The sequence below is a fragment of the Streptomyces sp. NPDC050315 genome (genome assembly GCF_040655775.1).
GTDB lineage: Bacteria > Actinomycetota > Actinomycetes > Streptomycetales > Streptomycetaceae > Streptomyces.
In genome coordinates, this window is sequence record NZ_JBFAKN010000013.1 from 57,672 (window position 1) to 115,087 (window position 57,416).

Genomic DNA, 57,416 nt, shown 5'->3' on the forward strand with positions numbered 1-57,416 from the left:
AAGCCCTTCCAGTCCTTGGGCTCGGACACCCCCGCGTTCTCGAACGCCTGGGTGTTGTACCAGACCAGCGACTTGTTGCTGGCCTTGAAGTACACGCCGTAGCTCTTGCCCTGATAACTGCCGAGCTCCTGCCAGCCCTTGGAGAAGTTCTTCGTCAGCTCCTTCTCCGCGGCCGGGCCGAGCTGCTTGAGCCAGCCCTTCTTGGCGAACTCCTGCAGCACGCCGACCTGCTGGAGCATCGCGACGTCCGGCGCGCCGCCGCCGGCGACCTTGGAGCCGATGAAGCCGGCCATGTCGTCGCCGCTGGGCACGAAATCGACCTTGGCGCCGGTCCGCTTCTCGAACTCGTCCAGCACCTTGGTGAAGTTCTCCCGCTCCGGGCCGGTCCACACGGCCGTCACCTGGAGCGTCTGCCCGTTCAGCTTCGGCAGCCGGACGGTGGGCGCGCTGTCGGTGCCGCCCTTGCCCTCGTCCTTGCCGCCGCCGTCGCCCCCGCAGCCGGTCAGTGCCAGCGCCCCCACCGCGACAAGTGCCGTTGCCGTACGAAGCGTTGCGTGACGCATCCGTCGCCCTCCCGTTCGCCGTGCGACAGTCCTACCGGCGCCGGGAGGCCCGAGCAATACCGCGTCCGACCTCAACTCCCCGTCGTGACCGGGCCGTTATCGCGGCGAGTAACCCCACTTGTCCGTACGGCGACCGATTCGTTGTACGTCACGGCGCGGTACGCGGTTCACGGCAGGGACCGGGCGGCCTTCTGCAGCGCGCTGGCCAGCAGGGCCAGGTCGGTCGGGCCGTTCCCCAGCTCGCGCAGCGGACGGCGGGCCGGCGGATCGCCCATGCGGTGCCACTCCAGCGGCACGACCGTCGGCCGCAGGGTCGACGTCCGGGGTATCCGGCCCGTCACCCGGCCCGCCTGGAAGGGCGTGGCGGAGCCGTCCGACGCGCGGTACAGCCGCCCGCGCCCGACGGGCAGCGGCTCCTCGGCCGGGTCGCCCTCCCCGCCCAGCCGCGCGCGCAGCCCGGCCCGCTCGGCGGTGGCGGTGGCCGCCGTACGGTCCGGATGGCCGGTCGAGGCGATCAGATGCACGCCGAGCGCGGCGCCCTCCCGGGCCACCGCCTCCAGCGCCCGCACGACCGACCCGGCGGCGGGCCGCCCCGTACTGCCCAGCGCCGGTGCGACCAGCGCGTCGAAGTCGTCGACGATCACGAACAGCCGGGTCATCGGCGACGCGGCCGCGAGCCCCTCGCCCGCCGCTGCCGGGCGCTCGGCCCCCTCGGCACCGGGCGGTGCCTGCGTACGCTCCCGGGGCCGCAGCCGCAGCGTGTGCGTCGCGGGGGTGTCGAGCAGGCCGGACTCCTGCATGCCGGGCGCTGCGGAGCCGGGGACCTCGGCGGCGGCGCCCGCGGCCGCTGCCGTACGGCCCTCGGTGGACCGGCGCGGGGCGACCACCCGGGGCGCCGCCACATGCTTGGCGCGCCACTCCGCGAAGCCCGTGCCGCCCAGTATCTCGGCGCGCCGCTTCAGCTCCGAGACCAGCGCCTGCGCGAACTCCCGCATCCGTACCGGGTCGGAGGCGGCCAGATGCGCGGTGACGTGCGGCAGGTCCGTGCACAGCCGCAGGCCGTCGCCGCGCTCCGTGCCCGCGCCGTCGACCAGGACCAGCGAGAGCAGGTCCGGGCGGTCGGCGGCGGCGAGCGAGGCGGCGATCGAGCGCAGCAGCTCGGTCTTGCCCGTGCCCGGGCCGCCCTCCAGCAGGAAGTGGCAGCCGTCGGCGGCCGGGTCGGCGTACACCGGGCCGTGCGGGCCCGCGCCCAGGACCGCGGCGGCCGCGGGCTCCTCGCTGTCCGCCGCGGCCGCCCAGCGGGCCATCAGGGACGCGGGCGTGGCCCGGGCCAGCCCCAGCTCGTCCAGCAGCCGGGCGCTGTCGGGCAGCGGCACGGCGGCGCTGCGCGTGCTGCGGCGCACCGTGTCGGCCTCGCGCAGCGGCGCCAGGGCGCGCGCGAACCGCTCGGCCCACGGCAGGGAGACCGCGTCCACCGTCGCGACCGTGCCGTTCGCCCCTGCGGCGTACGGCCCGGAGCCGTTCTGCGGGACGCCGTTCACGGCGATGCTGCCGGCCGGGTCCAGCGGCGCCGCGGGCTGTACGACGCGCAGTGCCGTGGCCACGTCACCGCTGAGCACCGCGACCGCGCCGCACTCCCCGAACGCCGGGGACGCGGCACGGGCCGCTTCGTACGTCGCCGTGAGCGGATACAGGGGCGAGGCGGCCGGGGTCTCGGCCAGCGCGAGCACATGGATACCGGCCGACGGGCCGCCCGCCGCCAGCCGGGCCACGGTCTCCCGCAGCCCGGACGTGCCGGGGTCGCCGTCGGCGATCACGAGGGTGTACGGGCCCTGGTGCCGGGCCGCCGCGCTCGCCACCGCCGACCGGTCGGCGCTCGCCCAGCCGGGGCCGAGCGGCCCGTCGTCCAGGCGGCGGACCAGCTCGGCCGTGCGCGCCGCCGCCTGCTCCTTGTCGTACGCCAGCAGCAGCCGGCAGTCCTGGCTGTGCGCCGGGCGGACATGCGGCAGCCAGCCGAGCCAGGACCACTCCTCCAGGCACTGCGCCGTGCCGCGGGCGCGGTCGGCGGCGAGCAGGACGATCTCCAGCGTGCCCGGCGCGTGCAGCGCGGCGAGCTGGGCGATCGCGGCCCGGGCCAGCCCGGCGAGCCGGGGGCGGGGCCCGGCCAGGCCCAGCGAACCGGCCGCGCGCAGCGCGACGGTGACCGGCACCGCGCTGCGGCCGCCGTCGCGGTCGGCGGTGCCGAGCCGGACGGCCAGCGCGTCCGGATGCCCGGCCTCCCGCTCCCACAGCCGGGGGCCGGGGCCGAGCGCGGTCAGCAGGATCGTGGCGGCGTCCGGCCAGCGGCCGTACGCGGCCGGGGTACGGGCATCACCCGGCAGGGCGCCGGGGGCCGCACCGGCCGGGGGCTGCGCATCGGGGCCGTACCCGGCCGCCTGGTGCGCGGCCACCTCGTCCTCGGCGGTGCCGCGCCCGCCGGTCAGCCGCCGCGCCCACGCGCCCCAGCCGCCGCGGCGGGTGGGCTTGCGGGACGCGGCCAGGTCGGCGTCGGGCCCGTCCGATTCGCCGGACGGTGCGTACTGATCCGCCAGCGGCTGCCCGCCGCCGTGGGTCGCCGCGGAACGGGGATCGGGCGCGGGGGTGCCCCGGACGGGAGTACCCCGGCGGCCGGAACCCGGGGCGGGGGTGGCGTCGGCGGGGTGGCTGTCGGCGGGGTGACCGTGCGCGGCGCCCGCTCCGGCGTCGTGCGGCTGGCCGTACGGCCGGTCGTGGGGCTGGTCGTGGTGTCCCACGGCGTACTGGTCCGCCGTGTACTGATCCGCCGCGGGCCCTCCCGCGGCGCGGGCATCGGGGAAGTGGGTCTCGGGGAAGTGGGCGTCGGGGGAGTGCACCTCCGCCGACCGCGCCCCGGCGGCATACGCCTCTGCCCCCGGCGTCCCGGCGGCGTACGGGCCCGTCCCGCGCCGGTCTCCGTACGCGTCCGCCGCCGGGTGCGCGGCTGCCTGTCCGGCCGGCCGGGCGGCCGCCGTTCTCTGCGGACCCGCGACCGGGCTGCTGTCGGCCGAGCCCGCGCGGTCGTGCCCGGGCGCCACCTCGTGGTCGGGCCGCCCGCTGCCGTACGAATCGGGCCGCTCGCCGCCGTACGAAGGGGACGGGCCGGCGACGAGGTCCTCGGCGCCGCCGCCCGCAGGGTGGACGCGGAGCCGGCCCTCGCCGTCCGGGGTGGCGGCGAGGACGGGGTCGGGGGCGCCGGGGGAGGGCTGCAGGCGGAGCGCCGACTCGCCGATCCGGAGCAGCGCGCCCGGCGGCAGCGGCACCGGGCGGTCGTCGAGGTCGGTGCCGTCGACGGCCGTGCCGTTCGTCGAGCGGAGGTCGGCCACGGTCACCGCGCCGTCCGCCGCCACCGTGACCGCGCAGTGCATCCGGGAGACGTCGGGGTCGTCCAGCGGCACGTCCGCATCCGTGGAGCGGCCGATACGGATCTGGCCGCCGTGCAGCAGATGGACACCGCCGGCGTCCGGGCCCGAGACGACCCGCAGCCGGGCGGGACCGGCCGGCAGGCCGTGCGCCGGGGCCGGTCCGGGGCCCTGGAGGGAGAGGACCGCACCGTCTATGAGCGGCGGCTCGCCGAGCGCCGCACGCTGGACGTCCAGCCGCTCCTGCCCGGCGTAGAGCACGACGGGGCCGCTGCCGGCGCCGCCACCGCCGACGTCCGCGCCGGCCCCCGCGACGGCCGCCGCGAGGCTGCTGGCCACCGCCGCGAGCGCCGTACCGGCAGGGGCCGTCACGAGCACGTCGCAGGCCCGAGTGGAGTGGCCGCTGCGCGGCCCGAGGACGGTCAGCCGGATCTGCATCGCCGTCAACGGTCCCTTCCGCCCGGCAATGCGGCGGGGCCCAGTACCTCCCCCCACCACGCCCGGACACGTCGGCACGTACAAGTCCAAGTCCGCGTGCATGCGCACACGTCGCACGCCGCGGCGCAGCGCCCCCGTCCCCACCGCTGCCGTGCTGGAGAGCATCCTCGCACCTGCCACCGACAAGACGCGTGGCGACTGTCGTTCAGTGATCTTGTTCGGTCACCGATGTATGCAAAAGTGGCTGCTTGCGACCCATGATCGGCCAAAGATCGCACCGTGACCGGTCAGCGATCGGCCGCAAGGGCAACCATCCGTACGCGACGGGCGTCTTCCCGGGGAGCCCCGCCGGGTCCCGACCGGACCGGCCGGCCGATCGCGCCCCGGACCACGGGATCCGCCCGGCCGCCGCCGCGAAACACGGCACTATGGTGGGGCGGAAGGGGTCGTGCGGACGACCAGCGGCCTCACATCCCCCACAGCCCGACAGACAGCGCAGATCAGGCAGCTGCTCAGTGACGACCAGGGAGCGCATGACGTGCGGCCGGTAGGCAGCAAGTACCTGCTCGAGGAGCCGCTCGGACGCGGCGCCACGGGCACCGTCTGGCGTGCCAGCCAGCGGGAGACGGCAGGCGCCGAGGCAGCGGTGGCCGGACAGCCCGGCGAGACGGTCGCGATCAAGGTCCTCAAGGAGGAGCTGGCGCACGACCCGGACGTGGTGATGCGCTTCCTGCGCGAGCGCTCCGTCCTGCTGCGGCTCACCCACCCGAACATCGTCCGGACCCGCGACCTGGTCGTCGAGGGCGACCTGCTCGCCCTGGTCATGGACCTGGTCGACGGGCCTGACCTGCACAAATACCTGCGTCAGAACGGTCCGTTCAGCCCGGTCGCGGCCGCGCTGCTGACCGCGCAGATCGCCGACGCACTGGCCGCCAGCCACGCCGACGGCGTCGTGCACCGCGACCTGAAGCCCGCGAACGTGCTGCTCGCCGGGGCCGAGGGCGCCGCCGAGATGCACCCGATGCTGACCGACTTCGGCATCGCCCGCCTCGCGGACTCCCCGGGCCTGACCCGTACGCAGGAGTTCGTCGGCACGCCCGCGTATGTCGCGCCGGAGTCCGCCGAGGGCCGCCCGCAGACCTCCGCCGTCGACATCTACGGCGCGGGCATCCTGCTGTACGAGCTGGTCACGGGCCGTCCGCCGTTCGCCGGCGCGACCGCCCTCGAAGTGCTGCACCGCCACCTCAGCGAGGACCCGCAGCGCCCCGGCAGCGTCCCCGAGCCGCTGTGGACCGTCATAGAGCGCTGCCTGCGCAAGCGCCCGGAGGAGCGGCCCAGCGCCGAGAACCTCGCCCGGGCCCTGCGCGTGGTCGCGGCCGGCATCGGCGTGCACTCTTCGCCCGCCGAGGCCGAGGCCGCGCTCGGCGTCGCCGCGCTGCTCGCGCCCGACCCGGCGCCCGCGCCGGTCCCCGAGACCGGTGCCGCCGACCCCACGCAGGTACTGCCCTCCACCGGGGCGAGCGGCGGCCAGTACGACCCGTCGGCCGCGACGAATGTCATGCCGACCACGGGAGCGGCCGCCGCGGACGGAGCGGCCGGTGCCGCGGCCGCCGGTTTCGGCGCCGACTCCGGACAGCCCCCGGGCAGCGCCGACGCGACGCGCGCCATGCCGCCCGTACCGCCGGGCCCGCCCGGCGGCGACCCGCAGCAGCCCGACGGGCCGCACCCCTGGGAGAACCAGCTCCGCGCCGCCCGGGACCGGAACGAGCAGACCCAGGTCCAGTACCTCAGCCCCGAGGACGACCCGCTGCGCCACCGCCCCCAGCGCCGGCCCGCGCAGCCCCCGCCCTACCAGCAGCAGCCGCAGCAGCCCCCGCAGCAGCAGTACGGCCGGCAGCAGCCGCCGCCGTACCAGCAGCAGCCGCAGCGTCGGCAGCCCCCGCCGCAGCGGTACGAACCGCAGCGGCCGCCGGCCCCGGAGCCGCGCCGCCGCGAGCGCGAGCCGCGCCGGCGCAGCGCCAACCCGGTGCGCATCCCGGGCCTCGGCTGTCTCAAGGGCTGTCTGATCATGATCCTGCTGATCGTGGTCGGCTGCTGGCTCATCTGGGAGCTGACCCCGCTCCAGGACTGGATCGGCCAGGGCCGCAGCTTCTGGAACCAGCTCAGCCAGTGGTGGACCGACGTCTCGGACTGGATGTCCACGATCGGCGAGGCCAAGAAGTCGGTGGGCCAGTAGCCGCCCGCCGCACTCGGACCCGCCGGCCCGCCACCCGTCCTCCGGGCGGGCGACCCTGGAGATTTGTCGACATCCCCGCAGATTTTCCGACGGAGAAGTGGCGGTTGGCGGCGTCCGGGGCGCCGAAAGCCCCGCCGTCCGCGTAGTTTTGTCGCCAGCATCGGCCCCGGGCGCCCCGCGCCCCGGGCCGCGGCCCCCGCGCATCCGCGCCGCGGGCCGTCACCTGTCGGACAAGACCCGTCGGAGCAGTCTTGGCACGGAAGATCGGCAGCCGGTACACCGCCCACCAGATCCTCGGTCGCGGCAGCGCCGGCACGGTGTGGCTGGGCGAGGGCCCCGAGGGGGCCGTGGCGATCAAGCTGCTGCGCGAGGACCTCGCCTCCGACCAGGAGCTGGTCGGCCGCTTCGTACAGGAGCGCGCAGCGCTGCTCAGCCTGGACCACCCGCGCGTGGTCGGCGTCCGCGACCTGGTCGTCGACGGCAACGACCTGGCCCTGGTGATGGACCTCGTACGGGGTACGGACCTGCGCACCCGGCTGGACGCCCAGCGCCGGCTGGCCCCGGAGGCCGCGGTCGCCATCGTGGCCGACGTCGCCGAGGGCCTGGCCGCCGCGCACGCGGCCCGCATCGTGCACCGCGACGTGAAGCCCGAGAACGTCCTGCTCGACATGGAGGGCCCGCTCGGCCCGGGCGGCGCCCACCCCGCCCTCCTCACCGACTTCGGCATCGCCCGCCTGGTCGACTCGCCGCGCCGCACCCGCTCCACCCGGGTCATCGGCACCCCCGACTACCTCGCCCCCGAGATCATCGAGGGCCTCCCGCCCCGCGCGTCCGTGGACGTGTACGCGCTGGCCACGGTCCTGTACGAGCTGCTCGCCGGCTTCACCCCCTTCGGCGGCGGGCACCCCGGCGCGGTGCTGCGCCGGCACGTCACCGAGCGGGTCGCGCCGCTGCCCGGCATCCCGGACGAGCTGTGGCAGCTGCTCGTCCAGTGCCTGGCCAAGGCCCCCGCCTCCCGGCTCCGCGCCCCCGAGCTGGCGGCCCGGCTGCGCGAGATCCTGCCGTCGCTGGCCGGCATCCCGCCGCTGGACATCGACGAGCCGGAGAGCGAGGAGGAGACGGACGAGGCGGCCGGGCAGGACGCGGTCCGCGAGGACGGCCCGTACCACCCGGCGGCGCCCGAGGACGGCGGCCGGGTCCGCGGCGCGGTCCCGCTGGTCCACGGCGCGGCCCCGGACTCCAACCGGGACACCCACACGAGCATGCGCGTACCGGGCCCGGACGAGCTGGCCGGCGGCGCCCACGGCACGGCCCGCACCCCCCGCGCGCCGGGCGAACGCCGAGCCGGCTCGGCCCGCCACCGAGTACGCAAACGCCGAGTCCGCCTGGGCGTAGCGGCAGCCGGCCTGATCGCCGTCGCGGGGCTCGGCACCTGGCTGGCCTCCGGCGACGACACCCCGGACGACGCCCGCCCCGGCACGGAGCAGACAGCTCCGGACGTGCCGTAGCCCCGTAAGGGGCGCGGGGAACTGCGCGAGCAAGCGAGACGGCGCCGCAGGGGCCCACCGACCGGGTCCGCCAGGGCATCCCGAGGCGGCCGGGTACGGCCAGGGCTCGGGTCGGCTCCCCCAGCCGTTAGGCTGGAGTCGTGGCAGTCGTCGATGTATCCGAAGAGCTGAAGTCCCTCTCCTCGACCATGGGGTCGATCGAGGCCGTCCTGGACCTCGACAAGATGAGGGCCGATATCGCTGCGCTCGAGGAGCAGGCAGCGGCCCCCGACCTCTGGGACGACGTGGAGAACGCCCAGAAGGTCACCAGCCGGCTGTCCTACCTCCAGGGGCAGCTGCGCAAGGCCGAGGAGCTGCGAGGCCGCGTCGACGACCTCGAGGTGCTGTTCGAGCTGGCCGCCGACGAGGGCGACGAGGACACCCAGGCCGAGGCCGAGGCCGAGCTGACCGCGGTCCGCAAGGCGGTCGACGAGCTGGAGGTGCGGACGCTCCTCTCCGGCGAGTACGACGCCCGTGAGGCCGTCGTCACCATCCGTGCCGAGGCCGGCGGCGTCGACGCCTCCGACTTCGCCGAGAAGCTGCAGCGCATGTACCTGCGCTGGGCCGAGCGGCACGGCTACAAGTCGGAGCTGTACGAGACGTCGTACGCCGAAGAGGCCGGCATCAAGTCGACCACCTTCGCCGTCAACGTTCCGTACGCCTACGGCACCCTCTCCGTGGAGCAGGGCACGCACCGCCTGGTCCGGATCTCCCCGTTCGACAACCAGGGCCGCCGCCAGACGTCCTTCGCCGGCGTCGAGGTGCTGCCCGTCGTCGAGCAGACCGACCACATCGAGATCGACGAGTCGGACCTGCGGGTGGACGTGTACCGCTCCTCCGGCCCCGGCGGCCAGGGCGTCAACACGACCGACTCCGCGGTCCGTCTGACGCACATCCCGACCGGCATCGTGGTCTCCTGTCAGAACGAGCGCTCGCAGATCCAGAACAAGGCCACCGCCATGAACGTCCTCCAGGCGAAGCTGCTGGAGCGGCGCCGCCAGGAGGAGCAGGCCAAGATGAACGCCCTCAAGGGCGACGGCGGCAACTCCTGGGGCAACCAGATGCGGTCGTACGTCCTGCACCCGTACCAGATGGTCAAGGACCTGCGGACGGAGTTCGAGGTCGGCAACCCGCAGGCGGTGCTGGACGGCGACATCGACGGCTTCCTGGAGGCCGGCATCCGCTGGCGCAAGCAGCAGGAGCAGGAGAAGTAAGCCGGGTACGCCCGCAGCAACCGTCGCCTCTGGGGCGGCGGTTGCTTTTTTGTTGTGGTGATTTGGTTACAGTCGTACGCCGCCGAGCCCCATAAAGCCCCGCAATACGGTCATCCGTTCTTTATTTGACCTTGACGGCCCGTTGGGATCTGGGAAGGGTAGTGCGCGGCATGCGTACGTCTGGGGCGCGTGTGAAACGGGGAAACGAGCGAACCGCCCGCGCAGCGGGCCGCGAGTCGCGTACCCCCATCGGCCGTCGCCCCGCACAGAAATGCCCCAATGACACATGAGCTACTGGGGGTAGCAACCAGATGACCAAGAAGACGCGGGTGCGCGTGGCGCGCGTTGCGGCTGGTGCGGTGATAGCGCTGGGCGCGTCGCTGACGGTGACGGGTGCCGCTTCGGCGTCCGAGTCGGACCAGTCGGCCACCTCGAACGAGGACAGCGTCGGTATCTTCGGCGGCCTCTTCGGCGGCAACGACGACGGCGGCGCCAGCGGTGGCGACACCGGTGGTGACACCGGCGGCGACTCCGGCGGTGACGAGACCGGCGGCCTCATCAGCGGCGGCGGCGACGGCGGCGAGGACGACGGCGGCGTGATCGGCGGTGAAGACGGCGGCGACACCGGTGGTGACAACGGCATCGGCGGCGGCGTCGGTGGCGACGACAACGGCGGCGTGGTCGGCGGTGACGACAACGGCGGCACGATCGGCGGCGACGACAGCACCGGTGGCGACAACGGCATCGGCGGCGGCGACGGCGGCAACGGTGGCGACAACGGCATCGGCGGTGGCAACGGCGGCGACAACGGCGCCACCGGCGGCAGCACCGGCGGCGACGCCAGCACCGGTGGCGACGCCAGCACCGGCGGTGACGTGAGCGGCGGCGGCGACGTGAGCGGCGGCGACGACGGCACCGGTACCGACAACGAGGGCACCAAGCCGATCGAGCAGCCTGGCGACTCGAAGGAAGACATCGCCAACACGCCCGGTCAGGCCCAGGACACGCCCCAGGGCGGTCAGCAGCAGGCCGGTGGCGAGCTGGCCGAAACCGGTTCGTCCGGTACGACCTTCCTGCTGATCGGTGCGGCGACGATGATCGCCGGTGGCATCGGCTTCCGCATGATGCCGCGCCTGATCAACAAGGGCGGCGCCGCCGCGGCCTGAGGCCCCGGCGCGGCACCGTAAAACGTGCCGCAGCAGCGTGACGTACAGCAAAAGGGCCCGGCGCAACCTGCGCCGGGCCCCTTTGCGTATGCGTCTCGCTCGCGTATCCGTCCAGTCCGAAAGTGATCTCTCAGGATCAGCCGGGGGTCAAGCCACCCGTCGCCAGCAGGCCCACCGCGACCAGCGCCACCAGCAGCGCAACGAGCGCCGCCGGGGTGACCTGCGCGAAGAGCCCGGTCAGGCCGCTCTGCTGCTGCAGGCGCTCCCTGCTGGCCCGGCACACCGGGCAGCGGCCCTCGCTCACGGGGGCCGCGCAGTTGGCGCACACCAGCCGGTCGTACGTCATGCGACCTCCTTATCACCAGCTCCAACGCGCGGGCCGGCGCATTGGTTCCCTCTTCTACTGTGCCAGCTCGCCGGTCCCTCGGCGCGCTTACCGGAATCCTCGCAGCGCACGGCACATTCAGGCCGTGTGCGGGCCCTCGGCCGGAGCCGGAATGTGCTCGTTTTGTCCCCGTAGGTGCCGTGAATAAACGCACCAAGACCGGACGCCGACTGCGCCGCGCCGCGTGGTTCGCGTATGGTCACGCTCACCGACGGGAACCGCAACTCGGCAACCCGTGCCCCTACCCAGGTCGACCGTGGTGCATCAGTGATCCGATTCGACAACGTCTCCAAGACCTACCCGAAGCAGAACCGCCCCGCGCTCAGGGACGTCTCGCTCGAGATCGAACGAGGCGAGTTCGTCTTCCTGGTGGGCTCCTCGGGCTCCGGTAAGTCCACCTTCCTGCGGCTGCTCCTGCGCGAGGAGCGGGCCAGCCATGGCCAGGTGCACGTCCTCGGGAAGGACCTCGGGAAGCTGTCCAACTGGAAGGTCCCGCAGATGCGGCGCCAGATCGGCACCGTCTTCCAGGACTTCCGGCTGCTCCCGAACAAGACCGTCGGGCAGAACGTCGCGTTCGCCCTGGAGGTCATCGGCAAGCCGCGCGGCCAGATCCGCAAGACCGTCCCCGAGGTGCTCGACCTCGTCGGCCTGGGCGGCAAGGACGACCGGATGCCGGGCGAGCTGTCCGGCGGTGAGCAGCAGCGCGTCGCGATCGCCCGGGCGTTCGTCAACCGCCCGATGCTGCTGATCGCCGACGAGCCGACCGGCAACCTCGACCCGCAGACCTCCGTAGGCATCATGAAGCTGCTGGACCGGATCAACCGCACCGGCACGACGGTGGTCATGGCCACCCACGATCAGCAGATCGTCGACCAGATGCGCAAGCGGGTCATGGAACTCGAAAAGGGCCGTCTCGTACGCGACCAGTCGCGCGGCGTGTACGGCTACCAGCACTAAGCGTGTACGGCCCCCAGTACTGAAAGGACGCCATGCGCGCCCAGTTCGTCCTGTCGGAGATCGGCGTCGGTCTCCGCCGAAACCTCACGATGACCTTCGCCGTCATCGTCTCCGTGGCTCTCTCGCTCGGCCTCTTCGGCGCCTCGCTGCTGATGCGCGACCAGGTCAGCACGATGAAGGGCTACTGGTACGACAAGGTCAACGTCTCCATCTTCTTCTGCAACAAGAACGACGCCGACTCGGGCGCCAATTGCGCCAAGGGCGCGGCCACCACGCAGCAGAAGAACGACATCCGCGCCGAGCTGGACCGGCTGCCGATCGTCGAGAAGGTGCAGTACGAGTCCAGCGACCAGGCGTACAAGCACTACAAGGAGCAGTTCGGCGACACGCCCGTCGCGGGCCTGGTCACCCCCGACCAGCTGCCGGAGTCCTTCCGGGTCAAGCTGAAGGACCCGACGAAGTTCGCGGTCATCAAATCGGCCTTCAGCGAGCGGCCAGGGGTCCAGGAGGTCCAGGACCAACGGGACACCGTGGAGCCGCTGTTCAACCTGCTCAACGGCATGAATATCGCCGCGCTGTGCGTGATGGGGCTGATGCTGGTCGTTGCGCTGTTGCTGATCGTCAACACCGTGCGGGTGTCGGCGTTCAGCAGGCGGCGGGAGACCGGGATCATGCGGCTGGTCGGCGCGTCCAGCTTCTACATCCAGATGCCGTTCATCCTGGAGGCCGCCATCGCCGGCCTGATCGGCGCCGCGTTCGCGTGTGTCCTGATCGTCGGCGGCAAGTTCATCCTCGTGAACAACTGGCTGGCGGAGAAGATCCAAGTGATCAACTTCATCGGGTGGGACTCCGTGGTGGCGGTGCTCCCATTGGTCCTGCTCATCGGTCTTCTGATGCCGGCGCTCGCGGCGTTTTTCGCGCTCCGCAAGTATCTGAAGGTGTGAGTTATGCCAAGAGCGCCGTACGGGCAACTGCCCGTACGGCGCTTCTTTCTGGCCTAGACTCACCGGCATGTCGGGCCGATTGCACTTTGTCCGGCCCCGCCGCATCCGCCGCGGGGCGGCCCTGACGTTGGTCTTCGCGAGCGTGCTCGGCACGGGTGCCGCAGCCGGTACCTGGAGCGGCGAAGGCCGAGAAGGGGCGGAGCGCCGGATACCGGTACGTACCGTCGCCGACGACCGCTCCGCCGCGGACGGCACGGCGGACCGCGAGGCCGTCGAGGAGGCCGCCAACGAGGCGCTCAAGGCGGGCAAGTCCGGCAGCCAGGCCGCCGCCGACGTGGTCAGCCGCAGCGGCGACCGCTGGTCCACGGTCTACACCGCGGGCGAGTACGAGGACTTCAGACAGCAGCTCGACGGCGAGTACGTCGGCGTCGGGCTGTGGCTGCGCGAGGCCGAGGGCGGCCAGGTCCGCGTCTCCCGCGTCCGCCCCGACAGCCCCGCGGCGCGGGCCGGCGTCGCGCCCGGTGACGCGCTGCTCGCCGTCGACGGCCACCCCACCCGGCACCGCCCCGTCACCGAGGTCGTGGCCCGGCTGCGCGGCGACGCCGGTGCCGGGCCGCGCGACCGGGCCGCCGCGGCCCCCGGTACGCCCGTCGCACTCAAGATCCAGCGCGCGGACCTGCACTGGTCCATGACGCTGCACCGCGCCCGGCTGCGCACGGCGAACGTCACGGTCGAGCGGCCCGCGGCGCCCGGGGGGATGACCCGGATCAAGGTCGAGGCGTTCGCCAAGGGCACCGGCGAGGAGGTGCGCGAGGCGGTCCGCTCGGCGCCGCCCGGCGGCGTCCTGCTGGACCTGCGCGGCAACACCGGCGGCCTGGTCGGGGAGGCGGTCACCGCGGCCGCCGCGTTCCTCGACGGCGGCCTGGTCGCCACGTACGACGTGCGCGGCAGCCAGCGCGCGCTCTACGCCGACCGCGGCCTGGCCACGAAGTCGCCGCTGGTCGTGCTGGTCGACGGCGGGACGATGAGCGCGGGCGAGCTGCTGGCGGGGGCGCTGCAGGACCGCGGGCGGGCGGTGGTGATCGGCTCGCCGACCTTCGGCAAGGGGTCGGTCCAGATGCCCAGCAAGCTCCCGGGCGGCTCGGTCGCCGAGCTGACCGTCGGCCACTACCGCACGCCGTCGGGCCGCGGCGTCGACGGCCGCGGCATCACCCCCGACATCCCCGCTGACGACCGCGCGGAGAGCCGGGCCAGGACAGTAATGAGTGGCCTCGGAGGCGGGTCGTAGTGCGAAAATGGCCGCACTATGGCTAAGCAGAACGCGAAGACGAAGGCGAAGCAGCAGGCCGCGGAGGCCGGGCGCAAGCTCATCGCGCAGCACAAGAAGGCGCGGCACGACTACCTCATCATCGACACCTACGAGTGCGGCCTCGTGCTCTCGGGCACGGAGGTCAAGTCGCTGCGGCAGGGGCGGGCTTCGCTCGTGGACGGCTTCGTCCAGATCGACGGCGGCGAGGCGTGGCTGCACAACGTGCACATCCCCGAGTACGCGCAGGGCACGTGGACGAACCACGCGGCGCGCCGCAAGCGGAAGCTGCTGCTGCACCGCGAGGAGATCGACAAGCTGGCGTCGAAGTCCCAGGAGACGGGCCACACGATCGTCCCGCTCCAGCTGTACTTCCTGAAGGGCCGCGCGAAGGTCGAGATCGCGCTGGCCAAGGGCAAGAAGGAGTACGACAAGCGGCAGACCCTGCGCGAGAAGCAGGACCGTCGCGAGGCGGACCGCGCGATCTCGGCGGTGCGCCGGCGGCAGCGGGCCTGACCTGCGCGTACGGCCCGGCGAAAGCCCCCGGGAATATGCTGGCACGGTGCCACGTTGTTCCCGTACGATGGCACATGTACCCCGCAGGACGGGGTGCACGGACTCCGCGCGAGCGGGGGCCACGTTTGAAAAATCAACATGGGGATGATCGGTTTCGACAGCGGATGTCGAAGCAGGGGAAGCGAGCCGAGGAAGCGGCAATGATCTCGTTAACCATATGTCGCAACCAATAATCGCCAACACCAAGCGCGATTCCTTCGCCCTCGCTGCCTAAGTAGCGACCTGCGAAGTGTCAGCCCGGGGATGATCCCGACCCGGATCCTGGCATCAGCTAGGGGTCTTATCCACTGAGCCCGGTCACGGGGTTCTGTGGAGACATCAAACAGTGACTGAGCCCGTCGGAGACTTGTCCGCGTGATCTCCGGGGCCGAGAAAATCGCAGCGGACTGCGCTCGGAGAAGCCCTGATTCCGCACCGTTGGACGCGGGTTCGATTCCCGCCATCTCCACCGAACGGAGGCCCCGGCCTCCGGACATCCCATGTGGGCAAAAGCCCCGCCGCCGTCAGGCAGCGGGGCTTTTGTCATGCCGCGCCCCTGGCCGGTGACTCAAGAGCGTCACCGTCAGCGCGAGGGCCGCGGCGGCCGCCGGTACCGCGTATCCGGAGCCGTCCGGGCCCAGGTGGTCCGTGGCCCAGCCGCCCGCCGCCGAGCCGGTCGCGATGCCGGCCAGCAGCGCGGTCACGGCGAGCGTCAGGCCCTCGTTGACCTGGCCGGGTGGCGTCAGGGCCTGTACCCGGCCCATGCCGGTGACCATGGTCGGCGCGGTCGCCATCCCGGCCACGAGCAGGACGCCCGCCAGTACGGCCGGGCTGCCGCTCGCCGCGCCGAGGAGCGGCAGCAGCATCAGGACCGCCATGGCCGCCACGCAGCCGGTGAAGCGCGCCGCGGGCCGCCCGGCGGGCGGCAGCAGCCCGTACAGCAGGCCCGCGGCGCACGACCCGGCCGCCTGCAGCGCCAGGATGCCGCCCGCTGCCGCCCGTACGCCGTGCCCGTCGGCGAAGCCGATCGTGACGACCTCCAGGGAGCCGAAGACCGCGCCCGTGCAGAGGAAGGTCAGCAGGAGCGGCGGCAGGCCGGGGCGGCGCAACGGAGAGCGGGCGCGGTCCTTAAGGGCCGCGCGCGGCGGCTCCGTACGGCGCTGCGCGGCGAACAGCAGCACGCCGGTCAGCAGCAGTACGGCGCCGGTGAGCGTGCCCGCCTCCGGGAACAGCGCCGTGCACAGGAAGGCCGCGAGCACCGGACCGAGCATGAAGCACACCTCGTCCGCCGCCTGTTCGAAGGAGTTCGCGGTGTGCAGGGCGCGCGGATCGGTGCGGAAGAGGTGTGCCCAGCGGGCGCGGGACATGCCGCCGGTGTTGGGCGTGGTGGCCGTGCAGAGGTATGCGGCGAAGAGCGTCCAGGCGGGCGCGTCGAGCCGTACGCACAGTACGAGGGCGAGCGAGCCGGCCACCGCGAGGAGCGCGGCGGGCGGCGCGATCCTGGCCTGCCCGTACCGGTCGACCAGCCGCGCGGTCCACGGCCCGACGACGGCGGTCGCGCCGAGCCCGACGGCGGTGACGGCCCCGGCCAGCGCGTACGAGCCGCGCGACCCGGCGATCATCAGTACCGCGCTGACGCTGAACATGCCCATGGGGAGCCGCGCGAGGAGGTTGGCGGCGGTGAAGGCCCGGGTGCCGGGCACGGCGAAGATCCGGGCGTACGGGCGGAGGAACGGCAGGCGTACCGGGCGCCGGGGGCGGGCGGGAACGGGCGGGGCGGTCACGGGCCGGGAGGCGAGGAAGAGGATCACCCCTTCACGGTCGGGCCGGCGGCCCCGGACCGTCCAACACCTGTTCCCCACGCATTCACCGTTCCCCGTTGTCAATCCGTTGGGCGGACGGTCTCCATCCGGCCACTCCGTCTTTGTCACCATGGGCGCGTGCCCCACGACATAGAGCCGCGACTGCTGCGGGCCTTCACGGCCGTCGCCGACGAGCTGCACTTCACCCGTGCCGCCGCCCGTCTGTACGTCGCCCAGCAGGCCCTCAGCCGGGACATCCGCCGCCTGGAGCGGGACCTCGGCACCGTGCTGTTCCTGCGCACCACCCGTCAGGTGCGTCTCACCCCCGAAGGCGAGCGGCTGCTCCCGTATGCGCAGCGCGTGCTGGCCGCGCACGACGAGCTGTCCGCGGCGTTCCACGGAGGCGCGGAGCACGAGCACCCCCCACTGCTCGTCGACGTCGGCGCGCCCGTGGGCACGGCGCACCGGGTACTGGAGCGGGCCCGGGCGGCGGCGCCCGGCCTGGAGTTCGCCGCGCGCTTCCACAGCGGACTGACCGGCGCCGCCGAAGGGCTGCTGACGGGCTGCCTGGACGTGTCCTTCGGGCGGGTCGCGGGGCTCCCGCGCGGGGTGCGGTCTCGGCTGGCGCACCACCCGGTGCGGTACGAGCCGATGGCCGTCCTGCTGCCCGCGGAGCATCCGCTGGCCGCCCGCGCCGCCGTGCCCGTGGACGCGCTCGCGGGGGAGACGCTGTACACGGGCGCCGGCAACGCGCACACCGCGGAGTGGACCGCCCTGGCGGCGCGCCTCTTCGAAGGGCGCGGCATCCACGCGGCGGCGCCGTACCCGGAGATCGACGGCCCGGCCGAATTCCTCCGTGTCGTACGGAAGCGCGGCTGGTCCGTGCTGGCGAGCGTCGAATTCATCGAGGCGCCCGGGATGGTGCTGCGGCCCCTCGTGGACCCCGTACCGCTGTCCCCGGTGTCGGTGGTCTGGCGCCGGGGGCTGCGCCACCCGGGCCTGGACGCGCTGCTGGCCGCGGCGCGCGAGCTGGGCGCGGCCGGCGGCTGGCTGGCCCGCCCCGAGGGCGCCTGGCTGCCGCCCGAGGACGCCCGGCTGATGGCGGCCTGAGCGCCGCGCAGCGTGCCCTCCTCGGTACTCACCGAGGCACGCCGCGACGGGTGAGCGCGATATTGCGTCGGTGACACCTGGCGGCACCGTGGCGAAACGCGCCGTCCCTAGCTTCGGACCGGGAGACCCCGAGAGCTGGGAGGCGCGATGACGGCGGCACGCAAGGGCAAGCGGTGGATCGAGGAGTGGGACCCCGAGGACGAGGCGTTCTGGGAGCGCAAGGGGGAGCGGATCGCGCGGCGGAACCTGTGGTTCTCCGTGCTGTCCGAGCACATCGGGTTCTCCGTGTGGAGCCTGTGGTCGGTGATGGTGCTCTTCATGGGGCCCGAGTACGGGCTGGACCCGGCGGACAAGTTCTTCCTGGTGGCCGTGCCGACACTGGTCGGCGGCGTGCTGCGGGTGCCGTACACCTTCGCGGTGGCGAAGTTCGGGGGGCGGAACTGGACGATCATCAGCGCACTGATGCTGCTGGTGCCGACCACCGCCGCGTGGCTGGTAATGGAGCCGGGGACGTCGTACCTCACGTTCATCCTGGTGGCGTCGCTCACGGGTGTCGGCGGGGGAAACTTCGCCTCGTCGATGACCAACATCAATTCCTTCTATCCGCTCCGGAAGAAGGGCTGGGCGCTCGGGCTGAACGCCGGCGGCGGGAACATCGGTGTGCCGGTGATTCAGCTGGTGGGCCTGCTGGTCATCGGGACGGCGGGCGCCGCCTCGCCGCACATCGTGCTGGGGATCTACATCCCGCTCGCGGTGGTCTCCGCGGTGCTGTGCGCGCTGTTCATGGACAATCTCGCGCCGGTGAAGAACGACACGGGTGCCGCCAAGGACGCGGCCCGCGACCCGCACACCTGGATCATGTCGGTGCTGTACATCGGGACGTTCGGATCGTTCATCGGGTACAGCTTCGCCTTCGGGCTCGTCCTGCAGAACCAGTTCGCGCAGACGCCGCTGCAGGCGGCTTCGCTCACGTTCATCGGGCCGCTGCTCGGCTCGCTGATCCGGCCCGTGGGCGGCAAGCTCGCCGACCGCTTCGGCGGCGCGCGCATCAGCCTGTGGAACTACGCCGCGATGGGCGCCGCGACCCTCGTCGTGATCTACGCGTCGGCGCAGAAGTCGCTGCCGGTCTTCCTCGTCGGGTTCATCGCGCTGTTCGTGCTGAGCGGGCTGGGCAATGGGTCGACGTTCAAGATGATTCCGGGGATCTTTCAGGCGAAGGCGGTGGGCAAGGGGCTGACCGGTGAGGCGGCCGCTTCGTACGGGCGGCGGCTCTCGGGGGCCTCGATGGGGCTGATCGGGGCGGTCGGCGCGCTCGGCGGGCTGGGCATCAACCTCGCGTTCCGGCAGGCGTTCATGACCGGGGGCTCCGGCACCCCCGCCTTCGTGTCCTTCCTCGTCTACTACGCCCTCTGCCTGGCCGTGACCTGGGCCGTATACCTCCGGCGCCCGGCCCCGGAGCCGCACGCGCCCACCGAAGAGGCGCAGCGCCCGGCATACGCGGAGGTGTGATCCGCCGCACCAGAGGAGTGGCCCCGGCGGGAACGTCCGGGGCCTCCCGGGCGTAACACTGGGGAAATAACGGTGAACCCGGGTCGTCACGGACCCTTGGCAGCATCGGGACCCCAACCGGTCTGTCGGCGCCCAGGGACGGGCGCCCGGAGCCCGGTGCGGCCAGGCCGCCGTTGAGCCGGCGCACAACACTGCGAAGCGGGACGAGAGCCACATGCACGACGGACAGCGAAACGAGCTACAGGACGACAGCGGGGCGCGTCAGCAGGGCGGCGAGCGCGGCGGCGGGCTGCCGCTGGCCGGGTTCACGGTCGGGGTGACCGCGGCCCGCCGCGCCGCCGAGCTCGGCACGCTGCTGGAGCGCCGCGGCGCCGAGGTCGTGCACGCGCCCGCGCTGCGCATCGTGCCGCTCACCGACGACGCCGAGCTGCTGGCCGCCACCAAGCAGCTCATCGACGACGCGCCGGACATCGTCGTGGCCACCACCGCCATCGGCTTCCGCGGCTGGGTGGAGGCCGCCGAGGGCTGGGGCCTGGGCACGCCGCTGCTGGCGCGGCTGGGCGGCGTGGAGCTGCTCGCGCGCGGCCCGAAGGTGCGCGGCGCGATCCGCGCGGCCGGCCTCACCGAGGAGTGGTCGCCCGCCTCGGAGTCCATGGCCGAGGTGCTGGACCGGCTGCTGGCGGAGGGCGTGGACGGCAAACGGATCGCGGTACAGCTGCACGGCGAGCCGCTGCCCGGCTTCGTGGAGTCGCTGCGCGCCGCGGGCGCCGAGGTGGTCGGCGTCCCCGTCTACCGCTGGATGCCCCCGCAGGACATCGGCCCGGTCGACCGCCTCCTGGACGGCATCCTCGCGCGCACGGTGGACGCGGTGACGTTCACCAGCGCCCCGGCCGCCGCTTCGCTGCTGCGCCGCGCCGAGGAGCGGGGCGTCCGGGGCGAGGTGCTGGACGCGCTGCGGCACGACGTACTGCCCGCGTGCGTCGGCCCGGTGACCGCGCTGCCCCTGGAGAACGAAGAGGTCGCCACGGTCCAGCCGGAGCGCTTCCGGCTGGGCCCGCTCGTACAGCTGCTCTGCCACGAACTGCCGGGCCGGGTCCGCCCGTTGCCGGTCGCCGGGCGCCGCGTGGAGATCCGTGGGCATGCGGTCCTCATCGACGGCGAGCTGCGGCCCGTGCCGCCCGCCGGCATGTCGCTGCTGCGTGCGCTGGCCAAGCGGCCCGGCTGGGTGGTCTCGCGCGGCGAACTGCTGCGCGCGCTGCCCGGCGCGGGCCGCGACGAGCACGCGGTGGAGACCGCGATGGCCCGGCTGCGGGTCGCGCTGGGCGCGCCGAAGCTGATCCAGACGGTGGTCAAGCGCGGCTACCGACTGTCCCTGGACCCGCACGCGGAGACCAAGTACGCGGACGCGTAAGGGCGTTGACCGCACCGGCGGGCCGGGGCCGCCACGTACGAGAGCACGGTACCGAGGGTTCCGGCCGGGCGCCGGGCCGGGCACTCTGGAGGGAGACGTTGTCCCCGAAGGAGTGACAGGCACATGGCGGCCCCCTACGACCTGCGGTTCGACTGCGGGCGGATCTGCCTGGACCTGGTGGCCACGGCCGGCGAGCCGCCGGCCGAACGGCTCCTCGGCCCCGACCACTTGCGGGCCTGGCTCATCGGCGCGGGCGTCGTCCCGCGCAGCACCCCCCTCGACGCCGTCGACGGCAGCTGGGTCGCGCGCTTCCGGGCGCTGCGCGAACTGCTGCGGCGCATCGTGCACGACGAGATCCGCGGCCGGGCGGCCGACCGCGACCTGGCGCTGCTCAACGCCACCGCCGAGGCCCCGCCGCCGCCCGAGCGCGCCGTACGCGGCGTGGACGGCGTACTGGAGCGCCGCCCGGCACGCCCGCCGGACTGTGCCGGGCTGATGTCCGCGGTCGCCCGGGACGCCGTCGGGCTGCTGACCGACGCGGTGGCCCGCGGCCGGCTGCGGCAGTGCGAGGGCGAGGCGTGCTCGCGGATCTACCTGGACACCTCGCGCGGGCGCCGGCGCCGCTGGTGCTCCAGCGAGGTGTGCGGCAACCGCGAGCGAGTGGCCCGCCACCGCCGCCGCGCCACCCTCGGCCCGGCCTCCCGCGTCACGGGCTGAACACCTCTTGCGCCACCGGTTGAACACCGGAGCCGTCACCCGTTGAACACCGGAGCCCCCGCGTCCGTACTCCCCGGGACCAGCCCGTACGGAAGGCCGTGCGTCCCTATCGACCCGGGAGTGGCGTTGCGCAAGGATGCCGTCGTGGCCGACCGGACGACGCCCGACGAAGAGCTCATGCGGGCCCTGTACGAGGAGCACGCGGGACCGCTCCTCGCGTTCGTCCTGCGGCTGGTGGCCGGCGACCGGCACCGCGCCGAGGACGTCGTACAGGAGACCCTGCTGCGCGCCTGGCGCAACGCCGACCAACTGCAGCGCGCGACCGGTTCCGTACGCCCCTGGCTGGTCACCGTGGCCCGCCGGATCGTCATCGACGGGCACCGCAGCCGCCAGGCCCGCCCCCAGGAGGTGGACGCCGCGCCCCTGGAGACGCTGCCCGCCGCCGACGAGATCGACCGCGCGCTGCGCCTGATGACGATCTCCGAGGCGCTGGCCGACCTCAGCCCGGCGCACCGGGAGGCCCTGATCGAGACGTACTTCAAGGGACGTACGGTCAACGAGGCGGCGGAGGTGCTGCGGGTACCGCCCGGGACCGTACGGTCGCGGGTCTTCTACGCGCTGCGCTCCTTGAAGCTCTCGCTGGAAGAACGAGGAGTGACGGCGTGAACCGCCCCCATCCGCCCGCCGAGCCGGCGGACCACACCGACGTCGGGGCCTACGCGCTCGGCGTCCTGGACGCCGCCGACGCCGCCCGCTTCGAGGAGCACCTCGCGGGCTGCGACCGCTGCGCCGCCGAGCTGGACGGTCTGCTGGGCCTGGCGCCGATGCTGGCGGACCTCGCCGACGACGGTACGGGCGCCCCGCCGACCGAGGCCACGCTCGCCCCGACGCCTTCCCGGCGCGTCCTGAGCGGCCTGCTGGGCGAGGTGGCGGCCGTCCGGCGGCGTGGGCGCCGGCGGCGGCTCGCCCTCGTCGCGGCCGCCGCCGCGCTGATCGTCGGCGGCCCGCTCGCCACCCTGGCCGTCACCGGCGACGAGCCCCGGCCGCCGCAACAGACCGCGAGCCCGGCCGAGCAGATGTACGACAGCGGTGCCCGCAAGCACACCGCGGTCGACCCGGTCACCAAGGTCACCGCGGGCGTGACGATGACCGACCGCCCCTGGGGCACCTCCGTCGCCCTCCGCCTCGGCAACGTCAAGGGCCCGCTGAGCTGCTCCCTCATCGCGATCGGCAAGGACGGCGAGCGGCAGACCGTGACCACCTGGGCGGTGCCGTACGGCGGGTACGGCATCGAGGGCGGCAGCACGAAGTGGAGCAGGCAGCCGCTGTACACCAACGGCGGCGCCGCCATGCACCGCGCCGACATCGACCGCTTCGAAATCCGCACCCTGGACGGCGAGCGGCTGGCCGCCGTCGACGTGTGACCGGCTCCTTCGCGCACCTCACAGGTGCGCCCGCGACCTGCTTCGCGTACGGTTGACGGCTGCCCTACGCACAGCAGAAGGGGGCCTGGGTGGCCGCGCAGAACGCCACGCACGCGCCGGAGAACTCCACGCACGCGCCGGATTCCGTAGTACCCGACAGCGACGGCGACTCCGTACGCGCCCGCGAGATCGCGGGCGAGCAGTCGCACCTGGACCGGGTGTACCGGCGCCTGGAGGAGAAGATCGACGAGGCGCAGTTCCTGATGGCCGACGCCGCCAAGCGCGGCCAGGTCGGCACGCCCGGCGCGCTCGCCGAGCGGGACGCGCAGGTCTTCCAGGCCGGCGTCCATCTGCACCGCCTCAACTCCGAGTACGAGGACTTCCTCTTCGGCCGCATCGACCTGCTCCTGGGCAAGGACGGCAAGCGGGGCCCGGACGGCGCGTACACCTCCGTCGAGCCCGCCGACGGCGCGATCACCGAGGACAACCGCGCGGAGATCGCCGAGACGCTGCACATCGGCCGCCTCGGCGTGCTGGACGCGGACTACTCGCCGCTGGTCATCGACTGGCGGGCACCGGCCGCCGCGCCGTTCTACCGGGCCACGCCCGTCTCCCCGGGCCGCGTCGTGCGCCGCCGCGTCATCCGCTCCAAGGGCCGCCGCGTCCTGGGCGTCGAGGACGACCTGATGCGCCCGGAGGTCACCGCCACCCTGGACGGGCAGGAGCTGCCGGCGATCGGCGACGGCGCGCTGATGGCGGCCCTCGGCCGGGCCCGCAGCCACTCCATGCGCGACATCGTCGCCTCCATCCAGGCCGAGCAGGACATGGTGATCCGCGCGCCCGCCGCCTCCGTCACCGAGGTCGAGGGCGGCCCCGGTACGGGCAAGACCGCGGTCGCCCTGCACCGCGCCGCCTACCTGCTCTACCAGGACCGGCGGCGCTACGCGGGCGGCATCCTCATCGTCTCGCCCACCCCGCTGCTGGTCGCCTACACCGAGGGCGTGCTGCCCTCGCTCGGCGAGGAGGGCCAGGTCGCCATCCGCGCGCTGGGCGCCCTCGTGGAGGGCGCGGAGGCCACCGCCTACGACCCGCCCGAGGTGGCCCGCATCAAGGGCTCCTCGCGGATGGTGAAGGTACTCCGGAAGGCCGCCCGGGGCGCCCTGGAGCTGACCGCCGACGCCGCTCCGGCCGCGGAGCCGGACGGCCAGCTGGCCTTCGGCGCCTTCGACGACTCCGGCGACGAGGAGGACGCGGCCCCGGCCGTACGCACCGACCGCCTCCGCGTCGTCGCCTTCGGCGCCCGCATCGAGCTGGACGCCGCCGAGCTGCGCCGCATCCGGCAGGCCGTGCTCGGCGGCACCGCGCCGGTCAACCTGCTGCGCCCGCGCGCCCGCCGGCTGATCCTGGACGCGCTGTGGGCGAAGACCGGCGGGGACCGCCGCTACAGCGACCCGGAGCTGGCCGCCGAGGCGCGCTCCGGCTTCGACGAGGACATCACCACCGAGCAGGACTTCGCCGACTTCCTGGACGCCTGGTGGCCGGAGCTGACCCCGCGCCGGGTGCTGGCCGCGATGACCGACGAGAAGCTGCTGGGCCGCTGGTCGCGCCGGGTGCTGCAGCACCGCGAGGTACGGAAGCTGGCCCGCTCGCTGGGCCGGCTGGACGCGCGGGGCCAGGGCCCGCTGTCCGTCCACGACATCGCGCTCCTGGACGAGCTGCAGCTGATCCTCGGCGCCCCGGCGCGCCCCGCCCGGCCCCGCGAGGCCGACCCGCTGGACCAGCTCACCGGCCTGGAGGAGCTGACCACCTTTGCGGACCGTAATTCCTCCGGGCGCAGCCGCCGCGAGCGGCTCGCGGAGGAGCGTACGGACTACGCGCACGTCATCGTCGACGAGGCGCAGGACCTCACGCCCATGCAGTGGCGGATGGTCGGCCGCCGCGGCCGGCACGCCACCTGGACCGTGGTGGGCGACCCGGCGCAGTCCTCGTGGTCGGACCCGGACGAGGCCGGCGAGGCACGGGACGAGGCGCTCGGCACCCGACCGCGCCGCCGCTTCACTCTCACCGTGAACTACCGCAACCCCGCCGAGGTCGCCGAGCTGGCGGCCCGGGTGCTGGCGCTGGCCATGCCGGGCATGGTCGCGCCGGAGGCGGTGCGCTCCACGGGCCTGCGGCCGCGGTTCGCCGTCGCGGGGGACCGGCTGGGGGAGTCCGTACGGGAGGAGGCGCGCCGGCTGCTGGCCGAGGTGGACGGCACGGTCGGCGTGGTCGTCGCGATGGACCGCCGGGAGGAGGCCCGCGGCTGGCTCGCGGACCTGGGCGACCGCGTGGTCGCGCTGGGCTCCCTGGAGGCCAAGGGCCTGGAGTACGACGCGACGCTGGTGGTCTCGCCCGCCGAGATCGCGGACGAGTCGCCGGCCGGGCTGCGCGTGCTGTACGTGGCGCTGACCCGGGCCACGCAGCGGCTGACGGTGGTCTCCGGCGCCCGCGACGAGCCGGACGCGGACGGGGTGCCGGACCTGCTGCGGGACTGATCCCGGCGGGGCTACTGCAGACATCTCCCGCGACGGGATTCGCTTATGGGGAGGGTTTGTTAGCCTGTAGGTGGCACCGGCCCGATCCAAGCCCCCGGGCCCAACCATCGTCGCTCAGAGCGACCACTTGCCGCGAGGCGAGCATGGCGGGTCGGTGCCACCTGACACTTCAAGAGGAGGCGTCACGGGAGATCCCGTGACGCCTCCTCTGCGTTCAGCGCGTTCAGCCGATGACGCGGACCTGTTCCGCCTGCGGTCCCTTGCGGCCCTGGGCGATCTCGAACTCCACCCGCTGGGTGTCCTCCAGATTGCGGAAGCCGTCGCCACTGATCGAGCTGTAGTGGACGAAGACGTCCGGTCCTCCGTCCTCCTGCGCGATGAATCCGTAACCCTTCTCGGAGTTGAACCACTTCACGGTGCCCTGAGCCATATTGCCCGTCCTTGCGTGTCTTGGGGTGCTGCGCGGCAGATACTAAGGGCGGTACGCCAGATTTCCTCCCTATTCCAGCCGTTTTTCAAACGAAGGAGTGGGGGGTTCCGCCGAGCTGACTAACTCTCGTATGGTGGAAGTCCGTTTCCGAAACTTGTGGCTGGTTACCGTGTACCGGCTGGTAGGTGGGACGATCGGACGATGCGCAGGACATCCGAGCTCCTGGGACAGCGCATAGGGACACAAGCGAAAGCAGAGGAAGTCGGCCATGGCAACGGCGCCTAGCGTCTCGTATTCGATGACGGTGCGACTGGAAGTTCCCGCGAGCGGCACCGCCGTCAGCCAGCTCACCACGGCCGTGGAGTCCTCCGGCGGGTCGGTCACCGGCCTCGACGTGACCGCTTCCGGCCACGAGAAACTCCGGATCGACGTCACCATCGCCGCGACGTCCACCTCGCACGCGGACGAGATCGTCCAGAAGCTGCGCGAGATCGAGGGCGTATCGCTCGGCAAGGTCTCCGACCGTACGTTCCTGATGCACCTCGGCGGCAAGATCGAGATGTCGTCGAAGCACCCCATCCGCAACCGTGACGACCTGTCGATGGTCTACACGCCCGGCGTCGCCCGCGTCTGCCAGGCCATCGCCGACAACCCCGAGGACGCCCGCCGCCTGACCATCAAGCGCAACAGCGTCGCGGTGGTCACCGACGGCTCCGCCGTCCTCGGCCTCGGCAACATCGGCCCCAAGGCCGCGCTGCCCGTCATGGAGGGCAAGGCGGCCCTCTTCAAGCGCTTCGCCGGCATCGACGCCTGGCCGATCTGCCTGGACACCCAGGACTCCGACGCGATCGTGGAGATCGTCAAGGCCATCGCCCCCGGCTTCGCGGGCATCAACCTGGAGGACATCTCCGCCCCCCGCTGCTTCGAGATCGAGGCGCGGCTGCGCGAGGCCCTGGACATCCCGGTCTTCCACGACGACCAGCACGGCACCGCCATCGTCGTGCTCGCGGCCCTGACCAACGCGCTGCGCGTGGTCGGCAAGGCCATCGGCGACGTGCGCGTCGTGATGTCCGGCGCGGGCGCCGCCGGTACGGCCATCCTCAAGCTGCTGCTCGCGGCCGGCGTCAAGCACGCCGTCGTCGCCGACATCCACGGTGTCGTGCACGCGGACCGCGAGGACCTGGTCGGCGCCGACCCCGACTCGCCGCTGCGCTGGATCGCGGACAACACCAACCCCGAGGGCATCACCGGCACGCTCAAGCAGGCCGTGGTCGGCGCGGACGTGTTCGTCGGCGTCTCGGCGCCGAACGTCCTGGACGCCGACGACGTGTCCCGGATGGCCGACGGCGCGATCGTCTTCGCACTCGCCAACCCCGACCCGGAGGTCGACCCGGGTGAGGCCCGGCAGACCGCCGCCGTCGTGGCCACCGGCCGCTCGGACTTCCCGAACCAGATCAACAACGTGCTGGTCTTCCCGGGCGTCTTCCGCGGCCTGCTGGACGCGCAGTCGCGCACGGTCAACGAGGAGATGATGCTGGCCGCGGCCGGCGCGCTCGCGGACGTCGTCCTGGAGGACGAGCTGAACGCGAACTACATCATCCCCAGCGTCTTCAACGACAAGGTCGCCGGCGCCGTCGCCGGCGCCGTCCGGGACGCCGCGAACGCCGCCGGTGCGGCTGTGACGGGCGGCACGACCGCCTGAGTACGGCGCGTCGCGTGACACGAGGCCCTCAGGGCCCCCATAGGGTGGCGGGCAGCGCATGGCTGGCCGCCACTCGGTGATCGGGCCCGGGGCATGGTGCGGAGCGTCACCGTAGCGTCACCGTTTCGGAGCGATGGCGCTCTTCGTGTGACCCTCCAGGGCGCCGGATTGGCTTTACCGCCGCAGGTGGGGGCAGGATGCGTTACCGGGCGCGAGGGTCTGAACCACAGACCCGGGTCCGGGGACTGTCCGAGGGCCCTGGCAGCATCGGCTTCGCTGTGCCTGATGCGGCTCCGCCGCGTGGCACGCCCATTGGCAAGAAGAACACGGGAGTAATACATGAACCGCAGTGAGCTGGTGGCCGCTCTGGCCGACCGTGCCGAGGTGACCCGCAAGGACGCCGACGCCGTTCTGGCCGCGCTCGCCGAGACCGTCGGTGAGATCGTTGCCAAGGGCGACGAGAAGGTCACCATCCCCGGCTTCCTCACCTTCGAGCGCACCCACCGTGCCGCTCGCACCGCGCGCAACCCGCAGACCGGCGACCCGATCCAGATCCCGGCCGGCTACAGCGTGAAGGTCTCCGCGGGCTCCAAGCTCAAGGAAGCCGCCAAGGGCAAGTGATCCGGCACCGTGCTCCCGGGACGACGGAGCACGGGCCGTATCCCAGGAGAGGCAGCCATCCCGGCCGGATGGCTGCCTTTTCGCATGGGTACGGGCCGCCGCGGGCTGTGCGGGACGCTGGTACGTACCGCGGCAGGGCCCGTGTACGGCCCTGAGAACGCCGAAGGGCGGACACCCCGGCCAGGGTGCCCGCCCTTCGACGTCAGGCGCTTCAGCCGTTGCTGAGGCCGCTCCCCGCGGTCAGCCCTTCAGTGCGCCGTTCGGCAGCTCGACCTTTGCGCCGAGCTCCACGAGCTTGTCCATGAAGTTCTCGTAGCCGCGGTTGATCAGGTCGATGCCGTGGACGCGGGACGTGCCCTGGGCCGCCAGCGCCGCGATCAGGTACGAGAAGCCGCCGCGCAGGTCGGGGATGACCAGGTCGGCGCCCTGCAGCCTGGTGGGGCCGCTGACGACCGCCGAGTGCAGGAAGTTCCGCTGGCCGAAGCGGCAGGCCGAGCCGCCCAGGCACTCGCGGTACAGCTGGATGTGCGCGCCCATCTGGTTCAGCGCGGAGGTGAAACCGAGGCGCGACTCGTACACGGTCTCGTGGACGATCGACAGGCCGGACGCCTGGGTCAGCGCGACCACCAGGGGCTGCTGCCAGTCGGTCTGGAAACCGGGGTGCACGTCGGTCTCCAGAGCGATGGCGTTCAGCGGGCCGCCCGGGTGCCAGAAGCGGATGCCGTCGTCGTCGACCTCGAAGGCGCCACCCACCCGGCGGTAGGTGTTCAGGAAGGTCATCATCTCGCGCTGCGAGGCGCCGCGTACGTACACGCTGCCCTCGGTGGCCAGCGCAGCGGACGCCCAGGAGGCCGCCTCCAGGCGGTCCGGGAGCGCGCGGTGGTTGTAGCCGCCGAGCTTGTCGACACCGGTGATCCGGATGGTCCGGTCGGTGTCCATGGAGATGATCGCGCCCATTTTCTGCAGGACGCAGATCAGGTCCTCGATCTCGGGCTCCACGGCGGCGTTCGACAGCTCGGTGACGCCCTCCGCCAGTACGGCGGTCAGCAGCACCTGCTCGGTCGAGCCGACGGACGGGTACGGCAGCCGGATCTTGGTGCCGCGCAGCCGCTGCGGGGCCTCCAGGTACTGGCCGTCGGCCCGCTTCTCGATGGTCGCGCCGAACTGGCGCAGCACGTCGAAGTGGAAGTCGACCGGCCGGCCGCCGATGTCGCAGCCGCCCAGGCCCGGGATGAAGGCGTGACCGAGGCGGTGCAGCAGCGGGCCGCAGAAGAGGATCGGGATCCGCGAGGACCCCGCGTGCGCGTCGATGTCCGCGACGTTGGCGCTCTCCACGTGCGACGGGTCGAGGATCAGCTCCCCGGACTCATCGCCCGGGCGTACGGTCACGCCGTGCAGCTGCAGCAGCCCGCGCACGACGCGCACGTCGCGGATGTCGGGCACATTGCGCAGCCGGCTCGGCTCACTGCCGAGCAGCGCGGCGACCATGGCCTTGGGCACGAGGTTCTTCGCGCCGCGGACCTTGATCTCGCCCTCCAGCGGTGTGCCGCCGTGGACAAGCAAAACGTCGTCGGTCATGGATCTCGCGTTCCTGGAGACGGACAGGGACCAAGCTGAAATGGTAAAGGCGGTGCGGGGGTAGTCCGTAGGGTCGAGTGGCCCTGGTGCGTGTAATAGCTTTGTCACAACACGTACGGTTTATCGGGCGGAACGCACCGTGATGTGAGAGAGGGCCCGGATGCCGGGTCGGTCGTACTGCGTCCCGTCCGCATCCCGTCCGGCCGGAGTACGTGCATACGGGTGCGGCAATTGCCACCCCGCGCAGGCCCCAAGTGCGGGATCATGTCGCCATGACCGAGGTGTCCTCGCTCACCGGCCGGCTGCTCGTCGCGACGCCGGCGCTCTCCGACCCGAACTTCGACCGGGCCGTGGTGCTGCTCCTCGACCACGACGAGGAGGGCTCGCTCGGCGTCGTACTGAACCGCCCCACGCCCGTCGGCGTGGCGGACATCCTCCGGCCCTGGGCCGAGCTGGCCGGCGAGCCGGGCGTGGTCTTCCAGGGCGGCCCGGTCTCGCTGGACTCCGCGCTGGGCGTCGCGGTGGTCCCGGGCGAGGCGGGCGAGCACGCCGCAGCCCCCGCGGCGGACGGCGACGCGGCCGACGGGGCCGACACGGACGGCGACGGCCCCCTGGGCTGGCGCCGCGTCCACGGCGCGATCGGCCTGGTCGACCTGGAGGCCCCGCCCGAGCTGCTCTCCGCCGAGCTCGGCTCGCTGCGCATCTTCGCCGGATACGCCGGCTGGGGCCCGGGCCAGCTGGAGGAGGAGCTGGTCGAAGGCGCCTGGTACGTCGTCGAATCCGAGCCCGGCGACGTCTCCTCGCCGTCCCCCGAGCACCTCTGGCGCGCCGTCCTGCGCCGCCAGCGCAGCGAACTGGCGATGGTGGCGACGTACCCGGATGATCCTTCGCTGAACTGAGCCGGAGTGATCCGGGCGGGCCGCCGGGCCCGGTTCGGCGCGCGCGTGAGTACCCTTGGCTTCTATGAGCACTCTTGAGCCCGAGCGCGGGGCAGGTACAGGCACCCTCGTGGAGCCGACGCCGCAGGTGTCGAACGGCGACGGTGACCACGAGCGCTTCGCCCATTACGTCCAGAAGGACAAGATCATGGCGAGCGCGCTGGACGGCACGCCCGTCGTCGCGCTCTGCGGCAAGGTCTGGGTCCCGGGCCGGGACCCGAAGAAGTACCCGGTCTGCCCCATGTGCAAGGAGATCTACGAGTCCATGGGCGCCGGTGGCGACAAGGACAAGGGCGGCAAGGACGGCAAGGGCGGCGGCAAGAAGTAGCCCCCGGTCCCGCCCCTCCATACGGTCACGCCCGGCTCGCTCCCCCATGGGGGAGCGAGCCGGGCGTTCCGCATTCCGTGTCAGCCGTACGTGCGTCGGCTTCCGCGTCAGCCGTACGTGCGCCGGGAGAGGTCGAAGACGCCGCCGCTGTCGGCGACGGCCGTGCACAGGTTGGAGTAACCGCGCACGACGAACGACGCGCTGCCCCGCCAGAAGCTCTTCGCGACGACCGTCACCGGCCGGTAGACCATCGGGCACGGGCGGCGGACCGACTCCAGCGCCCCGATGTCGCCGCCCGCCCGCGCCAGGGCGCGGCAGGCCGAGTAGGGGCGCGGATGGGTGCCGCCGGTCGGGAAGCAGTACAGGGTCGCGGCGGCGATCACCCTGCCGCCGGTGCTCGTGCCCTGGTGGATGACGATTCTCGCCTCGCCGACCGGCGCCCGCTGAGGTGCGGCGGCGGCCGGCGCGGCCGCCGCCGAGAGGGGCAGCAGGCCGAGGATGGCGACGGAGAGCAGGGCAGCACGGACGCGTCTTTTGCGCATGTGCGGATTCCTTACGATGGGCTGAAAGTTGGGTGAGACGGACATCTCGCCTTATGAATAGCCCTGCCGGGGTGTCGCGCGGCTGATTGTGGGCCGCAGGTGGCGTGTCGAGCGGTCGACTCCGGGGGCGTGCCGCTGCTGCGGGTAACCGTGCCTGCGCAGCGAGGAGTTACGGGAAGGCGGCCAAGAGGTACGGAAGGTCGGCGCGCGGCGGCGCATCGGACGCCCGATCGACGGACCGCCCCCAAACGTGTGAGCCCCCCGAAAGGCGGGCGCGGCGCGGCCGGGACCCTGGCACCGTGTACCCACGCCGTGGCGCGAGCATGCCGACCCGGTACTTCGGACCGGTGCGCCGGCCCCGTTTTCCGGTACACCGACCCGGTATGTCGACCCGGCATGTCGAACACCCGCACAGAACCTGCCTGTGGGCAGTCATAAGGCGTCAAGTGACGTCAAGTGCACGGCATGTGCGGTACGTGCGGTAACGCACGGTGCTTGAGAAAGGTGGCAATACGCTCTCTTCGAAGGTCCGGGACGTGCCAGGACCAACCAGCGCCAATCCGCAGGTCGGTGACGGAACCTGCCTTCATGGACCCTCGCGTCGCGGGCCTGCGAAGATGTGCCAGAGTTGCCACGTCCGGGCCGTGAGCACGTACCGTACGGCGAGGCGGAACAGCACAGCCGGGACACCGGGGAAGGGGCAGCTGGGTTGACCACGCACGCACCGCAGGCGTCGCATTCCGTGACGTTGCCGGCCTCGCTCGACGAGGCCGTGGCGGCGCTGGCCGCCATGCCCGCCGCCGTGCCGGTGGCCGGCGGCACCGATCTGATGGCCGCCGTCAACGCCGGGCTGCTGCGCCCGGCCGCGCTGGTCGGCCTGAACCGCATCAGCGAGATCCGCGGCTGGCAGTACCAGGACGGCCACGCGCTGCTCGGCGCAGGGCTCACCCTCGCCCGCATGGGCCGCCCCGACTTCGCGGCCCTGATCCCGGGCCTCGCCGCGGCCGCCCGCGCCGCCGGGCCGCCGCAGATCCGTAACGCCGGCACGCTCGGCGGCAACATCGTCACGGCCGCGCCGACCGGCGACACCCTGCCGGTACTGGCGGCCCTCGAAGCCACCGTGATCGTCGCGGGCCCGGGCGGCGCCCGCCGCGAGGTCCCGGTCAGCCACCTGCTCGCGGGCATGGAGATGCTGCGCCCCGGCGAGATCGTCGGCTTCGTACGGGTGCCGCTGCTGCACGCGCCGCAGACGTTCCTCAAAGCCACCGGGCGGACGGGACCAGGGCGCGCGGCCGCATCGGTCGCGCTGGTCCTCGATCCAGCCCGCCGGGGCGTGCGCTGCGCGGTCGGCGCCGTCGCGATGATGCCGCTGCGCCCCCTGGACGCCGAGCAGTGGGTGGCCTCGCTCATCGACTGGGACAACGACCGCGGCCTGGCCCCCGAAGCACTGACCGCCTTCGGGGACTACGTGGCCGCCGCCTGCATCCCGGACCCCGCGCCGCCGGAGGACGGTACGGAGGCGGTCCCGCTGCCCCCCGCCGCCCTGCACCTGCGCCGTACGGTGGCAGCACTGGCGCGCCGAGCACTTGGGAGGGCGCTCTCGTGAGTGAGCGCAGCGAGCGAATCGAGCGAAGCGAGGCCGGCGCATGAGTGACGGGGACACCCCGCGTCAGCCCCAGCACGGACAGGGCTGGGAGCCGCTGCCGCAGGGCGAGTACGACCAGGAGGCCACGGCCTTCGTCCAGCTGCCCGACGACCTGGAGACGTACGGGCTGAACGGGGCGTACGGGTCGGGTGCCTACGGCGCGGGCGGCTACGCCCCCGGCGCGTACGGCGCAGCCATCTACGGGACGCAGGGCGCGCCTGCTGCCGGCGTGGCCGGTGACGCGTACGGCGCGGGCGTGGGCCCGGAGGGCGAGGCAGGCGCCGATCCGCTCGCGGCTCCTGGCCACGGCTACATTCCGCCGGACACTTCGGGTGTCGCGGGTGTGGGTACTGGTGCGGGGGCCTCGCCGTACGACGCGGCGCCGACGGCCGGCGCGAGCATGGACCCCGCGTCGACCGGCCAGTGGACCATGCCGTTCATGGACCCGGCGGCGGACGCGCCGGCGGCGATGCCGTACGGCGGCGCCGAGCACGGTGGCCCCGCGGGGCACGGCGGTGCCGCGGGCCACGGTGGTGGCGCGGAGCACGGTGGTGCCGCGGACAAGGACAGCGACGGGCCGGACACCGTGGAGTGGCCGGTCGCGGGCGCGGACGGAGCGGGCCGGTGGACGATCCCCACCGCCGGTGACGAGGTGCTGGAGGAGTCCGGCGAGTACCTGGTCGGCGACGACCGTCAGGGGCCGCACGGCGGTTACCCGGTGTACGAAGGCGATCAGGCGCAGCAGTCTCCTCCGGCTCAGCAGCCCGGGGCCGGCGTCGGCCCGGAGGCCACCGGTCACTGGAACTTCAACGCCGACGGCGGTGCCGAGGCCGGCGGCGCGGGGGAGATGCTTCCGCAGCACGTCGGTCCGTACCACGTGGGGCCGCATCCCGCCGCGCCGAGTGCGCCCGGTGCCGGTGTGCAGTGGCCGCTGCCCGGCGACCTGCACGCCCCGCACCCGGGTTCCACGGGCCACGGAGTCCCCCCGGTCCAGGGCGAGCAGTGGCCGAGCCCCGGCCAGAGCACTCAACCCCCGTCGTACCAGAGCCTGTTCAGCACGCCGGGTGGCGGTGGCATCGCGGACGGCATCGCGCTGGCCGACGCCCTGGTCTCCGGCACGAGGCCGAAGCCGTTGCCGCAGGCGGAGGCTGCGCCGGTTGCCGAGCCGGGGGCCGAGGCTGTGACCGAGGCTGCGGCTGGGTCGGCGGCTGCTGAAGAGCCGCAGGTTGCTGAGGTGGGTGATCCCGAGGAGGCGAGTGTCTCGGAGGAGACAGCACCTGCTGCCGAGGCCGAGGTCGAGGCTGCGGTCGAGACCGAGACCGAGACCGAGACCGTGGCTGAGGTCGAGGCGCCGGCGGAACCCGCCGAGCCCGTCTCCCCGGCGGAGGACGCCGAGGTCGACGCCGACGCCGACGTGCCCGCGGCTCCCGAAGCGGCGGCGGCCCCCGAGGCAGTGGCGGCCCCGGAGGCCCCCGCTTCCGAGGAGCCGGAAGAGGCGCCCACCGAGATCACCTCGTCCGAGGCCCCCGAGCAGTCCGACGGCCCCAAGGAGTCGGAGGAGCTCGAGAAGCCCGAGGAGCAGCCCGAGGAGCAGCCCGAGGAGCAGCCCGAGGAGCTCGTAACACCCGAAGAGCCCAAGGAGCCCAAGGAGCCCGAGGCCTCCTCCGAAGAGCCCGCGGAAACCGCGGAATCCGCGCCCGCTGCCGCGCCCGTCGACCCCGCCCCGCACGCCGACCTCGAACACCCCCGTGCTTCGTACGTCCTCACCGTGAACGGCGTCGACCGCCCCGTCACGGACGCCTGGATCGGCGAGTCCCTGCTCTACGTGCTGCGCGAGCGGCTCGGCCTCGCGGGGGCCAAGGACGGCTGCTCCCAGGGCGAGTGCGGGGCCTGCTCCGTACAGGTCGACGGCCGCCTCGTGGCGTCCTGCCTGGTGCCCGGCGCGACCACGGCCGGCAGCGAGGTCCGTACGGTCGAGGGCCTGGCCAAGGACGGCGCACCGTCCGATGTGCAGCGTGCGCTCGCCGCCTCCGGTGCGGTGCAGTGCGGCTTCTGCGTACCGGGCATGGCCATGACCGTGCACGACCTCCTGGAGGGCAACCACGCCCCCACCGAGCTGCAGGCCCGCCAGGCCCTGTGCGGCAACCTCTGCCGCTGCTCCGGGTACCGCGGCGTCCTGGACGCCGTGCAGGAGGTCGCCCGTTCCCGTACCGAGGCCGCCCAGGCCGCCGCCGACGACCACGATCAGGAACACGACCAGGCGCAGGGCCACGACCAGGCTCCGGACCAGGTGCAGGATCAGCACGAACCGGCCGCCCGCATCCCGCACCAGGCAGGCCCGGCGGACCCGGCGGCGTACGCGGGGGAACCGCACGCCGCCGAGCCGCCCTACGGCCACACGGACCCCGCGAGCCAGTATTCCGACGGCCAGTACTCCGACGGCCAGTACTCCGAGGGCGCCTACTCCGACGGCACGTACCCCGAGGGCGGCGCGCCCGGCCCCGAGCAGTACACCGCCCCTGAGTACGCCCCCGAGTACACCGCCGACCCCTACGGCAGCGACCCGCACACCGCCGCCCAGGACCCCTACGGCACCGCGGCCCCCGACCCGTACGCCGATCCCGCCTACAACGGTGACCCGTACGCCGGCCACGACTCGTACGGTCGCGACGCCCTCGCCTCCGAGCACGGTTCCTACGGCCAGGACGCCCTCGCCGGGCACCAGGACTCGTACGGCCATGACGACTCGTACGGCCGGGACGCCCTCGCCTCCGAGCACGACTCGTACGGCCGGGAGGCACTGATCGAGGACTTGGGGGACCCGGACCCCCACTCGCCCCACCAGCCAGACCACCCCCACCACCCGAACCCCCAGGGCCCGGGGGCCGACCCGCAATCGGGAGGCCGCGCATGACCGGCACGCACGAGGGCGCCGGCTCCGTCACCGTCAGCCCCGCCTCCGGCAGTGCCCCGGCCGCCGAGGCCGAGCCGCTGCCGCACGGCCTGGGCGTCTCGCTGCCGTCCGCCGACGCGCCCGCCAAGACCCAGGGCACCTTCCCGTACGCGGCCGACCTGTGGGCCGAGGGCCTGCTGTGGGCCGCGATCCTGCGGTCCCCGCACCCCCGCGCCCGCATCCTGTCGATCGACACCAAGCAGGCCGCCGAGATGCCCGGCGTACGGGCCGTCGTCACGCACGAGGACGTCCCCGGGGACGCCGGGCACGGGCGCGGCACCCCCGACCGGCCGGTCTTCGCCAAGGACGAGGTGCGCCACCACGGCGAGCCGATCGCCGCGATCGCCGCCGACCACCCTGACACGGCCCGGCTCGCGGCCGCCGCCATCGCCGTCGAGTACGAAGTGCTGGAGCCGGTCACCGACCCCCAACTCGCTTTCGAGGCCGAGCCGTTGCACCCGGACGGCAACCTCGTACGGCACATCCCGCTGCGCTTCGGCGACCCGGAGGCGGCCGGTGACGTCGTCGTCGAGGGGCTGTACCGGATCGGCCGCCAGGACCCGGCGCCCATCGGTGCCGAGGCCGGGCTGGCAGTGCCGCGCCCCGACGGCGGCGTGGAGATCTACACCGCCGCCACCGACCCGCACGCCGACCGCGACCTCGCCGCCGCGTGCTTCGGGCTGCCGCAGGACAAGGTCAAGGTCGTGGTGACGGGCGTGCCCGGCGCCACCGCCGACCGCGAGGACCCCGGCATCCAGCTCCCGCTGGGCCTCCTGGCGCTCCGTACCGGCTGCCCGGTCAAGCTCGCCGCCACCCGCGAGGAGTCCTTCCTCTCGCACGCCCACCGGCACCCGACCATCCTCCGTTACCGGCACCACGCCGACTCCGAGGGCACGTTGGTGAAGGTCGAGGCGCAGATCCTGATGGACGCGGGCGCGTACGCCGACACCTCGGCCGACGCGCTGGCCGCCGCGGTCTCCTTCGCCTGCGGCCCGTACGTCGTGCCGCACGCCTTCGTGGAGGGCTGGGCGGTCCGTACGAACAACCCGCCCGCAGGGCATCTGCGCGGCGAGGGCGCGATGCAGGTGTGTGCCGCGTACGAGGGCCAGATGGACAAGCTGGCGGCCAAGCTCGGCCTGGAACCGGCCGAGATCCGCCTCCGCAACGCCATGGCCACCGGCGACATCCTCCCCACGTCCCAGACGGTCACCTGCCCGGCCCCGGTCGCCGAACTGCTGCGCGCCGTACAGGAGGCGCCGCTGCCCGACCTGCCGAAGGACGCGCCGCAGGAGGAGTGGCTGCTGCCGGGCGGTCCGGAGGGCGCGGGCGACCCGTCCGCGGTGCGCCGTGGCGTCGGGTACGGCGTCGGCATGGTCCACATGCTCGGCGCGGAGGGCGCGGACGAGGTCTCCACGGCCACGGTCAAGGTCAACGGCTCGGTGGCGACCGTCATCTGTGCTGCGGTGGAGACCAGTTCGGGCTTCTCCACGCTCGCCCGTCAGATCGTCCAGGAGACCCTGGGCGTCGAAGAGGTGCACGTCGCGGCCGTCGACACCGACCAGCCCCCGGCCGGCGCGGCCTGCCACAGCCGTCATACGTGGGTCTCGGGCGGGGCCGTGGAACGCGCGGCCAAGATGGTCCGCACCCAGCTCCTCCAGCCCCTCGCTCACAAGTTCGGCATGTCCACCGAGCTGCTCCAGATCACCGACGGCAAGATCACCTCGTACGACGGCGTACTGAGCACCACCGTCGCCGAGGCGCTGAACGGCAAGGAACTGTGGGCCACGGCCCAGTGCCGCCCGCATCCGACCGAGCCGCTGGACGAGACCGGCCAGGGTGACGCGTTCGTCGGCCTCGCCTTCTGCGCGATCCGCTGCGTCGCCGACGTCGACATCGAGCTCGGCACCATCCGCGTCGTCGAGATGTCCGTCGCCCAGGACGTCGGCCGGGTACTGAACCCCGCCCAGCTCCGCGCGCGCATCGAAGCGGGCGTCACGCAGGGCCTGGGCGCGGCCCTGATGGAGAACCTCCGCACCACCCGCGGCCTGGTCCGCCACCCCGACCTGACGGGCTACCCCCTCCCGACCTCCCTCGACGCCCCCGACATCCGCATCGTCAAGCTCGTCGAGGAACGGGACGTGGTCGCCCCCTTCGGCGCCAAGCCGGTCTCCGCGGCCCCCGTGGTCGCCGCCCCGGCCGCGGTGGCCTCCGCCGTCCGCGCCGCCACCGGCCGCCCCATAGGCCGCCTCCCCATCCGCCCCCAGGCCGCAGCCCTGACCCCCCTGACCTGACCCCGCAGCCCTGGCCCCGAGGACGACGCGGAGCGCCTAACCGCCCTCAGCGTCGTCCTCGGCGTCCTCCTGTGCCGCCGGATGGTGCGGATGCCGCGGATCCTCCCCAATGGCCTCCTGCGCCACCTCCACCTCCCGCCGATCCTTCTCCGGCCTCTCCAGATCTTCTTCGTCAACACCCTCAACGGCGTCACTACTGGACCCACCAGGCCCATACGTCTCACCCATCGCACATTCCTTCCGGCCGCCCTTGATCCGTCAGCCAGTGAGTACCGTGCGGAGCCGGAAAACATGTCTGCCCGTGTCCGCTGAACAGACCAGCGGACACGGGCAGTGGGTCGGACACCGTGAATGGGCGGTCCGTCCGTACGGAGGCCGTGGCGGGAATTGAACCCGCGTAACTCGCTTTGCAGGCGAGCCCCTGAGCCACTCGGGCACACGGCCAAGGTGGAGCGATGTCTTGACTGTAGGCCGGGGGGCGGGGGAGGGGGCAAGGGTTCGGGGGCGGGTGCCATGTGGTCGTCATGGGGGGTAACGCGGGGCAATGCGAGGCAACACGGTGTTCATGTGGTGGGGGGTTCGCCGGTGCGGAGGAAGGTTTCGAGCAGGGTGCGGAAGTGGGGCGGGTCGTCGACCCAGGGGTAGTGGCCCGTCAGGTGGAGGGGGCGGAGGTGGGCGTGGGGGAAGGAGGCGGCCACCAGTTCGCCGGCGCGCATGCCGGAGAGGGCGTCGCGGTCGCCGGTGATGACCAGGACGGGGCAGGGGACGTCGTGGAGGGCCGTCAGCACGGCTTCGCGGGTGCGGTCGTCGATGGACTGCCAGAAGCCGGCGCGGGGGACCGGGTTGAGCTGGGCGGGCTCGGTGGCGGCGTGGGCGCGTTGCGGGGCGTCCCACTGGCCGTACGCCATGGGGGCGGCCCGTTGGAGGAGGCCGCGTACCTCGTCCATGTCGCCGGTCTCCGCGAGGCGCTGGACGGCGACGGAGGCGTCCGGCCACCAGTCCTCGTGGGCGCGGGACTCGAAGATCTCGCGGGCGTCGTCGGGGAGTTCGCCCTGGAGGCGGGAGCCGGGGCAGACCAGGACGAGGCGGGTCAGGCGGTCGGGGTGGGTGGCGGCGTACGCCTGCGCGGTGGCAGCGGCCGCGCTGTGCGCGAGGAGGGCGAAGCGTTCGAGGCCCAGGTGGGCGCGGAGTGCCTCCAGGTCCTCGGCGAGGCGGGGGAAGGCGTACGAGTCGGGGTCCTCGGCGGGCGGGGAGTCGCCGGTGCCGCGGCTGTCCGGGACGATCAGCTGCCGGGCGGCGTCGAGGCCGCCCAGGTCGCCGAGGTATTCGGCATCGCGGGCGGGGCCGCCGGCCAGGCAGACCAGCGGCGGGAGTCCGGACTCGGACTCCGCCGGGCCGAGCACGCGGTAGTGCAGTTCGCTGCCGTCGTACGAGCGGTAGTGAGGCATGGAAGGCAGTGTGCGGCAGCGCGCCGGATCGGGCATCCCGTACCGGCGTGGCGTGTCGTAGGTCCGGCGACGGAGCCGGAGTTCGGACGAATGACAGGGCGAACGACAGGGGTGTAGCCCGTTCGCGGGCCTTACTGTGGCGGGATGACCACCGCCGATCCGCGCGACAGTGATGTCGCCGATGTCGCCGTCCCGGATGCCGAGGGACAGCCCGTACCCGTGCCCGCACCCGTACCGGGTCCGGCGAACGTCGAGGGCGGCGTCCTCGGCCGTACCCACCGGGCCCTCACCCTCGGCATCATCTCCGTCGTCTCGCTGATCGCGTTCGAGGCGAGTGCCGTGAACACGGCGATGCCGGTGGCCGCGCGGGCGCTGGACGGGATCGGGCTGTACGCGTTCGCCTTCTCCGCGTACTTCACGGCCAGTCTGTTCTCGATGGCGTTGTCGGGGGCGTGGTGCGACCGGAACGGGCCGCTCGCGCCGCTGTTCAGCGGCATCTTCACCTTCGGGGGCGGGCTGGTGCTGGCGGGTGCCGCGCCGACGATGTGGACGTTCGTCGCGGGGCGCGCGGTGCAGGGGCTGGGCGGCGGGCTGGTGATCGTCGCGTTGTACGTGGTCGTGAGCCGGGCGTATCCGGAGCGGCTGCGGCCGGCCGTGCTCGCGTCGTTCTCGGCGGCCTGGGTGCTGCCGGTGATCGTCGGCCCTGTCGTCTCGGGGACGGTCACCGAGCACCTCGGCTGGCGCTGGGTCTTCCTCTCCATACCCGTACTGGTGCTGCTGCCGCTCGCCGTCATGCTGCCGGCGCTGCGCAAGCTGCCCCGGGACGCGAACGACCCGGCGCCGCTCGACCGTCGGCGCATCCTGCTCGCGCTCGCCGTGGCCGCCGGTGCCGGGCTGCTGCAGTACGCGGGGCAGGACCTGCGGCCGCTCGCCCTGCTGCCCGCTGCCGCCGGGCTGGCGCTGCTCGTACCGTCGGTGCTGCGGCTGCTCCCCAAAGGCACGTTCCGGGCCGCGCGCGGGCTGCCGTCCGTCGTCCTGATCCGCGGGCTCGCGGCCGGTGCGCTGCTCGCCGCGGAGAGCTTTGTGCCGCTGATGCTGGTGACCCAGCGGGGGCTGAGCCCGACGCTGGCCGGGCTCTCGCTCACCGGCGGCGGGCTGACCTGGGCGCTCGGCTCGTACACACAGAGCCGCCCGCGGCTGGAGCCGTACCGTGAGCGGCTGATGTGCCTCGGGATGCTGCTGATGGCGCTGGCGGTCGCCCTCGTACCGCTGGCGCTCGTCGAGGCCGTCCCGGCCGCCGTCGTGGCGGGCGCCTGGATCATCGCCGGGTTCGGGATGGGGCTGACGATCTCCAGCGGCAGTGTGCTGCTGCTCAAGCTGTCGCGCCCCGAGGACGCGGGCCGCAATTCCGCCTCGCTCCAGGTGTCCGACGCGCTGGGCAACATCACCTTCGTCGGCATCAGCGGCATCCTCTTCATCGCCTTCGGCGGCGGCGCGGTCGCCACCGCTCAACCCGGCGCGCACGCCGGTGCGTCCAGCGCCGCGCACCCGGCCGCCTTCGCCGCCGTCTTCGCCGCGATGTCCCTGGTCGCGCTGGTCGGCGCATACGTGGCGACCCGGCTGCGGCCCGTACCGACGGACGGGCGAGCGGGGTGAGTCGGGTGTGAGCTGGGTCGCACCCGCTCCGACCCCCGGCCGGAAATCCGTTGCCGCCCGGATCTCACCGGTACGCTGACGCGGTTGCCGATCGCCGAGCCAGCCGACGGAGACCGTGAGTACTACCACCAGCGCCATGAACAACCAGCACCTGTCCCCGGCCTTCCCGGGACGGGCCCCCTGGGGTACCGCGAACAAGCTGCGCGCCTGGCAGCAGGGTGCGATGGACAAGTACATCGAGACCCAGCCGCGGGACTTCCTCGCGGTCGCGACCCCGGGCGCGGGCAAGACCACCTTCGCGCTCACCCTCGCCTCGTGGCTGCTGCACCACCACGTCGTGCAGCAGGTGACCGTGGTGGCGCCCACCGAGCACCTGAAGAAGCAGTGGGCGGAGGCGGCCGCCCGGCTGGGCATCAAGCTGGACCCCGAGTACAGCGCCGGGCCGCTGAGCCGCGAGTACCACGGTGTCGCGGTGACGTACGCGGGTGTGGGCGTCCGGCCGATGCTGCACCGCAACCGCGTCGAGCAGCGCAAGACGCTGGTGATCCTTGACGAGATCCACCACGCCGGTGACTCCCGGTCGTGGGGCGAGGCGTGCCAGGAGGCCTTCGAGCCGGCGACCCGGCGGCTGGCCCTGACCGGTACGCCCTTCCGTTCGGACACCAACCCGATCCCCTTCGTGACCTACGAAGAGGGGAACGACGGCATCCGGCGCAGCTCGGCGGATTACACGTACGGCTACGGGAACGCGCTGGCCGACGGCGTCGTCCGGCCCGTCATCTTCATGTCCTACAGCGGCAACATGCGCTGGCGGACCAAGGCCGGTGACGAGATCGCGGCGCGGCTGGGCGAGCCGATGACCAAGGACGCCGTCTCGCAGGCCTGGCGCACCGCGCTGGACCCGCGCGGCGAGTGGATGCCGAACGTGCTGCGCGCGGCCGACCAGCGGCTGACGGAGGTACGGAAGTCCATCCCGGACGCGGGCGCGCTCGTCATCGCGTCCGACCAGGAGCAGGCGCGCGCGTACGCGAAGCTGATCCGGGAGATAACGGGGAACAAGGCGACGCTGGTCCTCTCCGACGACACCGGCGCCTCGAAGCGCATCGACGACTTCTCGCAGTCGGACGACCGGTGGATGGTCGCGGTCCGGATGGTGTCGGAGGGCGTCGACGTGCCGCGGCTCGCGGTCGGCGTGTACGCCACGACGATCTCCACGCCGCTGTTCTTCGCGCAGGCCGTGGGCCGTTTCGTACGGTCGCGGCGGCGCGGCGAGACGGCCTCGGTCTTCCTGCCGACCGTGCCCATGCTGCTCGGCTTCGCGAACGAGATGGAGGTCGAGCGCGACCACGTGCTCGACAAGCCGAAGAAGGACAGCGAGGAAGACCCGTACGCCGAGTCCGAGAAGGAGATGGACGAGGCGAACAAGGAGCAGGACGAGGACACCGGCGAGCAGGAGCAGTTCTCCTTCGAGGCGCTGGAGTCCGACGCGGTCTTCGACCGGGTGCTCTACAACAGCGCCGAATTCGGCATGCAGGCGCACGCGGGAAGTGAAGAGGAGCAGGACTACCTCGGCATCCCCGGGCTGCTGGAGCCGGACCAGGTGCAGATGCTGCTGCAGAAGCGGCAGGCCCGGCAGATCGCGCACAGCAAGAAGCGGCCCGCCGAGGAGGCGGACCTGCTGGAGCTGCCGGCCGAGCGGCGCCCCGTGGTCACCCACAAGGAGCTGCTGGAGCTGCGGAAGCAGCTGAACACGCTGGTCAGCGCGTACGTGCACCAGAGCGGCAAGCCGCACGGGGTGATCCACAACGAGCTGCGCCGGGTGTGCGGCGGACCGCCGAGCGCGGAGGCCACCGCCGGGCAGATCCGCGAGCGGATCAAGAAGGTCCAGGAGTGGGCCACGCGGATGCGGTGACGCCTCCGGTACCGGGCGCGCGGACCGGCCACGCGCCCGGCACCCCGTGCCGCCACGGCGGGACCAATCGGGATAGAGCGGTCAGCTGAGCCCGGATTCTGGACGGACTCTTCCGCTGACCGGACTGGATCGCTACTGTCCCGGTCACGAACACGCCCCGTGGCAGCGCCGCCGCGGAGCGCAGCCGGTGCCGAACCGGCGGCCTCGTCAGCGCTGCCGTGGGACCGGCAGCGCGACCTCCCCCTGGAGCCGCCACACTCACCCGAGGAGGGGGCGTCGTGACAGCGGAGACCTCCCAGACGCTCGACCGAGGACTGCGTGTCCTCAAGCTGCTCGCCGATACCGATCACGGCCTGACCGTCACCGAGCTCTCCAACAAGCTCGGCGTCAACAGGACCGTCGTCTACCGGCTGCTGGCCACCCTGGAACAGCACGCGCTGGTCCGCCGCGACATCGGCGGGCGGGCAAGGGTGGGGCTGGGCGTACTGCGCCTGGGCCGCCAGGTGCACCCCCTGGTCCGCGAGGCCGCGCTGCCCGCGCTGCGCTCGCTGGCCGAGGACCTCGGTGCCACGGCCCACCTCACGCTCGTCGACGGCATGGAGGCGCTGGCCGTCGCCGTCGTCGAGCCGACCTGGACGGATTACCACGTGGCGTACCGCGCCGGATTCCGGCACCCGCTGGACCGCGGGGCCGCGGGCCGGGCCATCCTGGCCGCCCGGCAGGGCTGCACGGAAGGCGACGGGCTCGCGCTGACCCATGGTGAGCTGGAGGCCGGCGCGAGCGGCGCCGCTGCGCCGCTGCTCGGGGTGAGCGGCATCGAGGGCAGCGTCGGCGTGGTGCTCCTCGCCGACGCCGTACCGGAGCGGGTCGGCGCCCGTGTCGTGGAGGCGGCCAAGGAGGTGGCGGAGGCACTGCGGTGACGGTGGTCATCTAGGGTGGCGGGGTGTCTCCTCGCACCCGCGCCCTGGCGGTCTGCTCCGCCCTCGTCCTCGCGCTCCTCGCCGTCGCCGCCTTCGTACCGCTGCCGTTCTCGATCGCTTACCCGGGGCCGGCCGCGAACGTGCTCGGCAAGCACAAGGGCGAGCCGGTCATCACCGTGCACGGCGCCAAGGCCCGGAAGACCAGCGGCGAGCTGCGGATGACGGCCATCGTCGCCACCGGCCCGGAGGCCTCGGCGCGCGTGACGGACGTGCTCAAGGGCTGGTTCCGGCGCGACGAGGCCGTGATGCCGCGCGACGCGGTCTACCCGGTCGGCGACAGCACCGAAGAGGTCGCCGAGCACAACGCCGCGCAGATGAAGCAGTCGCAGGACGACGCGGTCGAGGCGGCCCTGCGCTATCTGCACCGCTCCCCGAAGGACGTACGGGTCGACCTGAAGCTGGCGGACGTGGGCGGCCCCAGCGCCGGCCTGATGTTCACGCTGGGGATCATCGACACGATCGACGGGGACGGCGCGGGCCACGACCTGACCGGCGGCCGGTCCATCGCCGGTACCGGCACGATCACCGCCGACGGCAAGGTCGGCCCGGTCGGCGGCGTGGCGCTGAAGACGCAAGCCGCGCACCGCGAGGGCGCGAAGTACTTCCTCGTGCCGCGCGAGGAGTGCTCCGACGCCCGCGCCAACCTCCCGAAGGACATGCGGCTGATCCCGGTCACCACGCTGACCGGCGCGGTGGACGACCTGAAGGCGCTGAACTCCGGCGGCCGGGTCCCCAGCTGCTGACCGGGGGCCCCGGTTGCCGGGAGGCGCTCAGCCCGTCCCCTCCTTGATGAACCCTTCCTCCACCAGCCAGTCCTTGGCGACCTCGTGCGGGTCCTCGCCGGCCACGTCGACCTTGCCGTTGAGCCGCTGCGCCGTCTTGTTGTTCAGCGCCTTGGTGATCGGATTGAGCACCTCGGCGATGGCCGGGTACTTCTTCATCGTCGGCGCGTACATCTGCGGCGCCACGTTGTAGTTCGGGAAGAAGTGCTTGTCGTCCGCGAGCGTCTTCAGGCCCATCGCCTGGATGCGCCCATCGGTCGTGTAGACCTCGCCGAAGGTGCAGGTGCCGCCCTTCTTGACCTGCGTGTAGATGACCCCGGCCGACATCCGCTTCACATTCCCCGGCGGGATCTTCAGGCCGTACTTCTTGACCATGCCGGGCAGCCCGTCGTTACGGGTCGCGAACTCGTTCTCCACGCACAGCGTGACCGCGTCCGGGTCCCGCTTCAACAGCCCGGCCAGGTCCGAGAGGTTCGAGACGCCGTACTTCTTCTGGTCGGAGGGCAGCAGCGCCAGCGCGTAGGTGTTGTTCAGCTCCGAGTACGGCAGCCAGACCAGGTTCTTCTTCTTGTCGGCGGCCTTCACGGCCTCCCACTGCTTGCGCTCGTCGGGGATGGGCTCGGTGTGGCCGAGGTAGGTGATCCAGCTCGTACCGGTGTACTCGTAACTGCCGTCGGCCGTGCCGGAGGTCACCGCCTCGCGGGCGCCGATCGAGCCCTGGATGTTGGTCTTGTCCACGACCGTGGCGCCGGCCGCCTGCAGCGCCAGGCCCATGATCTGGCCGAGCACGATCTGCTCGGTGAACTCCTTCGAGGTCACCGTCAGCTGCGCGCCCTTCAGCGGCTGCCCCTGGTAGCCCGCATCCTTGCCGGGCTTGACCTCGTCCGTCATCGGGCTGCCGCTGACCAGGCCGCAGCCGCCCAGCGCGAGCGTCGCGAGGAGCGTCCCGGCCGCCGCGAGGGCGGTGCTCCGGTACGTACGCCGGTTCCCCATCAGGTCGTCCCCTCCAGGCCGCGCGGCCGCATCAGCAGTTCGGCGAGCGATGCCAGCCAGTCGACCAGCAGAGCCAGCGCAATGGTCAGTACGGAACCCAGGACCAGCACCGGCATGCGCTGGGTGACGATCCCCGCAGAGATCAGGTCGCCCAGGCCCCCGCCGCCGCCGAACGTGGCGAGGGTGGCGGTGCCGACGTTCAGTACCAGCGCGTTGCGGATGCCGGCCAGGATCAGCGGGACCGCCAGCGGCAGTTCGACCTTGGTGAGCACGCCCAGCGGCGACATGCCGACGCCCCGGGCCGCCTCGGTGAGGGTGGGGTCGATGGCCTGGAGCCCGGCGATGGTGTTGGCCAGTACGGGCAGCACGGCATAGATGATCATGCCGATGATCGCGGCCTTGGGACCGACGCCGAGCCAGATGACCAGCAGCACCAGCAGACCGAGGGCCGGGACCGCCTGGCCGAGGTTGGCCAGCGCCATCGCCGCCGGGGTCGCCCTCCGCAGCTTCGCCCGGGTCAGCGCGATGCCCAGCGGAATCGCGATGATCAGTACGAAGAAGGTGGAGACCGCGGTCAGCCAGATGTGCTGACGCAGCGCCATCCACACCTTGCCGTCGTCGACGGCCTGGTGGGCGATGGAGTCCAGATGCGCGCCGCGGAACCACAGCCAGGTGGCGAGCAGCGCGGCCAGCAGGACGAACGGCAGGAAGGTCGCCTTCTGCCAGGTGATCCGGCGCTGCTCCTGGGTCGGCGGCGCCGGCGGCTCCTCCTCGCGCTCGCCGCCGCGCACCTCGTCCCGGAAGGCCAGCCCCTGCACCTCGTGCTCGCCCGGCGGCCGGTCCTCCCGCGGCGTCCGCTCCGCGCGCGGGCTCATGCCGAGGCTCCGTGGGCGCTGTCGGTGCCCTCCTGCTCCCGGTGGGTCTGGTGGGCGCGCTGCTCCTCCAGCTGGTGCCGGTGCTCGATGGCGTCCAGCCGGTCGGCGTCCAGCAGCTCGTGCACATTGCTCATCAGCGTCTCCATGTCGACGACGCCGGTGTACTCGCCGCGCCGCCCGGTGACCGCGACCCGGCCCGCGTTGTCGGTGAGTACCGCTTCCAGCGCGTCCCGCAGCGTGGCGTCCCGGGTGACCGTGTCGTGCACCAGCGTGCCGGCCCGCGCGAGCGATCCCTTGGCCAGCGTGAGGTCGCCGCGGCGCAGCCATTTGTACGGCCGGTTGTGCCGGTCCAGCAGCAGCAGTTCGTTGCTGGCGCCGTCGCGCAGCTTGTCGAAGATGGACTGCAGCGGGTCCTCGATGGTGGCGGTGGGGAAGTCGACGATCTCCACGTCGCGGACGCGGGTGAGGTTCAGGCGCTTCAGGGCCGCGCCCGCGCCCACGAAGCCGGACACGAAGTCGTCGGTGGGGTTGGTGAGGATGGCCTCGGGGGTGTCGAACTGGGCGATGTGCGAGCGCTCGCGCAGTACGGCGATCCGGTCGCCGAGCTTGATGGCCTCGTCGAAGTCGTGGGTGACGAAGACGATCGTCTTGTGCAGCTCGTGCTGGAGCCGGATCAGCTCGTCCTGGAGATGGTCGCGGGTGATCGGGTCGACCGCGCCGAACGGCTCGTCCATCAGGAGTACGGGCGGGTCGGCGGCGAGCGCGCGGGCCACGCCGACGCGCTGCTGCTGGCCGCCGGAGAGCTGGCGCGGGTAGCGGCCGTGGAACTCGCGGGGGTCCAGGCCGACCAGGTCCAGCATCTCCTCGACCCGGTTCTTGATCTTCGCCCGGGACCAGCCGATCATCTTCGGTACGAGTGCGATGTTCTGGGCCACCGTCATGTGCGGGAAGAGGCCGGAGGACTGGATCGCGTAGCCGACCTTGCGGCGCAGCTTGACCGGGTCCATGTCGGTGACGTCCTCGTCGCCGATCTTGATGCGGCCCGAGGTGGGCTCGATCAGCCGGTTGATCATCTTCAGGGTGGTGGACTTGCCGCACCCGGACGGCCCGACGAGGATCACGATCTCGCCGGCCTTGATGTCCATGGTGACGTCGTCCACCGCCGGGACCGCGCTGCCCGGATAGCGCTTGGTGAGGTCTTCCAGCTGGATGGCGGCGCCCGTTGTGGTCTGCTCAGGCACGGATCCCCCTGGGGATGGTCAGGCGTCCGATGAGGACGTAAACGGCGTCGAAGAGGAGCGCGAGTACCACGATGCCGAGGGTCCCCGCGAGGACCTGGTTCAGCGCGTTGGCGCTGCCCAGGGAGGCGATGCCGCGGAAGATCTCGTTGCCGAGGCCGGGGCCGGAGGCGAACGCGGCGATCGCGGCGATGCCCATCAGCATCTGGGTGGCGACCCGGATGCCGGTAAGGATGGGCGGCCAGGCGAGCGGCAGTTCGACCTTGAACAGCCGGGCGGCCCGGGACATGCCGATGCCCTTCGCCGCGTCGACCAGCGTGGGGTCCACCCCGCGCAGGCCGACGACGGCGTTACGGACGATCGGCAGCAGCCCGTAGAGGGTGAGGGCGACGACCGTGGGCGCGACGCCCAGGCCGACGATGGGGATGAGCAGGCCGATCATGGCCAGCGAGGGAATGGTCAGGATCGTGGCGGTCGCGGTGGTGGCGAGGTTGCCCACCCACTCGCTGCGGTAGGTGAGGACGCCGATGAGCACCCCGATGAGGGTGGCGAGGACCATGCACTGGAACACCGCGCTGGCGTGCTGATACGTGTCGATCAGCAGCTGGGTGTGCCGGCCGGCGACGTACTCCCAGAAGCTCACTCGGCGTCTCCTCGGTCAGTCCCCCGACGCCTGTTGCACCAGGGGGATGATGCGCAGCCGGACCGGATTTTCCATAACAATCGCGGTCGAGGCACGCATGATGCCATCAAAGCCGACAACCCGGTCGATGACACGTTGCAGATCGGCGTTGGAACGTGCAACCAATCTGCAGAGCATGTCCCCATGTCCAGTCGTTGTATGCAGCTCAAGGACCTCAGGGACGGTTGCCAAATGATTACGAACGTCCGCGCCTTGGCCCTGTTTGATCTCCAAGGTGGCAAAAGCGGTCACCGGATAGCCCAGTGCCGCCGGATCCACATCGGGGCCGAAGCCGCGGATCACTCCATTGGACTGCAGCCGGTCCAGTCGCGCCTGCACCGTGCCGCGCGCGACGCCGAGCCGCCGCGATGCCTCCAGTACGCCGATCCGCGGCTCCTCCGCGAGCAGTTCGATGAGCCGGCCGTCCAGATGATCGATCGCCATAGAGCCCCTTCGAGTGGTCATGCTGTACAGATCGCCCGAGAGTACTGCCCAGTCGCTGATCAATATGCGCAGACGAAACGCAAACTGTTGCGCACCTTGTGGTTCGGAGGGAATCTGCCGCCATGACTGAGACCATCGATCATTCACCCGGTACGGCAGCGCAGGCGGACCCCTTCCCGGTGAAGGGGATGGACGCCGTCGTCTTCGCCGTCGGCAACGCCAAGCAGGCCGCGCACTACTACTCCACGGCCTTCGGCATGAAGCGCGTCGCGTACTCCGGCCCGGAGAACGGCAGCCGCGAGACCGCCTCCTACGTCCTGGAGTCCGGCGGCGCCCGCTTCGTCTTCACCTCCGTCATCAAGCCCTCGACCGAGTGGGGCCGCTTCCTCGCCGACCACGTCGCCGCGCACGGCGACGGCGTGATCGACCTGGCCATCGAGGTCCCCGACGCCCGCGCCGCGTACGCCTACGCCGTCGAGCACGGCGCGCGCGGCATCGAGGAGCCGTACGAGGCCAAGGACGAGCACGGCACGGTCGTGCGCGCGGTCATCGCGACGTACGGCAGGACCCGGCACACCCTGGTCGAGCGCTCCGGCTACGACGGCCCGTATCTCCCGGGCTTCGTCGCGGCCAACCCGATCGTCGAGCCCCCGGCGAAACGGTTCTTCCAGGCCATCGACCACTGCGTCGGCAACGTCGAGCTCGGCAAGATGAACGAGTGGGTGGCCTTCTACAACAAGGTCATGGGCTTCACGAACATGAAGGAGTTCGTCGGCGACGACATCGCCACCGAGTACTCCGCGCTGATGTCCAAGGTCGTCGCGGACGGCACCCGCAAGGTCAAGTTCCCGATCAACGAGCCCGCGATCGCGAAGAAGAAGTCGCAGATCGACGAGTACCTGGAGTTCTACGGCGGCGCCGGCGTCCAGCACATCGCGCTCGCCACGAACGACATCGTCGCCACGGTGCGCGCGATGCGCGCGGCCGGCGTGGAGTTCCTGGACACCCCCGACTCGTACTACGACACCCTCGGCGACTGGGCGGGCGAGACCCGCGTCCCCGTGGAGACGCTGCGCGAGCTGAAGATCCTCGTCGACCGCGACGAGGACGGGTACCTGCTGCAGATCTTCACCAAGCCGGTCCAGGACCGCCCGACCGTCTTCTTCGAGATGATCGAGCGGCACGGCTCGATGGGCTTCGGCAAGGGCAACTTCAAGGCGCTCTTCGAGGCGATCGAGCGCGAGCAGGAGAAGCGCGGGAATTTGTAAGCCGCGATGCCGGGCCCGGGCGTCTCGCCCGGGCCCGGAACGGCCCCCGGATTCCCGGCGAAAACCACCCTCCGCGATCTTCCGTGTAGCCCACACGAATGCCAAGGTGGCGCCATGGACCTCATCGCACAGCTGCGCGCCGGACTCCCCGAAGAGGCGGTCCTCACCGACCCCGACGTCACCGGCTCCTACGCCAACGACATGGCCAGCTTCTGCGAAGCCGGCACCCCCGCCGTCGTCGTCCTGCCGCGCACCGTCGAGCAGGTCCAGCACGTCATGCGCACCGCCACCGCGCTGCGCGTCCCCGTCGTCCCGCAGGGCTCCCGCACCGGCCTCTCCGGCGCCGCCAACGCCTCCGACGGCTGCATCGTCCTCTCCCTCACCAAGATGGACCGCATCCTGGAGATCAACCCCGTCGACCGGATCGCGGTCGTCGAGCCCGGCGTCATCAACGCCACCCTCTCCCGCGCGGTGAACGAGCACGGCCTGTACTACCCGCCGGACCCCTCCAGCTGGGAGATGTGCTCCATCGGCGGCAACATCGGCACCGCGTCCGGCGGCCTGTGCTGCGTGAAGTACGGCGTCACCGCCGAGTACGTGCTCGGCCTGGACGTCGTACTCGCCGACGGCCGGCTGCTGCAGACCGGCCGGCGTACCGCCAAGGGCGTGGCGGGCTACGACCTCACCCGGCTCTTCGTCGGCTCCGAGGGCAGCCTCGGCGTCGTCGTGCGTGCCGTCCTGTCGCTGCGGCCCGAGCCGCCGCAACAGCTCGCGCTCGCCGCCGAGTTCCCCTCCACGGACGCCGCGTGCGCGGCCGTCTGCGAGATCATGGCCCGCGGCCACGCCCCCTCGCTGCTGGAGCTGATGGACCGTACGAGCATCCGCGCGGTCAACGCGATGGCCAACATGGGCCTGCCGGACTCCACGGAGGCGCTGCTGCTCGCGGCCTTCGACAGCCCGGACCCGTCCGCCGACCTGGCCGCCGTCGGCGCGCTGTGCGAGGCCGCGGGCGCCACCGAGGTCGTCCCCGCCGAGACCGCCGCCGAGTCCGACCTGCTGCTGCAGGCCCGCCGGCTCACCCTCACCGCCCTCGAAGCGGTGAAGACGGCCACGATGATCGACGACGTCTGCGTACCCCGCTCCAAGCTCGCCGACCTGCTCAACGGCTGCGCCGCCATCGCCGAGAAGTACGACCTCATCATCGGCGTCTGCGCGCACGCGGGCGACGGCAACACCCACCCCACCGTCTGCTTCGACGCGGCCGACCCCGACGAGTCCCGGCGGGCCCGCGAGTCCTTCGACGAGATCATGGGGCTCGGCCTGGAACTGGGCGGCACGATCACCGGCGAACACGGCGTCGGCATACTGAAGAAGGACTGGCTGGCCCGCGAACTCGGGCCGGTCTCCCTGGAGTTGCACCGCGGCATCAAGCAGGTCTTCGATCCACTCGGGTTGTTGAACCCGGGGAAGGTCTTCTGAGGCGGGGGACGGCCGGGCGGGCCGCCGTTGTCAGTGGTGGCCCGTAGAGTCCTGCCATGGACAACGCATTGATGTCGGTGATGCTGGTCGTCGTGGTGCTTCTGCTGCTCAGCAGCCTCTCCGACAGCCGTACGAAGCGTCTGGAGCGCCGCCTGCGCGAGACGGAGCGCCGCCTGGACCTCCTCCTGGCGCACCACGGCATCGCCGACGACCGCCCCGAGCTGACCGAGGTCGACGAGCTGCTCCGCCGTGACCGCAAGATCGAGGCGATCAAGCGGTACCGCCAGCTGACGGGCGCGGGCCTGGCCGAGGCCAAGGAGGCGGTCGAGGCGCGAATACGCTGAGAGCCTGTGTCTAACCCCTGGCCGGGCGCCCGCCGCCTGGCACGCACTCTCGCGGCGTTGCCGAACCGCCCACGTAGCTCCGCTACGAGGACGCTCCGGCGCCTTGCGATAGCACGCACCAGACGACGTTCGCTGATCCGGCCAGGATTTAGACACAGGCTCTGACCGGCCGGTTGCCCTGTGGCTCCGGCGGGCCCGCGGGCGGAGGATGGGCCCGACGACCGTCCATCGCCGGACAGCCCGACGCAGGGAGCGAGAGCGCCGATGGCACAGACCGCAGAACCCGCAGCGAAGAGCAGGGAGTACGACGTCGTGGTGCTGGGCGCGGGCCCGGTCGGGGAGAACGTCGCCGACCGCGCGCACGCCCTGGGGCTGAGCGCCGTCATCGTGGAGAGCGAGCTGGTCGGCGGCGAATGCTCGTACTGGGCGTGCATGCCGTCCAAGGCGCTGCTGCGGCCGGTCACCGCGCGCGCCGACGCCCGCCGGGTGCCCGGCCTGAAGGACGCGGTGGCCGGGCCGCTCGACGCCCGCGCCGTGTTCGCCCACCGCGACGCCTTCACCTCGCACTGGAAGGACGACGGCCAGGTCGAGTGGCTGGACTCGGCCGGCATCGACCTGGTGCGCGGCCGGGGACGGCTGGCCGGGCCCAAACGGGTGATCGTCGACGGCGACGTCGAACTCACCGCCCGGCACGCCGTCGTGGTCTGTACGGGCAGCCGCGCGGCGCTCCCCGGCCTGCCGGGCCTGGACACCGCGAAGCCCTGGACCAGCCGCGAGGCGACCAGCGCGCAGTCGGTGCCGGAGCGGCTCGCGGTGGTCGGCGGCGGAGTGGTCGCCGTGGAGATGGCGACCGCCTTCCAGGCGCTGGGCTCCCGGGTCACGATGCTCGTACGGGGCTCCGCGCTGCTGGCCCGCATGGAGCCGTTCGCGGGCGAGCTGGTCGCCGAGGCCCTGAAGGAGGGCGGCGCCGACATCCGCTGGGACACCTCCGTCGAAGAGGTGCACCGGCCCGGCCCCGACGGCCCGGTCACCCTCACCCTCGGCGGCGGCGACCGGATCGAGGCGGACGAGGTGCTCTTCGCCACCGGGCGCGCGCCGCGCACCGACGATCTCGGCCTGGAGACGGTGGGCCTTACGCCGGGCAGCTGGCTGGAGGTGGACGACAGCTGCCGGGTGACGGCGGTCGACGGGGGCTGGCTGTACGGGGTCGGGGACGTCAACCACCGTGCCCTGCTCACCCATCAGGGCAAGTACCAGGCCCGCATCGCGGGCGCGGCCATCGCGGCGCGCGCTCAGGGCGTACCGCTCCTGGAGACCGACCCCTGGGGCGCGCACGCGGCGACCGCCGACACCGCCGCCGTCCCGCAGGTGGTCTTCACCGACCCCGAGGCGGCCTCGGTCGGACTGACCGCGGAGGAGGCCGAGCGCGCGGGCCACCGCGTCCGCAGCGTCGATGTCGACCTGGGCGGCGTGGCGGGCGCGAGCCTGTACGCGGACGGGTACCGCGGCCGCGCCCGCATGGTCGTCGACCTGGACCGCGAGGTGCTGCTCGGCGCCACCTTCGTGGGCCCGGGCATCGGCGAGCTGTTGCACTCCGCGACGGTAGCGGTGGCCGGCGAGGTCCCGATTGCCCGCCTCTGGCACGCAGTCCCGGCCTACCCAACAATCAGCGAGGCGTGGCTACGACTGCTGGAGACGTACCGGGGGTGAGGCAGTCCCGGTACTGCGGCCGATGATGCGCCCGAAGGGCGCTTCAGGGGCGCGGGGAACTGCGCGAGCAACCGAGATGGCGCCGCACCCGGGGCACCGCCGCAACCGCCAACGGCGGGAGGCCGCGCGGCTCACGCCCCGCCGCTCAGGCGATGTCCGGATCGCCGCCCGACATCGCCGCGGCAACCCGCAGATAGCGCGCGGCCTCCGCATCCCGCCCCTGCCGCTGCAGCGTGCGCCCGAGCATCAGCTGGGCGTAGCTCTCGACGGGGTCCCGCTCCAGGACCGCGCGCAGCTCCTCCTCCGCGCGCCAGAGCCGCGCGGAGTGGTAGTAGGCACGGGCGAGGAGCAGCCGCGGCGCGACCAGTTCGGGCACTTCGGCGACGAGGCCCTCGAGGATGTGCGCCGCGGTCGTGTAGTCCTTGGCGTCGAAGAAGAGGCCCGCACGGTCCCAGCGCTCGGCGGGGGAGCCGTGGGTGTAGTACGTCTCGGTCATGGTGTCGGCAACGCGCCGGAGTGGTTGAACATTCCACTACGCCGGGCGGAGTCGCTCGGACACCGGGGAGGAACCGCACGTACTACGCGCCGCTCTCCGGCGACTCGTCCGACGGCCACGGGTCGCGCAGCCACAGCTCGTCGCGCGCGGCCGGCGCCAGCAGCTCGCTCAGCCCTTTGTCGATGCCGAGATGGTCCTCCTCGGTGCCCGGCGGCACCAGCCGCAGCGTGCGCTCCAGCCAAGCCGAGACCGCGGTGGCCGGCGCCTCCAGCAGCGCGTCGCCGTCCGGCGAACTCAGCGCCATGCAGACCAGGCTGCGCCCGTCGACCTTGGTCGGCCACACCCGCACGTCCCCGTGGCCGCACGGCCGGAAGACGCCTTCCACGAGCAACTCGCGGGCGAACGTCCAGTTGACGGGGGAGTCGGAGCCGATGTGGAAGGCGACGTGGACGGCATAGGGGTCGTCGGTACGGTAGGTCAGCCGGGCCGGCACCGCGACGCTGCGCTCCGGCGACAGCACCAGACCCAGTTCCAGCTCTCGTTCCACCACGGTGTGCATGTGTCACGCCTCTCTACGTTCCGGTGCGGGCACCCCGTGAAAATCGCCCGCACAGGGATAGAGGCCGTAGCTCCCGGACCATTACGCGACTTCGTACAACTTTTTTCACAACCCCCTTCCGAGGGGTCCGACGCCCGGACATACCCGGCGATCACCCCCCGTCTGATAGATGTGGTCGCTGCGTTGCGGCAGACTGCAGTAGCCCCACCACGTCAGCCCCCTCCGGCCTGAACACAGATACGGGATTTTGGACATGAGCGCGCCTTCGTCAGGATCCGCCGGCGGCAGCCCCACGCCTGGCTACTACCCGGATCCGTCCATCCCCGGCTACATCCGGTACTGGAACGGCGCCTCCTGGGTGCCGGGCACCAGCCGGCCGGCGCCGGCCGACGGCGAGGAGATGCCCGCCCCGCCGGCGGGTGCCGCGGCCGAGCCGGGTCCGGCAGCGTCGTCCGCCGCCGGGCAGCCGTCCGCAGCCGAAGAGACCGGCCCGGTCTTCTTCGACGAGGAAGAGGACTCGGGTCAGGTCGACGGGGCGGACCCCGACGGCGGCGCCGGCCTCGCGGTGCGCGACCGCGGCGAGATGGACGTGCCGTCCGCCGCCACCGCGTGGGACGACCCGCAGCGGCTGCACGGCACGGGCCCCGACGCGGGCGCCTCCTGGCAGGCCGACGCCTCCCGGCAGGGCGGCTTCGGCGGCGAGCAGGACAAGATGGTGTCCTGGGGCGCGGTCCCGCCGCAGCGCGAGGGCGCGGCCCCGGGCGCGCCGGGCGAGGCCCAGCCGTGGGGCGACGCGCCCCGGGAGGCCGCCGCCGGAGCCGCGCAGGAAGGTTCCGGTCAGGAGGCTGCCGGTCAGGAACGTCCGCGCCCCGAAGACGCCGCCGATGCCCGCAGCGAGGGCACCATGGCCTTCCGCGCGGTCGGCCCCGCCACGCCCGTCGCCGACGGCACGATGGCGATCCGGATCGACCGCGGCGCACAGCAGGGCCGCGACCGGTCGGCCCCGGCGGCCGGCCCCGCGGCCCAGCCGCCGGCCGCCCCGCAGCAGTCCGCCCCCGCCCGCCCCGCCTACGGCTACCCGCAGAGCGGCCCGTCCGTCCCCGGCCAGGGCGGTTACGGCTACCCGCAGCAGGCCGGCGGGGACGGTTACGGCTACCCGAAGCCGGGCCCCGCGGCTCCCCAGCAGGGCGGGTACGGCTACCCGGGCCCGCAGCAGGGCGCTCCCGGAGGCTACGGCTACCCCCAGCCGTCCGGCCCCGCGGCCGCGCAGCAGGGCGGTGCGCCCGAGGGCGTCATCCCCTTCAAGCCGCCGGTCGACAACCCCTTCGCGGCCTCGCAGGCCGAGGGGCGGCCCGCGCCGCTCGGCCGCCGGCTCGCCGCCCGGCTGATCGACACGGTCGTACTGTGCGCGCTGCTCGCGGGCGTCGCCGTACCGCTGTGGAGCGCGACGGCCGACCACATCGGCGACAAGATCGAGGCCGCGAAGCAGTCCGGCGTGCAGACCACGGTCTACCTCCTGGACGGCACGACCAGCGGCTACCTGGCCATCCTGATCGCGGCACTGCTGGTCGTCGGGCTGCTCCTCGAAGCGCTGCCCACCGCCAAGTGGGGACACACGCTGGGCAAGAAGGTCTGCGGCGTGCAGGTGCTGGACATCGAGGGGCACGAAACCCCGGGCTTCGGCGCGGCGGCCAAGCGCTGGCTGGTGTACGGCGTGCTCGGCGTACTGGCCATCGGCGTGGTGAACGCCGTGTGGTGCCTGATCGACCGGCCCTGGCGGCAGTGCTGGCACGACAAGGCGGCCGGCACGTTCGTGGCCGAGAGCTGAGGGCCGACAACCGAGAGCTGAGCGCTGAACCGACAGCTGAGTGCCGACAACCAACGGCTGAGCGCTGAAAGCTGAGGGCCGAGCCCTGACAGCCGACGGCTGAGCCTGCGCGCAGACGTGCGCCCCGGACTGCCGGGGCGCGCCCGCGCACGGCGCGCGCCACGCTCCGGGGCGCCGCACTTCCTCCGAACGGCGCACGCCGGATGCGGCGCCCGGTGGTACGCGGTCGACTCGGGCCATGAGTACCGACCAGCCGAGGCCCGGATCCGGTGAGCCGCCGGAGAACGACCCGTTCCTCAAGAAGCCGCAGCACCCGCAGGAGCCGCCGCCCGGCAGCGGCGACCCGTACGGCGGCGCTCCCGGGGGCGGCCCGTACGGAGGCGGCCCGCCCGGCGGTGGCGGACCCCAGGGCCCGTACGGCGGCGCGCCCCAAGGTCCGTACGGCGCCCCCGATCCGCTC

48 protein-coding genes, 1 tRNA gene and 1 other RNA gene (2 of these 50 cut by a window edge) are annotated in these 57,416 nt (G+C 72.7%); 33 read left to right on the forward strand and 17 right to left on the reverse strand.

Features of this window, described 5'->3' with window-relative positions; translation table 11 throughout:
• Both AB0I82_RS34190 and AB0I82_RS34195 read right to left on the reverse strand, forming a co-directional pair.
• Positions 1 to 563, reverse strand: the beginning of a protein-coding gene (locus AB0I82_RS34190) for an ABC transporter substrate-binding protein (protein WP_363261379.1). It extends 778 nt beyond the left edge of the window; 563 of the gene's 1,341 nt are visible here — the first part of the coding sequence; the start codon lies at positions 561 to 563; its stop codon lies beyond the left edge, outside the window.
• A 167-nt stretch (positions 564 to 730) separates the two neighbouring features.
• Positions 731 to 4,417 (reverse strand): FHA domain-containing protein, encoded by a 3,687-nt coding sequence (locus AB0I82_RS34195; protein ID WP_363261380.1) that lies wholly within the window; start codon positions 4,415 to 4,417, stop codon positions 731 to 733.
• 538 nt (positions 4,418 to 4,955) lie between these two features.
• Here AB0I82_RS34195 and AB0I82_RS34200 point away from each other — a divergent pair.
• From AB0I82_RS34200 to AB0I82_RS34215, 4 genes are all read left to right on the forward strand, one after another.
• The gene (locus tag AB0I82_RS34200; protein WP_363261381.1) at positions 4,956 to 6,653 is read left to right on the forward strand and encodes a serine/threonine-protein kinase; all 1,698 of its coding nucleotides are present in this window, start codon (positions 4,956 to 4,958) and stop codon (positions 6,651 to 6,653) included.
• 251 nt (positions 6,654 to 6,904) lie between these two features.
• Entirely contained in the window at positions 6,905 to 8,161 is a 1,257-nt protein-coding gene (locus AB0I82_RS34205; protein ID WP_363261382.1) for a serine/threonine-protein kinase, read from the forward strand.
• A 140-nt stretch (positions 8,162 to 8,301) separates the two neighbouring features.
• Entirely contained in the window at positions 8,302 to 9,414 is a 1,113-nt protein-coding gene (gene prfB / locus AB0I82_RS34210; protein ID WP_363261383.1) for a peptide chain release factor 2, read from the forward strand.
• Between the two features lie 311 nt (positions 9,415 to 9,725).
• Positions 9,726 to 10,580 carry a hypothetical protein gene (locus AB0I82_RS34215; RefSeq protein WP_363261384.1) on the forward strand — a complete coding sequence of 285 codons (855 nt, stop codon included), beginning with the start codon at positions 9,726 to 9,728 and terminating at the stop codon, positions 10,578 to 10,580.
• Positions 10,581 to 10,716: 136 nt separating this feature from the next.
• Here the strand turns inward: AB0I82_RS34215 and AB0I82_RS34220 are convergent, their stop codons facing one another.
• Positions 10,717 to 10,926, reverse strand: a complete 210-nt coding sequence (locus tag AB0I82_RS34220; RefSeq protein WP_363261385.1) for a hypothetical protein — start codon at positions 10,924 to 10,926, stop codon at positions 10,717 to 10,719.
• Between the two features lie 306 nt (positions 10,927 to 11,232).
• On the opposite strand from AB0I82_RS34220, the gene ftsE reads away from it, so the two are divergent.
• From ftsE to ssrA, 5 genes are all read left to right on the forward strand, one after another.
• Positions 11,233 to 11,922 carry a cell division ATP-binding protein FtsE gene (ftsE, locus tag AB0I82_RS34225; protein WP_363261386.1) on the forward strand — a complete coding sequence of 230 codons (690 nt, stop codon included), beginning with the start codon at positions 11,233 to 11,235 and terminating at the stop codon, positions 11,920 to 11,922.
• A 32-nt stretch (positions 11,923 to 11,954) separates the two neighbouring features.
• Positions 11,955 to 12,866 (forward strand): permease-like cell division protein FtsX, encoded by a 912-nt coding sequence (ftsX, locus tag AB0I82_RS34230; protein WP_030250383.1) that lies wholly within the window; start codon positions 11,955 to 11,957, stop codon positions 12,864 to 12,866.
• Positions 12,867 to 12,933: 67 nt separating this feature from the next.
• Positions 12,934 to 14,154, forward strand: a complete 1,221-nt coding sequence (locus AB0I82_RS34235) for a S41 family peptidase (RefSeq protein ID WP_363261387.1) — start codon at positions 12,934 to 12,936, stop codon at positions 14,152 to 14,154.
• Positions 14,155 to 14,172: 18 nt separating this feature from the next.
• Complete coding sequence (gene smpB, locus AB0I82_RS34240; protein ID WP_363261388.1) at positions 14,173 to 14,688, forward strand: SsrA-binding protein SmpB; 516 nt, start codon at positions 14,173 to 14,175, stop codon at positions 14,686 to 14,688.
• A 140-nt stretch (positions 14,689 to 14,828) separates the two neighbouring features.
• Positions 14,829 to 15,199: a transfer-messenger RNA gene (ssrA, locus tag AB0I82_RS34245) on the forward strand.
• A 52-nt stretch (positions 15,200 to 15,251) separates the two neighbouring features.
• Here ssrA and AB0I82_RS34250 read toward each other — a convergent pair.
• Positions 15,252 to 16,511, reverse strand: coding sequence for an MFS transporter (locus tag AB0I82_RS34250; RefSeq protein WP_363261452.1), 1,260 nt, complete (start codon positions 16,509 to 16,511; stop codon positions 15,252 to 15,254).
• A 156-nt stretch (positions 16,512 to 16,667) separates the two neighbouring features.
• Between AB0I82_RS34250 and AB0I82_RS34255 the strand changes: the two genes are divergently transcribed.
• From AB0I82_RS34255 to AB0I82_RS34285, 7 genes are all read left to right on the forward strand, one after another.
• The gene (locus AB0I82_RS34255) at positions 16,668 to 17,639 is read left to right on the forward strand and encodes a LysR family transcriptional regulator (RefSeq protein ID WP_363261389.1); all 972 of its coding nucleotides are present in this window, start codon (positions 16,668 to 16,670) and stop codon (positions 17,637 to 17,639) included.
• A gap of 147 nt (positions 17,640 to 17,786) precedes the next feature.
• Complete coding sequence (locus AB0I82_RS34260; protein WP_363261390.1) at positions 17,787 to 19,148, forward strand: nitrate/nitrite transporter; 1,362 nt, start codon at positions 17,787 to 17,789, stop codon at positions 19,146 to 19,148.
• A gap of 214 nt (positions 19,149 to 19,362) precedes the next feature.
• Entirely contained in the window at positions 19,363 to 20,559 is a 1,197-nt protein-coding gene (locus tag AB0I82_RS34265) for a uroporphyrinogen-III synthase (protein ID WP_363261391.1), read from the forward strand.
• Positions 20,560 to 20,682: 123 nt separating this feature from the next.
• Positions 20,683 to 21,276 carry an ABATE domain-containing protein gene (locus AB0I82_RS34270; RefSeq protein WP_223736592.1) on the forward strand — a complete coding sequence of 198 codons (594 nt, stop codon included), beginning with the start codon at positions 20,683 to 20,685 and terminating at the stop codon, positions 21,274 to 21,276.
• A 126-nt stretch (positions 21,277 to 21,402) separates the two neighbouring features.
• On the forward strand, positions 21,403 to 21,942 hold the full coding sequence (locus AB0I82_RS34275; RefSeq protein ID WP_107053983.1) for a sigma-70 family RNA polymerase sigma factor: 540 nt from the start codon (positions 21,403 to 21,405) through the stop codon (positions 21,940 to 21,942).
• Entirely contained in the window at positions 21,939 to 22,700 is a 762-nt protein-coding gene (locus AB0I82_RS34280) for a zf-HC2 domain-containing protein (protein ID WP_363261392.1), read from the forward strand. The genes AB0I82_RS34275 and AB0I82_RS34280 overlap by 4 nt, the downstream gene beginning before the upstream one ends.
• 89 nt (positions 22,701 to 22,789) lie before the next feature.
• Complete coding sequence (locus AB0I82_RS34285; RefSeq protein WP_363261393.1) at positions 22,790 to 25,234, forward strand: UvrD-helicase domain-containing protein; 2,445 nt, start codon at positions 22,790 to 22,792, stop codon at positions 25,232 to 25,234.
• 223 nt (positions 25,235 to 25,457) lie between these two features.
• On the opposite strand, the gene AB0I82_RS34290 is transcribed toward AB0I82_RS34285, so the two are convergent.
• Entirely contained in the window at positions 25,458 to 25,664 is a 207-nt protein-coding gene (locus AB0I82_RS34290) for a cold-shock protein (protein ID WP_030250355.1), read from the reverse strand.
• A gap of 268 nt (positions 25,665 to 25,932) precedes the next feature.
• On the opposite strand from AB0I82_RS34290, the gene AB0I82_RS34295 reads away from it, so the two are divergent.
• Positions 25,933 to 27,366, forward strand: a complete 1,434-nt coding sequence (locus AB0I82_RS34295) for an NAD-dependent malic enzyme (RefSeq protein WP_363261394.1) — start codon at positions 25,933 to 25,935, stop codon at positions 27,364 to 27,366.
• 339 nt (positions 27,367 to 27,705) lie between these two features.
• On the forward strand, positions 27,706 to 27,987 hold the full coding sequence (locus AB0I82_RS34300) for an HU family DNA-binding protein (protein ID WP_003954777.1): 282 nt from the start codon (positions 27,706 to 27,708) through the stop codon (positions 27,985 to 27,987).
• A 240-nt stretch (positions 27,988 to 28,227) separates the two neighbouring features.
• Here AB0I82_RS34300 and murA read toward each other — a convergent pair whose 3' ends face one another.
• Positions 28,228 to 29,565: a UDP-N-acetylglucosamine 1-carboxyvinyltransferase gene (gene murA, locus AB0I82_RS34305; protein WP_363261395.1), complete on the reverse strand. Its 1,338-nt coding sequence runs from the start codon at positions 29,563 to 29,565 to the stop codon at positions 28,228 to 28,230.
• Positions 29,566 to 29,837: 272 nt separating this feature from the next.
• Here murA and AB0I82_RS34310 point away from each other — a divergent pair, with 272 nt between their 5' ends.
• Complete coding sequence (locus tag AB0I82_RS34310; RefSeq protein WP_363261396.1) at positions 29,838 to 30,464, forward strand: YqgE/AlgH family protein; 627 nt, start codon at positions 29,838 to 29,840, stop codon at positions 30,462 to 30,464.
• A gap of 64 nt (positions 30,465 to 30,528) precedes the next feature.
• On the forward strand, positions 30,529 to 30,831 hold the full coding sequence (locus AB0I82_RS34315) for a DUF3039 domain-containing protein (RefSeq protein ID WP_030250340.1): 303 nt from the start codon (positions 30,529 to 30,531) through the stop codon (positions 30,829 to 30,831).
• A gap of 107 nt (positions 30,832 to 30,938) precedes the next feature.
• On the opposite strand, the gene AB0I82_RS34320 is transcribed toward AB0I82_RS34315, so the two are convergent.
• On the reverse strand, positions 30,939 to 31,373 hold the full coding sequence (locus tag AB0I82_RS34320; RefSeq protein ID WP_363261397.1) for an SSI family serine proteinase inhibitor: 435 nt from the start codon (positions 31,371 to 31,373) through the stop codon (positions 30,939 to 30,941).
• 709 nt (positions 31,374 to 32,082) lie between these two features.
• On the opposite strand from AB0I82_RS34320, the gene AB0I82_RS34325 reads away from it, so the two are divergent.
• Genes AB0I82_RS34325 through AB0I82_RS34335 form a run of 3 tightly spaced genes read left to right on the forward strand, consistent with a single transcriptional unit; the run spans position 32,083 to position 38,262 of the window.
• Positions 32,083 to 32,979: an FAD binding domain-containing protein gene (locus AB0I82_RS34325; RefSeq protein ID WP_363261398.1), complete on the forward strand. Its 897-nt coding sequence runs from the start codon at positions 32,083 to 32,085 to the stop codon at positions 32,977 to 32,979.
• Positions 32,980 to 33,019: 40 nt separating this feature from the next.
• A complete protein-coding gene (locus tag AB0I82_RS34330; RefSeq protein WP_363261399.1) occupies positions 33,020 to 35,932 on the forward strand; it encodes a 2Fe-2S iron-sulfur cluster-binding protein in 2,913 nt (970 codons plus the stop codon).
• A complete protein-coding gene (locus AB0I82_RS34335; RefSeq protein WP_363261400.1) occupies positions 35,929 to 38,262 on the forward strand; it encodes a xanthine dehydrogenase family protein molybdopterin-binding subunit in 2,334 nt (777 codons plus the stop codon). Before AB0I82_RS34330 ends, AB0I82_RS34335 begins: the two co-directional genes overlap by 4 nt.
• 36 nt (positions 38,263 to 38,298) lie before the next feature.
• Here the strand turns inward: AB0I82_RS34335 and AB0I82_RS34340 are convergent, their stop codons facing one another.
• The 3 genes from AB0I82_RS34340 to AB0I82_RS34350 form a co-directional block, all read right to left on the reverse strand.
• On the reverse strand, positions 38,299 to 38,490 hold the full coding sequence (locus tag AB0I82_RS34340; protein ID WP_363261401.1) for a hypothetical protein: 192 nt from the start codon (positions 38,488 to 38,490) through the stop codon (positions 38,299 to 38,301).
• A gap of 144 nt (positions 38,491 to 38,634) precedes the next feature.
• A tRNA-Cys gene (locus AB0I82_RS34345) sits at positions 38,635 to 38,706 on the reverse strand.
• A 119-nt stretch (positions 38,707 to 38,825) separates the two neighbouring features.
• A complete protein-coding gene (locus AB0I82_RS34350) occupies positions 38,826 to 39,710 on the reverse strand; it encodes an alpha/beta hydrolase (RefSeq protein ID WP_363261402.1) in 885 nt (294 codons plus the stop codon).
• A gap of 144 nt (positions 39,711 to 39,854) precedes the next feature.
• Here AB0I82_RS34350 and AB0I82_RS34355 point away from each other — a divergent pair, with 144 nt between their 5' ends.
• The 4 genes from AB0I82_RS34355 to AB0I82_RS34370 all read left to right on the forward strand — a co-directional run bounded on the left by AB0I82_RS34355 (position 39,855) and on the right by AB0I82_RS34370 (position 45,001).
• Complete coding sequence (locus AB0I82_RS34355; protein WP_363261403.1) at positions 39,855 to 41,366, forward strand: MFS transporter; 1,512 nt, start codon at positions 39,855 to 39,857, stop codon at positions 41,364 to 41,366.
• Between the two features lie 136 nt (positions 41,367 to 41,502).
• Complete coding sequence (locus AB0I82_RS34360) at positions 41,503 to 43,278, forward strand: DEAD/DEAH box helicase (RefSeq protein ID WP_363261453.1); 1,776 nt, start codon at positions 41,503 to 41,505, stop codon at positions 43,276 to 43,278.
• 278 nt (positions 43,279 to 43,556) lie between these two features.
• Positions 43,557 to 44,198 (forward strand): helix-turn-helix domain-containing protein, encoded by a 642-nt coding sequence (locus AB0I82_RS34365; RefSeq protein ID WP_223732512.1) that lies wholly within the window; start codon positions 43,557 to 43,559, stop codon positions 44,196 to 44,198.
• Between the two features lie 23 nt (positions 44,199 to 44,221).
• Positions 44,222 to 45,001, forward strand: a complete 780-nt coding sequence (locus AB0I82_RS34370; protein ID WP_363261404.1) for a S16 family serine protease — start codon at positions 44,222 to 44,224, stop codon at positions 44,999 to 45,001.
• 27 nt (positions 45,002 to 45,028) lie between these two features.
• On the opposite strand, the gene AB0I82_RS34375 is transcribed toward AB0I82_RS34370, so the two are convergent.
• From AB0I82_RS34375 to AB0I82_RS34395, 5 genes are read right to left on the reverse strand one after another with little or no spacing between them, the layout of a single operon-like run.
• Positions 45,029 to 46,033: a glycine betaine ABC transporter substrate-binding protein gene (locus tag AB0I82_RS34375; RefSeq protein WP_363261405.1), complete on the reverse strand. Its 1,005-nt coding sequence runs from the start codon at positions 46,031 to 46,033 to the stop codon at positions 45,029 to 45,031.
• Entirely contained in the window at positions 46,033 to 46,908 is an 876-nt protein-coding gene (locus AB0I82_RS34380) for an ABC transporter permease (protein ID WP_363261407.1), read from the reverse strand. The genes AB0I82_RS34375 and AB0I82_RS34380 overlap by 1 nt, the downstream gene beginning before the upstream one ends.
• On the reverse strand, positions 46,905 to 48,149 hold the full coding sequence (locus AB0I82_RS34385) for a betaine/proline/choline family ABC transporter ATP-binding protein (RefSeq protein WP_363261408.1): 1,245 nt from the start codon (positions 48,147 to 48,149) through the stop codon (positions 46,905 to 46,907). The genes AB0I82_RS34380 and AB0I82_RS34385 overlap by 4 nt, the downstream gene beginning before the upstream one ends.
• Positions 48,142 to 48,789 carry an ABC transporter permease gene (locus AB0I82_RS34390; protein WP_363261409.1) on the reverse strand — a complete coding sequence of 216 codons (648 nt, stop codon included), beginning with the start codon at positions 48,787 to 48,789 and terminating at the stop codon, positions 48,142 to 48,144. Before AB0I82_RS34390 ends, AB0I82_RS34385 begins: the two co-directional genes overlap by 8 nt.
• A 15-nt stretch (positions 48,790 to 48,804) precedes the next feature.
• Entirely contained in the window at positions 48,805 to 49,272 is a 468-nt protein-coding gene (locus tag AB0I82_RS34395) for an Lrp/AsnC family transcriptional regulator (RefSeq protein ID WP_351599185.1), read from the reverse strand.
• Between the two features lie 122 nt (positions 49,273 to 49,394).
• Between AB0I82_RS34395 and hppD the strand changes: the two genes are divergently transcribed.
• The 4 genes from hppD (at position 49,395) to AB0I82_RS34415 (ending at position 54,073) form a co-directional block, all read left to right on the forward strand.
• A complete protein-coding gene (gene hppD, locus AB0I82_RS34400; RefSeq protein ID WP_363261410.1) occupies positions 49,395 to 50,540 on the forward strand; it encodes a 4-hydroxyphenylpyruvate dioxygenase in 1,146 nt (381 codons plus the stop codon).
• 114 nt (positions 50,541 to 50,654) lie between these two features.
• On the forward strand, positions 50,655 to 52,019 hold the full coding sequence (locus tag AB0I82_RS34405; RefSeq protein ID WP_363261411.1) for an FAD-linked oxidase C-terminal domain-containing protein: 1,365 nt from the start codon (positions 50,655 to 50,657) through the stop codon (positions 52,017 to 52,019).
• 56 nt (positions 52,020 to 52,075) lie between these two features.
• The gene (locus tag AB0I82_RS34410) at positions 52,076 to 52,363 is read left to right on the forward strand and encodes a ribosomal protein L7/L12 (RefSeq protein ID WP_363261412.1); all 288 of its coding nucleotides are present in this window, start codon (positions 52,076 to 52,078) and stop codon (positions 52,361 to 52,363) included.
• A gap of 264 nt (positions 52,364 to 52,627) precedes the next feature.
• A complete protein-coding gene (locus AB0I82_RS34415) occupies positions 52,628 to 54,073 on the forward strand; it encodes an NAD(P)/FAD-dependent oxidoreductase (protein WP_363261413.1) in 1,446 nt (481 codons plus the stop codon).
• 145 nt (positions 54,074 to 54,218) lie between these two features.
• Here AB0I82_RS34415 and AB0I82_RS34420 read toward each other — a convergent pair whose 3' ends face one another.
• Entirely contained in the window at positions 54,219 to 54,569 is a 351-nt protein-coding gene (locus tag AB0I82_RS34420) for a tetratricopeptide repeat protein (RefSeq protein ID WP_363261414.1), read from the reverse strand.
• A gap of 82 nt (positions 54,570 to 54,651) precedes the next feature.
• The gene (locus AB0I82_RS34425) at positions 54,652 to 55,128 is read right to left on the reverse strand and encodes an SsgA family sporulation/cell division regulator (RefSeq protein ID WP_363261415.1); all 477 of its coding nucleotides are present in this window, start codon (positions 55,126 to 55,128) and stop codon (positions 54,652 to 54,654) included.
• Positions 55,129 to 55,381: 253 nt separating this feature from the next.
• On the opposite strand from AB0I82_RS34425, the gene AB0I82_RS34430 reads away from it, so the two are divergent.
• Together AB0I82_RS34430 and AB0I82_RS34435 are read left to right on the forward strand one after the other, a co-directional pair.
• Entirely contained in the window at positions 55,382 to 56,956 is a 1,575-nt protein-coding gene (locus AB0I82_RS34430) for an RDD family protein (protein ID WP_363261416.1), read from the forward strand.
• A gap of 238 nt (positions 56,957 to 57,194) precedes the next feature.
• Positions 57,195 to 57,416 carry the 5' portion of an RDD family protein gene (locus AB0I82_RS34435; RefSeq protein ID WP_363261417.1) on the forward strand. It continues 453 nt past the right edge of the window, so the window shows 222 of its 675 coding nt (coding positions 1-222); its start codon is at positions 57,195 to 57,197; its stop codon lies beyond the right edge, outside the window.

Coding starts and splice junctions, on each gene's coding strand:
- AB0I82_RS34195 (WP_363261380.1), bottom strand. CDS start 4,417: ATGCAGATCCGGCTGACCGTCCTCGGGCCGCGCAGCGGCCACTCCACT.
- AB0I82_RS34265 (WP_363261391.1), top strand. CDS start 19,363: ATGCACGACGGACAGCGAAACGAGCTACAGGACGACAGCGGGGCGCGT.
- AB0I82_RS34300 (WP_003954777.1), top strand. CDS start 27,706: ATGAACCGCAGTGAGCTGGTGGCCGCTCTGGCCGACCGTGCCGAGGTG.
- AB0I82_RS34235 (WP_363261387.1), top strand. CDS start 12,934: ATGTCGGGCCGATTGCACTTTGTCCGGCCCCGCCGCATCCGCCGCGGG.
- AB0I82_RS34220 (WP_363261385.1), bottom strand. CDS start 10,926: ATGACGTACGACCGGCTGGTGTGCGCCAACTGCGCGGCCCCCGTGAGC.
- AB0I82_RS34405 (WP_363261411.1), top strand. CDS start 50,655: ATGGACCTCATCGCACAGCTGCGCGCCGGACTCCCCGAAGAGGCGGTC.
- AB0I82_RS34395 (WP_351599185.1), bottom strand. CDS start 49,272: ATGGCGATCGATCATCTGGACGGCCGGCTCATCGAACTGCTCGCGGAG.
- murA (WP_363261395.1), bottom strand. CDS start 29,565: ATGACCGACGACGTTTTGCTTGTCCACGGCGGCACACCGCTGGAGGGC.
- AB0I82_RS34375 (WP_363261405.1), bottom strand. CDS start 46,033: ATGGGGAACCGGCGTACGTACCGGAGCACCGCCCTCGCGGCGGCCGGG.
- AB0I82_RS34310 (WP_363261396.1), top strand. CDS start 29,838: ATGACCGAGGTGTCCTCGCTCACCGGCCGGCTGCTCGTCGCGACGCCG.
- hppD (WP_363261410.1), top strand. CDS start 49,395: ATGACTGAGACCATCGATCATTCACCCGGTACGGCAGCGCAGGCGGAC.
- AB0I82_RS34355 (WP_363261403.1), top strand. CDS start 39,855: ATGACCACCGCCGATCCGCGCGACAGTGATGTCGCCGATGTCGCCGTC.
- AB0I82_RS34290 (WP_030250355.1), bottom strand. CDS start 25,664: ATGGCTCAGGGCACCGTGAAGTGGTTCAACTCCGAGAAGGGTTACGGA.
- AB0I82_RS34415 (WP_363261413.1), top strand. CDS start 52,628: ATGGCACAGACCGCAGAACCCGCAGCGAAGAGCAGGGAGTACGACGTC.
- AB0I82_RS34215 (WP_363261384.1), top strand. CDS start 9,726: ATGACCAAGAAGACGCGGGTGCGCGTGGCGCGCGTTGCGGCTGGTGCG.
- smpB (WP_363261388.1), top strand. CDS start 14,173: ATGGCTAAGCAGAACGCGAAGACGAAGGCGAAGCAGCAGGCCGCGGAG.
- AB0I82_RS34425 (WP_363261415.1), bottom strand. CDS start 55,128: ATGCACACCGTGGTGGAACGAGAGCTGGAACTGGGTCTGGTGCTGTCG.
- ftsX (WP_030250383.1), top strand. CDS start 11,955: ATGCGCGCCCAGTTCGTCCTGTCGGAGATCGGCGTCGGTCTCCGCCGA.
- AB0I82_RS34260 (WP_363261390.1), top strand. CDS start 17,787: ATGACGGCGGCACGCAAGGGCAAGCGGTGGATCGAGGAGTGGGACCCC.
- AB0I82_RS34335 (WP_363261400.1), top strand. CDS start 35,929: ATGACCGGCACGCACGAGGGCGCCGGCTCCGTCACCGTCAGCCCCGCC.
- AB0I82_RS34350 (WP_363261402.1), bottom strand. CDS start 39,710: ATGCCTCACTACCGCTCGTACGACGGCAGCGAACTGCACTACCGCGTG.
- AB0I82_RS34420 (WP_363261414.1), bottom strand. CDS start 54,569: ATGACCGAGACGTACTACACCCACGGCTCCCCCGCCGAGCGCTGGGAC.
- AB0I82_RS34270 (WP_223736592.1), top strand. CDS start 20,683: ATGGCGGCCCCCTACGACCTGCGGTTCGACTGCGGGCGGATCTGCCTG.
- AB0I82_RS34340 (WP_363261401.1), bottom strand. CDS start 38,490: ATGGGTGAGACGTATGGGCCTGGTGGGTCCAGTAGTGACGCCGTTGAG.
- AB0I82_RS34410 (WP_363261412.1), top strand. CDS start 52,076: ATGGACAACGCATTGATGTCGGTGATGCTGGTCGTCGTGGTGCTTCTG.
- AB0I82_RS34315 (WP_030250340.1), top strand. CDS start 30,529: ATGAGCACTCTTGAGCCCGAGCGCGGGGCAGGTACAGGCACCCTCGTG.
- AB0I82_RS34380 (WP_363261407.1), bottom strand. CDS start 46,908: ATGAGCCCGCGCGCGGAGCGGACGCCGCGGGAGGACCGGCCGCCGGGC.
- AB0I82_RS34330 (WP_363261399.1), top strand. CDS start 33,020: ATGAGTGACGGGGACACCCCGCGTCAGCCCCAGCACGGACAGGGCTGG.
- AB0I82_RS34360 (WP_363261453.1), top strand. CDS start 41,503: ATGAACAACCAGCACCTGTCCCCGGCCTTCCCGGGACGGGCCCCCTGG.
- AB0I82_RS34430 (WP_363261416.1), top strand. CDS start 55,382: ATGAGCGCGCCTTCGTCAGGATCCGCCGGCGGCAGCCCCACGCCTGGC.
- AB0I82_RS34320 (WP_363261397.1), bottom strand. CDS start 31,373: ATGCGCAAAAGACGCGTCCGTGCTGCCCTGCTCTCCGTCGCCATCCTC.
- AB0I82_RS34295 (WP_363261394.1), top strand. CDS start 25,933: ATGGCAACGGCGCCTAGCGTCTCGTATTCGATGACGGTGCGACTGGAA.